This is a genomic window from Nitratireductor aquibiodomus NL21 = JCM 21793 (assembly GCF_000615975.1).
In the GTDB taxonomy this organism is placed as follows: Bacteria; Pseudomonadota; Alphaproteobacteria; order Rhizobiales; family Rhizobiaceae; genus Nitratireductor; species Nitratireductor aquibiodomus.
This window is the reverse complement of sequence record NZ_BAMP01000033.1, coordinates 1-43,341: the sequence shown is the minus strand read 5'-3', so window position 1 is coordinate 43,341 and position 43,341 is coordinate 1. Positions and strand designations below refer to the sequence as shown.

Annotated in this window: 35 protein-coding genes, 1 pseudogene and 1 riboswitch; of the genes and pseudogenes, 18 read left to right on the top strand and 18 right to left on the bottom strand. The window is 60.9% G+C overall.

Annotation, left to right across the window (positions count from 1 at the left end; all coding sequences use genetic code 11):
- Nucleotides 1–242: 242 nt before the first annotated feature.
- Nucleotides 243–5,141: a DUF11 domain-containing protein gene (locus JCM21793_RS11265; protein WP_081784692.1), complete on the bottom strand. Its 4,899-nt coding sequence runs from the start codon at nucleotides 5,139–5,141 to the stop codon at nucleotides 243–245.
- Between the two features lie 351 nt (nucleotides 5,142–5,492).
- Here JCM21793_RS11265 and rpmG point away from each other — a divergent pair, with 351 nt between their 5' ends.
- Entirely contained in the window at nucleotides 5,493–5,660 is a 168-nt protein-coding gene (gene rpmG, locus JCM21793_RS11260) for a 50S ribosomal protein L33 (RefSeq protein ID WP_007008183.1), read from the top strand.
- 649 nt (nucleotides 5,661–6,309) lie between these two features.
- Here rpmG and JCM21793_RS11255 read toward each other — a convergent pair.
- A complete protein-coding gene (locus tag JCM21793_RS11255) occupies nucleotides 6,310–7,674 on the bottom strand; it encodes a PleD family two-component system response regulator (protein ID WP_025030435.1) in 1,365 nt (454 codons plus the stop codon).
- Between the two features lie 42 nt (nucleotides 7,675–7,716).
- On the bottom strand, nucleotides 7,717–8,088 hold the full coding sequence (locus JCM21793_RS11250) for a response regulator (protein WP_007008186.1): 372 nt from the start codon (nucleotides 8,086–8,088) through the stop codon (nucleotides 7,717–7,719).
- A gap of 227 nt (nucleotides 8,089–8,315) precedes the next feature.
- Here JCM21793_RS11250 and JCM21793_RS11245 point away from each other — a divergent pair, with 227 nt between their 5' ends.
- Nucleotides 8,316–8,600 carry a DUF3572 domain-containing protein gene (locus JCM21793_RS11245; RefSeq protein WP_007008187.1) on the top strand — a complete coding sequence of 95 codons (285 nt, stop codon included), beginning with the start codon at nucleotides 8,316–8,318 and terminating at the stop codon, nucleotides 8,598–8,600.
- A gap of 21 nt (nucleotides 8,601–8,621) precedes the next feature.
- A complete protein-coding gene (locus JCM21793_RS11240) occupies nucleotides 8,622–9,275 on the top strand; it encodes a hypothetical protein (RefSeq protein WP_025030434.1) in 654 nt (217 codons plus the stop codon).
- 51 nt (nucleotides 9,276–9,326) lie between these two features.
- Here JCM21793_RS11240 and JCM21793_RS11235 read toward each other — a convergent pair whose 3' ends face one another.
- Nucleotides 9,327–9,902, bottom strand: a complete 576-nt coding sequence (locus tag JCM21793_RS11235; RefSeq protein WP_025030433.1) for a GNAT family N-acetyltransferase — start codon at nucleotides 9,900–9,902, stop codon at nucleotides 9,327–9,329.
- Nucleotides 9,903–9,985: 83 nt separating this feature from the next.
- On the opposite strand from JCM21793_RS11235, the gene JCM21793_RS11230 reads away from it, so the two are divergent.
- Nucleotides 9,986–11,296: a DNA polymerase IV gene (locus JCM21793_RS11230; RefSeq protein WP_036540157.1), complete on the top strand. Its 1,311-nt coding sequence runs from the start codon at nucleotides 9,986–9,988 to the stop codon at nucleotides 11,294–11,296.
- A 25-nt stretch (nucleotides 11,297–11,321) separates the two neighbouring features.
- Here the strand turns inward: JCM21793_RS11230 and JCM21793_RS11225 are convergent, their stop codons facing one another.
- The 6 genes from JCM21793_RS11225 to JCM21793_RS11205 form a co-directional block, all read right to left on the bottom strand.
- Nucleotides 11,322–12,362, bottom strand: coding sequence for a M48 family metallopeptidase (locus tag JCM21793_RS11225; protein ID WP_025030431.1), 1,041 nt, complete (start codon nucleotides 12,360–12,362; stop codon nucleotides 11,322–11,324).
- A 39-nt stretch (nucleotides 12,363–12,401) separates the two neighbouring features.
- Nucleotides 12,402–13,493 (bottom strand): YjgN family protein, encoded by a 1,092-nt coding sequence (locus JCM21793_RS11220; protein WP_244439730.1) that lies wholly within the window; start codon nucleotides 13,491–13,493, stop codon nucleotides 12,402–12,404.
- Between the two features lie 111 nt (nucleotides 13,494–13,604).
- Nucleotides 13,605–17,126 (bottom strand): DNA polymerase III subunit alpha, encoded by a 3,522-nt coding sequence (gene dnaE, locus JCM21793_RS11215; protein WP_025030429.1) that lies wholly within the window; start codon nucleotides 17,124–17,126, stop codon nucleotides 13,605–13,607.
- Nucleotides 17,127–17,218: 92 nt separating this feature from the next.
- Nucleotides 17,219–17,746, bottom strand: coding sequence for an HAD hydrolase-like protein (locus JCM21793_RS25395; protein ID WP_244439729.1), 528 nt, complete (start codon nucleotides 17,744–17,746; stop codon nucleotides 17,219–17,221).
- A 14-nt stretch (nucleotides 17,747–17,760) separates the two neighbouring features.
- Nucleotides 17,761–17,910, bottom strand: coding sequence for a hypothetical protein (locus JCM21793_RS30260; protein ID WP_244439728.1), 150 nt, complete (start codon nucleotides 17,908–17,910; stop codon nucleotides 17,761–17,763).
- A 13-nt stretch (nucleotides 17,911–17,923) separates the two neighbouring features.
- A complete protein-coding gene (locus JCM21793_RS11205) occupies nucleotides 17,924–19,936 on the bottom strand; it encodes an acetyl-CoA carboxylase biotin carboxylase subunit (RefSeq protein ID WP_025030428.1) in 2,013 nt (670 codons plus the stop codon).
- Between the two features lie 208 nt (nucleotides 19,937–20,144).
- Here JCM21793_RS11205 and JCM21793_RS11200 point away from each other — a divergent pair, with 208 nt between their 5' ends.
- From JCM21793_RS11200 to parE, 8 genes are all read left to right on the top strand, one after another.
- Entirely contained in the window at nucleotides 20,145–21,272 is a 1,128-nt protein-coding gene (locus JCM21793_RS11200) for an S-(hydroxymethyl)glutathione dehydrogenase/class III alcohol dehydrogenase (protein ID WP_025030427.1), read from the top strand.
- A 4-nt stretch (nucleotides 21,273–21,276) separates the two neighbouring features.
- Nucleotides 21,277–21,741 carry a YaiI/YqxD family protein gene (locus tag JCM21793_RS11195; RefSeq protein WP_036540168.1) on the top strand — a complete coding sequence of 155 codons (465 nt, stop codon included), beginning with the start codon at nucleotides 21,277–21,279 and terminating at the stop codon, nucleotides 21,739–21,741.
- Between the two features lie 4 nt (nucleotides 21,742–21,745).
- The gene (gene fghA, locus JCM21793_RS11190; protein WP_025030425.1) at nucleotides 21,746–22,585 is read left to right on the top strand and encodes an S-formylglutathione hydrolase; all 840 of its coding nucleotides are present in this window, start codon (nucleotides 21,746–21,748) and stop codon (nucleotides 22,583–22,585) included.
- 227 nt (nucleotides 22,586–22,812) lie between these two features.
- Nucleotides 22,813–23,196: a helix-turn-helix domain-containing protein gene (locus JCM21793_RS11185; protein WP_007008199.1), complete on the top strand. Its 384-nt coding sequence runs from the start codon at nucleotides 22,813–22,815 to the stop codon at nucleotides 23,194–23,196.
- Between the two features lie 128 nt (nucleotides 23,197–23,324).
- Nucleotides 23,325–23,423, top strand: a riboswitch (glycine riboswitch).
- A 148-nt stretch (nucleotides 23,424–23,571) separates the two neighbouring features.
- The gene (gene gcvT, locus JCM21793_RS11180; RefSeq protein ID WP_025030424.1) at nucleotides 23,572–24,675 is read left to right on the top strand and encodes a glycine cleavage system aminomethyltransferase GcvT; all 1,104 of its coding nucleotides are present in this window, start codon (nucleotides 23,572–23,574) and stop codon (nucleotides 24,673–24,675) included.
- A 7-nt stretch (nucleotides 24,676–24,682) separates the two neighbouring features.
- A complete protein-coding gene (gcvH, locus tag JCM21793_RS11175) occupies nucleotides 24,683–25,051 on the top strand; it encodes a glycine cleavage system protein GcvH (RefSeq protein WP_007008200.1) in 369 nt (122 codons plus the stop codon).
- Nucleotides 25,052–25,060: 9 nt separating this feature from the next.
- Entirely contained in the window at nucleotides 25,061–27,862 is a 2,802-nt protein-coding gene (gcvP, locus tag JCM21793_RS11170) for an aminomethyl-transferring glycine dehydrogenase (protein WP_025030423.1), read from the top strand.
- A 191-nt stretch (nucleotides 27,863–28,053) separates the two neighbouring features.
- Nucleotides 28,054–30,111, top strand: a complete 2,058-nt coding sequence (gene parE, locus JCM21793_RS11165; protein ID WP_025030422.1) for a DNA topoisomerase IV subunit B — start codon at nucleotides 28,054–28,056, stop codon at nucleotides 30,109–30,111.
- 78 nt (nucleotides 30,112–30,189) lie between these two features.
- Here parE and JCM21793_RS11160 read toward each other — a convergent pair whose 3' ends face one another.
- Nucleotides 30,190–31,335: a DUF2336 domain-containing protein gene (locus JCM21793_RS11160; RefSeq protein ID WP_025030421.1), complete on the bottom strand. Its 1,146-nt coding sequence runs from the start codon at nucleotides 31,333–31,335 to the stop codon at nucleotides 30,190–30,192.
- A gap of 145 nt (nucleotides 31,336–31,480) precedes the next feature.
- On the opposite strand from JCM21793_RS11160, the gene JCM21793_RS11155 reads away from it, so the two are divergent.
- Nucleotides 31,481–31,936, top strand: a complete 456-nt coding sequence (locus JCM21793_RS11155; RefSeq protein WP_025030420.1) for a MaoC family dehydratase — start codon at nucleotides 31,481–31,483, stop codon at nucleotides 31,934–31,936.
- The gene (locus JCM21793_RS11150) at nucleotides 31,936–32,814 is read left to right on the top strand and encodes an HpcH/HpaI aldolase/citrate lyase family protein (protein WP_025030419.1); all 879 of its coding nucleotides are present in this window, start codon (nucleotides 31,936–31,938) and stop codon (nucleotides 32,812–32,814) included. The genes JCM21793_RS11155 and JCM21793_RS11150 overlap by 1 nt, the downstream gene beginning before the upstream one ends.
- Before the next feature lie 8 nt (nucleotides 32,815–32,822).
- Here JCM21793_RS11150 and JCM21793_RS11145 read toward each other — a convergent pair whose 3' ends face one another.
- Both JCM21793_RS11145 and JCM21793_RS11140 read right to left on the bottom strand, forming a co-directional pair.
- The gene (locus JCM21793_RS11145; RefSeq protein WP_025030418.1) at nucleotides 32,823–33,431 is read right to left on the bottom strand and encodes a flavin reductase family protein; all 609 of its coding nucleotides are present in this window, start codon (nucleotides 33,429–33,431) and stop codon (nucleotides 32,823–32,825) included.
- Nucleotides 33,432–33,442: 11 nt separating this feature from the next.
- Nucleotides 33,443–34,003, bottom strand: coding sequence for a nitroreductase family protein (locus JCM21793_RS11140; protein ID WP_036540165.1), 561 nt, complete (start codon nucleotides 34,001–34,003; stop codon nucleotides 33,443–33,445).
- 208 nt (nucleotides 34,004–34,211) lie between these two features.
- Between JCM21793_RS11140 and JCM21793_RS11135 the strand changes: the two genes are divergently transcribed.
- Nucleotides 34,212–35,120: an RgsD C-terminal domain-containing protein gene (locus tag JCM21793_RS11135; protein WP_025030416.1), complete on the top strand. Its 909-nt coding sequence runs from the start codon at nucleotides 34,212–34,214 to the stop codon at nucleotides 35,118–35,120.
- 70 nt (nucleotides 35,121–35,190) lie between these two features.
- Here JCM21793_RS11135 and thrS read toward each other — a convergent pair whose 3' ends face one another.
- The 3 genes and pseudogenes from thrS to JCM21793_RS25390 form a co-directional block, all read right to left on the bottom strand.
- Complete coding sequence (gene thrS, locus JCM21793_RS11130; protein ID WP_025030415.1) at nucleotides 35,191–37,176, bottom strand: threonine--tRNA ligase; 1,986 nt, start codon at nucleotides 37,174–37,176, stop codon at nucleotides 35,191–35,193.
- 131 nt (nucleotides 37,177–37,307) lie between these two features.
- Nucleotides 37,308–37,646, bottom strand: coding sequence for a membrane protein insertion efficiency factor YidD (yidD, locus tag JCM21793_RS11125; RefSeq protein WP_025030414.1), 339 nt, complete (start codon nucleotides 37,644–37,646; stop codon nucleotides 37,308–37,310).
- A 4-nt stretch (nucleotides 37,647–37,650) separates the two neighbouring features.
- A pseudogene (locus JCM21793_RS25390) lies at nucleotides 37,651–38,096 on the bottom strand (iron-sulfur cluster assembly scaffold protein).
- Nucleotides 38,097–38,338: 242 nt separating this feature from the next.
- On the opposite strand from JCM21793_RS25390, the gene folE reads away from it, so the two are divergent.
- From folE to JCM21793_RS11105, 3 genes are all read left to right on the top strand, one after another.
- Entirely contained in the window at nucleotides 38,339–39,004 is a 666-nt protein-coding gene (gene folE / locus JCM21793_RS11115; protein WP_025030413.1) for a GTP cyclohydrolase I FolE, read from the top strand.
- On the top strand, nucleotides 39,004–39,450 hold the full coding sequence (hisI, locus tag JCM21793_RS11110; protein ID WP_025030412.1) for a phosphoribosyl-AMP cyclohydrolase: 447 nt from the start codon (nucleotides 39,004–39,006) through the stop codon (nucleotides 39,448–39,450). The genes folE and hisI overlap by 1 nt, the downstream gene beginning before the upstream one ends.
- A 192-nt stretch (nucleotides 39,451–39,642) precedes the next feature.
- Nucleotides 39,643–40,623 carry a patatin family protein gene (locus JCM21793_RS11105; protein ID WP_025030411.1) on the top strand — a complete coding sequence of 327 codons (981 nt, stop codon included), beginning with the start codon at nucleotides 39,643–39,645 and terminating at the stop codon, nucleotides 40,621–40,623.
- A gap of 9 nt (nucleotides 40,624–40,632) precedes the next feature.
- Here the strand turns inward: JCM21793_RS11105 and recJ are convergent, their stop codons facing one another.
- Together recJ and glpX are read right to left on the bottom strand one after the other, a co-directional pair.
- Nucleotides 40,633–42,414 (bottom strand): single-stranded-DNA-specific exonuclease RecJ, encoded by a 1,782-nt coding sequence (recJ, locus tag JCM21793_RS11100; RefSeq protein WP_025030410.1) that lies wholly within the window; start codon nucleotides 42,412–42,414, stop codon nucleotides 40,633–40,635.
- A 52-nt stretch (nucleotides 42,415–42,466) separates the two neighbouring features.
- Nucleotides 42,467–43,341, bottom strand: an 875-nt coding sequence (gene glpX / locus JCM21793_RS11095) for a class II fructose-bisphosphatase (protein ID WP_025030409.1), incomplete at its 5' end; no start/stop codon positions are given.

Genomic DNA, 43,341 nt, shown 5'->3' with positions numbered 1-43,341 from the left:
GAAGCAAGATTGTCTGGAGCTTTTTGAACATGACAGGCCTCGTCATACCATCGTCCACGGTTCGGTTTCTGATTGGGCCGTCCTCGGCCAGACGCGGAAACGGGAGACTCAGAGATCGCGCGCAAAGGCGGCAACGGACTGTCCGAGCACTGGGACAGACAAACGCGACGTGTCAGTTGCGAAAAGGTATCGTTACAGTTGGCGACGGCCCGAACAGCGCACGCCGCCAACTTTGAGGGGAACTACCTGCGCTCGAGTGCCCTCATCTGCTTGGAACGCGCCGTGGCTTCGGTCCCGAGTCTCGTCTCGATCTCAAGACGGTATCCGCGCCCGGTCTTTCGCCACTCTGCGGCGATCTTCCTGCGGATTTCCCGCAGGCGCTTCTGCGCTGATCGCTTGCTTCCCTCAGACCCTGAATAGACCAGGCGCAATACGGAAGGTTCCTGGTCGAGAAGCACGATCATCTTCATGATCCGCTCCTCCCATTCAGGCAACAGCTCCTGGGTACCCTCAACGAAAGCCGCATCGGTGAGATCAAGCCGAACCACCCGGCCGATGGACGCACCGAAAAGGAATTCCGATGCCTTACCGGCTGTCAACCGGACAACGCGCGGGTTCTCCGTCGTCAGACGATACCCCGATGGCAGCGAACGCGAATCAAGTTTCATGATATAGCTCGTGCCGATCCTCTGGTCGGGAAGATCCGCACAGGCCACATGGAAGCGCCCATGGTCGTCCGCCGTGAGCAGAAGCCCTTTCACCGTCGCAACTCGCACGCCCGGCAGCCCCGGCTCACCCTTGTCCTGATACCCGTTGCGGTTCCTGTCGTCGAACACCTTGCCCAGAATATCGCCGCAATCGAACAGCGCTTCCACCACCACTTCCACTACAGCGGCCGCAACGCGCGACACCATGGTGCCATCGGGCGTCTCCACCCACGCCTGATTTACATACTCGCCAGGTTTCGCAGCTCCCGTTACTGCGAGATCAAGCTCGATAACGATCGCCTCGTCGGTCGGCAGCGTAACATTCTCGAATGTCAGCTTCCGCCCATCCACTTTGGGTTCGACCGCACTGCCGTCGAGCATGGCGGTTCCCCGCACGAAAGTCAGGCCGGAGGGCGTCATATCGATAATGTTGACCGCGCTTTCGCCAACGGAACCGAGCATCTTCACATTGATCGTATAGGGTACGCGGCCACCCCGACGAACCTCCGCCAGCGGCGTCATTTTGCTTATCGCATAGCCAGGCAGGTCCACTGCAGCCTCCGCCACGGGGGAAAGCACCGGCTGCCCTTCCGGACCGGAACCAGAAACCGTTGCCGAGTTCTTGATACCGTCCTCTAGCCCTTGTGCTGCATCGATATCAGCCTGCGTCACGGTGTATGTCGCGGTGAACGTTGCGCTTTCAGTCGCTCCAAGGTCGGCAGTGGGCGGAGAGAATGATGATAGCGATCCGCTACCAGGCAGCCCGCCGAACCACGGCCCTGGGTCGGCAGGCGTGACATTGGACGCGGTTACATTGCCCTCATTGATCGCGGTCAGCGTGTAGACAATGGTGTCGCCGGGCTCCGCAAGCCGGCCCTCAACCTGAAACACTCCGGTCTTCTCCAGCCCTAGAGCAGCAACTTGCGGCAGAGGGGTGGGCGTGGGATCATCCGGCTCACCATCATCTTCAGTATCGATGTCAGCAGTCTCAACCGGATCGTCAGACGCGTCCGTCACCGGGGTGCCATCGCGTGCCTGTCCATTAACGCTCGTCTTTGCAACAACACCGCCAGCGTCAATATCGGCCTGCGTCAAAGGATAGGAAACGCTGGGCAGGGAATCATGCTCACCGGACGGTGGCAGACTAGCAATCGTACCGTTCGGAACAGGTATGGATTTCGCGGGTACCCCTCCACCCTCCGTCTCCAGATCAAGCGAAGCAATCGAAAGATTCTCCAGTGTCACATTGCCAGTGTTCCGGACCAGAAATGAATACACCACCGGCTCACCGGGATCCGGAAACCCGTTTCCATTCGTGTCCGTCCACTCGCTCACCAGTTCGAGCTCCACCGCCGGGTTTGTGGCAAATGGAATGACCGTCGAGTCACCCGGCTCACCATCTGGAGGACGCGCCTCTTTGACTACATCCTCACCCTTGGGGTCCTTGCCTACCGCAGTTGCCGTGTTCGAAAATGAGCCTGCATCAATGTCGTCCTGGGTGATGACATGCGTACCCTTGACATCGGAATTGCTCATGCCAGGCGCTAGAGAGGCTATGGGACTACCGGTAATCTCTGCCTTGTCATCGGTCACGGCAATGTCTGTCAGTGTCGTGTTTCCCGTGTTCACGGTCGTAAACGTGTAGTTGATCACCTCGCCTGCATCGGCAAACCCGTTCCCGTTGGCGTCGTCGTGCTCCGCTGCTTTGACAAAATCGTAGTCGGACACTGTTTCCAGCCCACCGGGTGGATTGGTCGGATCCCCCTCGTCCCCATCGGGTGGACGCGAATCCTTAGGCAGGTCGTCGCCATTGGGCAGCTTTGCGTTCGCCGAGGCGACATTGTCGAGATCGCCCGCATCGATATCAGCCTGCGTGACGACGTAGCTCCCCTTAACGCTCTCGTCGTCCGTCTCACCTGGGCCAAGCGGGCCGGCGAGTGGGCTGCCTGTCACATCCGCCCGCGCATCCGTCACCTCTATATTGGTAAGCGAAACATTGCCGGTGTTCTCAACGATAAACTGGTAGCTGATCACCTCCCCGGCATCGATCAATCCATTGCCGTTCGCGTCGATATGCTCGGCTTCCTTGACGAAGTCGTAGTCGCCATTCGGCTCGATAGGTAGTGGGGTCGGGTCGCCGGGATTGCCCGATGGCGGACGCGACTGACGATCAATGTCCTCGCCGTCGGGATCTTTCCCGCGCGAATCTGCAACATTGTCCACGCCGCCGGCATCAACATCAGCCTGGGTCACCGTGTACGTGCCCTTCACAGTTTCATCGTCGACCTCGGCAGGCCTTAGGATTGAGATCGGGCTGCCCGTGATCGTCGCTTTCGAATCCGTCACCTCAACATCGGTCAGCGTCGTGTTGCCCGTGTTCTCCACCGTGAAATTGTAGGTGATCACCTCACCGGCATCGATCACCCCGTTCCCGTTGGCGTCGTCATGCTCCGCTTCTTTAACGAAGTCGTAGTCGGACACCTTGTCCAGCCCACCGGGTGGATTGGTCGGATCCCCCTCGTCCCCATCGGGTGGACGCGAATCCTTGGGCAGATCGTCGCCATTGGGCAGCTTTGCGTTCGCCGAGGCGACATTGTCGAGATCACCCGCATCGATATCCGCCTGCGTGACGACGTAGCTCCCCTTAACGCTCTCGTCGTCCTTCTCACCGGGGCCCAGCGGGCCGGCGAGTGGGCTGCCTGTCACATCCGCCCGTGCATCCGTCACCTCTATATTGGTAAGCGGAGCATTGCCGGTATTCTCAACGATAAACTGGTAGCTGATAACTTCCCCGGCATCGATCAATCCATTGCCGTTCGCGTCGATATGCTCGGCTTCCTTGACGAAGTCGTAGTCACCCTCCAGCGGCGTTTCGATGCTCGTTGAATCACCCTCTTCACCATCTGGTGGGCGGGATTGTTTGGTGACATCGTCACCATCCGGATCCTTCGCGTTTGCCGAGGCGACGTTGTCAACGCTGCCTGCTACCAGATCTGCTTCGGTGATCTCGTAGACCCCCTTCACAGACTCCGAATCGACACCTCCCGCCGCCAGGGACGCGATAGGGCTCCCTGAGATCGTCGCCTTTGGATCTGTCACCTCAATGTTGGTCAGCGGGACGTCGCCAGTATTCTCAACTATAAAGTCGTAGTTGATTACCTCACCAATATCAGCTTTGCCGTTACCATTGGCGTCGTCATGCGTTGCCTCCTTGACAATCGACACCGAAGCTTCGCGGTCAGTGTCGCTATCGTTATTGTCAGGCGGAGTATTGTCTATGATCGTGTCGGGAAGCCTCAGCCTCGCCACATTGGTCAGGTCGCCAGAAAAATCCGAAGGTACGGACATTGTATAGTTGTAGGTTGCCGTCCCTCCTACCGGAAGACTGACCGTCTCATTGTCGAGCTCGCCGGTTCCGCTCGTAACATCACAAGTGCCCCCGCCGGAACCGGTACACGTCCAGCTCGCCGATGTGATTCCAGCCGGCAGAGGATCATCCACTCCGATATCGGTCGCGCCAAATGGACCGTTATTCGTCACCAGTATCTGATAGGTCACGTCTTCGCCCGGCGTATAAGCCTCCTGGCCATCCGTCTTCGAAATTGAGATGTCCGCGGGGAAACTGAGCTTCGTGGTTGCGCACTTCATACCATCATTGACTGACGAACCCGGGGAATTCGAAATGCGTGTTGCCCGGCCTGAGGTCAGATCAAATTCATAGAAGCCCTCTCCAGCATTCCCCGAGCCATACACGGCATTGGGTGCACCGAACATTGCCCCAAAGACGCTGCTTGCGGAGAGCCCGGTATCACCGACATTGGTAACCGCTCCTGTCACAGGATTGATGGATATGAGTTGGCGTGAGTTCCCTTCCTTGGAATAAAGAAGTCCATTCGACCACGCCATATCTGAGAGAAAAACACTTCTACTTAAAGTAATTCTTGTAGCTGTCTTGGTAGGAATATCTACTTTATATATATATCTATCATGCGTTCTGCCATACACATAATATGATCCATCATCAGATATCTCACCAGTATTAACTCTTAAAGTAGATGGCACACCAGATATTGTCCCAAGATTTTCAGTCGCCGTATTAGATCCAATCCTATAAAGTATTGGAGATCCATTATTCACCGCATATCCATAATTATCCACGGGATTAAAGGCAGTGCCATTATATGGGAAGGTCACACTTCCTTGATTCACAAAAGTGAACGGATTCGTTGAGGTATTGATTGCGTTGAGACTGGTCCGACTTCCCTGTGACAGCCACATGCGGGAATCGCACGTTCCAAAATCAGGCAGAGTTTGAGCAGGCGCATCACCGCCCAGCATTCCAAAAAGGACAGCCAAAAAGGCAAAGGCCTTGCAGCAGATCAAGGAAAGACTGCTTATAAATTTAAATCTTGATGGCTTAATAAATATTTTCATATTATATTTCCCATAATTTTGGGAAAAACTATTTCTTAATAAATTTATACAAAAATAACATTCCCGCAGCAATCAGCGCGGAACACCGAACATTCCAGAACCAATCTCTCATCAAACCCTGTAGCGGACGAACCTTTGAGATCAGCGACCAAGGTTTCAGCCTCTTCGGCTTTTGGCATTTGTGACGGAGGTGGGAAGACAGGCCGGTTGCGTCGCACGAGCGTCCATCTCTCGCACACCCCGGCTTGACTTTCCGCGAGTTCCCTTTATGTGTCCGCCAGACTCTATAAGCGCTGGTGGAGAGATTCTGCTTTCGCGCGACCGATAAACCACCAGAAACGGACGACAGACATGGCGAAGGCCACGACCATCAAGATCAAGCTCCAGTCGACGGCGGACACGGGCTTCTTCTACGTCACGAAGAAGAACAGCCGCACGATGACCGACAAGATGACCAAGCGGAAATACGACCCCATTGCCAAGAAGCATGTGGAGTTCAAGGAAACCAAGATCAAATAGATACGGTTTCGCCGTGCCTTATCGGAACGCCGCCCTCGGGCGGCGTTTTTGTTTGTGTTCCTGAGGCAGCTTGCCGTTTCACGGAAACGCCATTGCGCTCCATCTGTCTGCTTCTCCACATCTATGCGGACGCCAGGTGTATCCACCTGTCTGCAAGATGCTCCGAACCCATAAGCTTTGAAGGCCGTCCGGAACGATCGGCCAGCCATGCAGGTTGAAAATGCCTGTTCGACGGGAAGAAATCGGGGGCCGGTCGGCAAACTGGCAGCGGTACGAGGAGGCCACTATAAACCAGCGCCGGCCGGCCAACCCCACGGACCCAGGAGATGCGGCGGACCTGAGCATCATGGGGTATCTCGAGGCGGCAGCCCGGCGATAAACGCCATGCCCTGAAGCCCGCCCCTGTCGGTCGAGAGATTTGCGCAGGGCGGTCAGAAAATCAACACTTACTTAACCATTCCCGCCAACTCCCTGACGTTAGGGTTAAATATGGCGTGCGCCTTGCGTTTCGTCAGCCCCTAATTGGTGGAGTGGGTCATCACTCTTTCGTGCTGCACGACTACCCGTGCGCTGGCAGTGGTGTGATCCAGGCACACGGGGCACGGCGCCTGTCTGCCGCGCGCATTCACGATATGGGCATACCCCGGCCTCAGGCCGCAGAGGCCACCACGCGATTGCGCCCTTTGCTTTTCGCATCGTAGAGCGCGGCATCGGCGTGCTTCAGAAGATCGGCGGGGTCGCCATTGCCCCCCGCACAACCGACCACACCGACGCTGGTTGTAACGGCGATCGCGTTCTTGCCGCCATCGACCGTGAAGGGCTCGCTCGCTATGGCAACCCGCAGACGCTCTGCCACCATTTCGGCCATGTCACGCTCGGTATCCGGCATTACAACAACGAACTCTTCCCCCCCGAAACGGCAGATCAGATCGATGCCCCGGATGTTCTGACGCAAGCGGTCGGCGAATTCGCGCAGCACATCATCGCCGCTCGGGTGCCCCCAGCGATCGTTGATCGCCTTGAAGAGATCTATGTCGGCCATCATCACCGACAGGGGGCGCCTACGCGCAACGGCCCGCGCCAGAAGCTTCGGCAGATGCGCGTCGAGATAGCGGCGGTTGTGAAGCCCCGTCAGAGGGTCTGTCACGGCCATCCGAAAACTCTGGCTGACACTCGAGCGCAGGCGGTCATTGTAGCGCTTGCGGCGCAGTTGCGTGCGCAGGCGAGCCTGAAGCTCCTGCTGGTCAACCGGACGAACGATGTAATCATTCACCCCGAGTTCCAGCGCCCGCGCGACCATCGCCCCCTCGTCCTGGTCGACCACCAGCATCACCGGCAGAAACCGGGTGCGGTCCAGCGCGCGTAACTGGGCGCAGAGCCGCAGCGGATCATAGGTCGCGTAGCTGGAGGTCACGAGAACGCATTCATAACCACCTTCGGCGGCGCGAAAGAGACCGGCCTGCGGATCGTCTTCCACATCAAGAGAAAAATGCCCCCGCAGCATGGCCGCCATCGCAGCGGACGAATGGGGAGCCTCGTCAATCAGCAGGATGGCGGGTAAATCGCGCCGATCCTCCTCCAGTCCCGGCTCGAAACCGGCGTTCTCCGCTGTCTCCGTCCGCAGCCGCAGTTCATCCGTCAGCATTTTCAGCCGCACGAGGCTTTTCACCCGTGTCACCAATTGAAGGTCATCGACGGGTTTGGACAGAAAGTCATCGGCACCCGCTTCCAGCCCCCGCACGCGGTCGGATGTTTCGCCCAGCGTTGTCACCATCACAACGGGAATATGCTGTGTGGCGGCATTTGACTTGAGCCTGCGGCAAACCTCGAAGCCATCCATCCCGGGCATCATGACGTCCAGCAGAACGACATCCACCTTGCCGCCGGCACAGATTTTCAGGGCTTCCGCACCGCTATGCGCACAGACAACCTCGAAATACTCCGCCAGCAACCGGCTTTCGAGAAGCTTCACATTGGACGGGACGTCGTCGACAACCAGAATGCGCGCGGTCATGACCGGCTCCTCACGAAGGGCTTCGGGAAGCCGTCCGCAGCATCAGGCATCCCCCAGATAGGATTTGATCGTTTCGATGAAACTCGGCACGGAAATCGGCTTGGAGATATAGGCTTCGCAGCCGCCCTGGCGGATGCGCTCCTCATCGCCTTTCATGGCAAAGGCCGTTACCGCGATGACAGGAATGGTGTGCAGGTCATCGTCCTGCTTGAGCCATTTCGTGACCTCAAGTCCGGAAACCTCCGGCAACTGAATGTCCATCAGGATCAGGTCGGGGCGGTGCTCACGCGCGAGCTCCAGCGCATGCAACCCATCACGGGTGCGCACCGTATCGTAACCGCTCGCCTCGATGAGATCGCGAAAGAGCTTCATGTTGAGCTCGTTGTCTTCGACGATCATGACTTTCTTCGACATCACACCCCGTCCCACTCAACCCCGCTGCCTTCGCATTTGACCCGGCCCTGCCGGGAGCACGTCAGACAGCGAAATTTCAGACGCCACCCTTGCACGATTTGATTTATGAATCGGTAATGGGCGCCCGCGAATCGTAGCTTTACAGCATAGCGGCCCTGGATTTGCGCGCAATTCGTCTCACGGAAAATGCCGCGGACCATTCCTGACATCGATTGGAGAGAAGGACCATGCAACGAGAGGAAGCCGAAGCCATAGCCGTTTCCGCCCTGGCATTCATAGCCGCAGACGACCAGCTCCTGCCGCGGTTTCTCTCCCTCACCGGTATCGAGGCAAACCAGATCCGCGCCGCCGCTGCTGAACCAGGATTTCTGACCGGTGTTCTGCAATTCATCCTTGCACATGAACCGACCCTGTTGCGCTTTTCCGAGGAAAACGGCATTGCTCCCCGGATTGTGGCGCAGGCACCCTCCGCCCTGCCCCACGGCAACACGTCCTACGACATTCAGCCCTGACACGACTTTGGACAGCGACATATGACGATTGACCCGGAAACCGCCCGGCAGATTGATGAGCTTTCACTCAGCAACCAGCCCCTGCTTGTGCTCGATGTGGACGATGTGATCCTGGAATTCATCAGGCCGTTTCCGGAATATCTGCGCACCCGTGGCTTTGAACTGAAGCTGGAGAGCTTTGGCCTGAACGGAAACGTAGCCGACCTTTCATCCGGTCAGCGCGTGGACAATGAAACGGTCGCTCAGCTTGTTGATGCGTTCTTCGAGGTCCAGCACGACTGGCAGAAGCTCGCCGAAGACGCTTCGGAAACCATTGCACGCCTGTCCAGGGCGAGCCAGGTGGTGCTCCTTACCGCCATGCCGCACCGCTATCGGCAGACACGCCGCGCCCTGCTCGACCAGTTTGAAATGCGCTATCCGCTGTTGACCACTGAACGCGCCAAGGGCCCCGCGATCAAGCGCCTGCGTGGCGACCATCCGCGCCCCGTCGCCTTCGTCGATGACATGTATTACAACCTCGTCTCCGTACGCGACACGGTCGTGGACGCGCATCTTTTTCACCTCATGGCCGACAATTCCGTCCGCGCGCTCATGCCTCCGATCCCGCAGGGGATAACGGTGGTAGAGCACTGGAAAGAGGCCGGCGAAAAAATCGCCCGCTCGCTAAAGCTCTAAATCGCCGCGTGTCCGTCCTGGTGTAACCGCGGCACCGCATGGCACGCGGTGTCACAGGATAAACCGCATCAGCGGGCGCCCTGCCTTACGCTCCAGAACCGCTTCAAATCCCGCCCTCTCAAAAACCCGCGTCGATCCGACAAAGAGGCCAATGGAGCGCGTATCCCTGGAGTGGGTTATCGGACAGGCTTCCAGAAAACGGGCTCCCTCAACTCGGGCGTACTCGATCCCGGCGGCCACCAAGTGGTGCGACAGCCCTTTACGGCGCGCTGAAGGACGCAGGAAAAAGCAGGAGATTGCCCAGACCGTCGAATCCCGGTCATCGCCATCCTCCACGGGCGCCGAAACACGCCCCCTGTTGTTCCACTCAGGAACGTCGCCGCGCGGGCCGATCTGCATCCAGCCATCGGCGCGACCGCCCTCAACCAGAAGAAGTCCGGGAGGCGGACCAGCCTCGATCCGCGCCTTTATGTGGTCTTTGTTACGCTCGCGGTTGTTCTCGCGCCGCACGGCCGGCGGCAGGCGAAAATGCGTGCACCAGCATCCATAGCAGGCCCCCTGCCTGCCAAACAGATCCTCGAACGCCGGCCACAACTCCGGCGACAGAGGCGCGACTTGATAGCTCACCTCAGCCTCCTCCACACCGCAGCTTGTGCCCCGATGCCATTTCCAGTAAGATGCATGTTCACTTTATGTTCACATGATATACCATGCCTGTCAACGCCCTCCCGCACGGCCTTTGCCGTGACTGCCTGACCCCGGCGCAGACTGCGTCCAAGCGTTGCCGGTCGTGCGGCAGCCCACGCATGCTTGCACATGCGGAACTGGAGAATCTGTTCCTAGCACATATCGATTGCGACGCCTTCTACGCCGCCGTCGAGAAGCGTGACAATCCGGAGCTGCGCGACAGGCCCGTCATCATTGGCGGTGGAAAAAGGGGGGTGGTTTCGACCGCGTGCTATATCGCCCGCATCAACGGGGTGCGCTCGGCCATGCCCATGTTCAAGGCACTGGAAGCCTGCCCTGAAGCAGTGGTGATCAAGCCGGATATGGAAAAATACGTCCGAGTGGGACGACAGGTCCGCTCGATGATGGAAGTGCTCACCCCCATGGTCGAGCCGCTGTCCATCGACGAAGCCTTTCTCGATCTTTCCGGCACGGAAAAACTGCACGGCGCGCCTCCCGCCATGGTGCTCGCCCGCTTTGCGCGCCAAGTGGAAGAAGAGGTCGGCATTACAGTCTCGGTTGGTCTTTCCTACTGCAAATTCCTGGCCAAGGTCGCCTCTGATATCGACAAGCCGAGAGGCTTTTCGGTGATTGGTAAAGCGGAAGCATTCTTCTTTCTTTCCCGGCAGCCCGTCACCCTGATCTGGGGCGTGGGCAAAGCCTTTACCGCTACGCTCGCCAGAGACGGGCTGCACACGATCGGCCAGCTACAGACCATGGAACGCAACGATCTGATGCGTCGCTATGGCACGATGGGAGACCGCCTTTACCACCTCTCGCGCGGGATGGACGAGCGCAGCGTGAAACCGCGCAGCGAGGCAAAAAGCGTCTCCTCCGAAACCACGTTCAATGTCGATCTGTCCCGCGCCGAAGACCTGGTGCCGGTGCTGCGCGCGCTCTCCGAACGCGTATCCGCCCGCCTCAAGAAGGCCGACATCGCCGGACGCACGATCGTCCTCAAGCTCAAAACCACCGATTTCCGCATCCGTACGCGCAACCGGCAGCTGGGCGATCCGACGCGATTGGCCGACCGCATCTTCCACACCGGCCTCGACCTGCTGAAGCGCGAAATCGATGGCACACGCTTTCGCCTCCTCGGCATCGGTGTGAGTGACCTGACGGATGCGGCCAAGGCCGACCCGCCCGATCTGGTCGACCGTCTTTCCCACAAGCGTGCACTTGCCGAAGGCGCCATGGACAGCCTGCGTGAAAAATTCGGCAAACAGGCGGTGGAAACCGGCTACACGTTCGGTCACGGAAAGGCTGGACCGCCACAGCGAGACGGTGACGACTGAGATGGACGGCGCGGCACGGGCACAGTCAGTTTCTGGCCGTTTCCCCTGCCTCACCAAGTTCCTTAACGCGCTTGCGGACGGCCTCACGCCGGTCCTTGGTGCCTGGATGTGTCGCCAGCCAGCCGGTTTCATCTGAGCCACCGGCCGCCCTCACGATCCGGTCAAGCAGATCCACGAACGCGAGTGGATCGCGCCCCGCCCGGGCCATGAGTGCAACGCTGTAAAGATCGGCATGGGTCTCAAACTCGCGAGAATAGACGAGTGTCTGCAGCGCACTCGCCTGTGTCACCACATCGTCTACCAACTGGCTCGCGTCACCGCCAATCAGGCCGACCATGAAGCCGATTCCCAAAACCCGATAGATTTGCTGCAGCGAGTGTCGTTCGCGTACATGGCCAATCTCATGCGCAATCACGCCGGCGATCTCGTCGTCAGATGCCGCAAGCGCGACAAGCTCGTCGGTAACGACGATCGTTCCGCCAGGCAGCGCCAGCGCGTTCGCACCGATGGCACCGCCCCGGCGCAGCTGCAGTTTCAGCGCCGGCCCCGCATCGTCCGCAAAACCTGCCAGTTCATCGAACATGGCCTGCAGTTCTTGCTTTCGTCCCTCGTCCAGTTCCGATGGAGAGAAGACCACCCGGTCCACCGTTTCCAGCGTCCCGCGGTCCATCGCGGCCACGATGGGCGGTGGCGTGATCGCCGCAGCACCGGATGCCAGAAGCGGAATACCGAACCGGTAAATCGCAAATACGAGGCCGATGGTGACAACAGCCGCTGCAGCCACCAGACCGAGATTGGCCTCGAGCCTTGTCAGACGCGCAAAGAAGCTCCCGCCCATGTTCAGGAAACCATCCACATCGGCTTCAAGCGGCGCTTCAAAAACGCCGCCATCGGCAAATGTGAGCTTGCGTGGAACGCCGGCCAGGGGATCGGAGACCGACATCAGAACCACCGCCTGCGCCTGCGGCTCGTCTTCCCGTTTCAGCGCGAGCCGCCCCGGCCCGCCGGCGAGGCTGGCCGCGACAGCGCGTGATGACCCTGGCGGAAAATAGCGTCCGTCAATCATGATCCGACCGTTCCCCGCGCCACCGCATGGCGCACCGGGCTAAAGCCCGAAATCGATACCTTCGATATCGAAAAACTCTGCCGCGCCCACATTGCCTTCAGGTGCGGCTTCGTCGACGAAATGATCGAGCGGTCCCGCGGCCAGAAGACCCGTGCTGCTCACCAGATAGCGCCACGTGCGGATCGCGGCCCAGGGCCGCAGAAGCCCGAGGGACAGGATCGTGGCAAACAGGTTTGAAACCAGAATCCACACATAACGCATACGGTTCACACTGGAAGTCAGGTGATGCTGACCGTCCAGAACGGTATGATTATAAGCGATATTGCGCACACCTGCGGCATAGAAAAGATAGGCAAGCGCGAGCGCGATATACCCGCCGATGAGTGCCCCGGTGACCGGCCCGAAGGTCAGCACATCCAGGAGTTCGTCACCACCGCCCTGCATCATGTTTCCAGCGGTGACAAGCGATGAACCGACGAGAAAACCGATCCCGGCACACACCAGGGTGACCATGATGACGAACAGGATCGTCGCACCCAGATTGCCATAGAGAGCCTTGAGTGGCGCCCGTGTTTCAAACCGGGCCGAACCATATCCAAGATGACGGCCGATATAGTCGTTGGACAGCTTGGAAGCGAGAGGGAAGAGCAGGCCCGCCGTCAGGAGCGCCACGATCGGCATGATCACGAATGCCAGAAACGCGCCCCAATAGGACCCACGGAAATTGAGCCGCACATTGCGATAGCTGGTCATCCGCGCGTTGAACGCCATGGACTTGTTGAGGAGCCAGGGAAAAGCCAGCAGATAAAGAATGATCAGGAGGCCGAAAATCGGGGAAATGCTGACCAGGAGATTATAGGCGACCAGAAGCGCCACGACGATAATGCGCCCGATCAGGATTTTGACCGGACGGGCGTGATACTCGAAATTGTGGCCGTCGAGCCAGGTGTTTCCGTAAAAATAGCGCAGACGCCGCACCTTCGCCCAGGCGGTGTAGATTCCAAGCGTAATGATCGACAGCAAAAGGTTGACAATCCAGATACCGAAATACTCCAGCGCCCGTCCGGTGAAGGAAAACCCGAGGTGATCAGGCGCTTCACGGCTCGCGGCCGCCGTTTTCAAAGAAGTCACAACAAAATCCTCGAATATGAATCAAACAATCGGGCCTTCTAATCACAAATGCCGCACAAAACAACGATCAGAAGTTGCAGAACATTTCGCCCGCCAGCCGAGGTCCTGACTCTAAACGAGTTCGACCTCGACGACCCCGGGGACCGCCCGCATGGCGGCAGCGATCTGTGGCGAAATGCGGTATCGGTTGGGCAGACCGACCTCGATCTCGCCCTGCCCGCCTTCCTTGATGACGACGAGGCTGACCTGGGCGTCACCGCGCTGTGTCAGTTGCGATGAGATTGCGGCCAGCGGCTTCGGGTCGCGCAGATAGATGCGCAACGCCTTCTGCATGCGGCAGGCCTCTTCCTCCAGGGACTGCACGGCCTGGATACGAAGATTGACGCCTTCCGGCCTGTTCTCTGCGCCCACCATGATCACCACCGAGGAGCCTGCTTCCAGAAGGTCGCGGTACTGCGCCAGTGCCTCGGAGAACAACACCGCCTCATACTGTCCCGTAGCATCGGAAAGCTGGATGATGCCCATCTTGTTGCCGGTGCGCGTGCGCCGTTCCTGTTTGGACGTAACGGTGCCGGCAAGGCGGCCGGCACTGGCACCACGCTTCACGGCAGCCTGGAAATCCCCCCAGTTCTGCACCCGCATCTTTTCCAGAATCTCTGCATATTCATCCAGCGGATGCGCCGAGAGATAACAGCCGACAACCTGGAACTCGCGGTGAAGTTTGTCGGCAGCCGGCCATGGCTCGACCGTCGGCAGGTGTATTGTCTGTGGCTCGCCGCCACCCGACATCCCGAAAATGTCGCCCTGCCCCATCGCGGCATCTTCCGCAGCGCGTGCTGCCATGCCCATCAATCGGTCGATGCCGCCAAAGAGAGCCGCGCGATCGTGTCCGAAACAGTCGAAAGCACCGGCCTGGATGAGACTTTCGAAGACGCGCTTTCCAACAATCTTCGGGTCAATGCGGGCGCAGAAATCCTCAAGGCTCTCGAACTGCTTCTCGTTGCGTTTTTCGACGATGTGCTCGACCGCAGCGTCGCCAACGCCCTTGATCGCGGCCAGGGCATAATAAATCCTGTTCTCGCCCACTTCGAACGGGCGATGCGATGTCAGAACCGAAGGCGAAACCACCTCGATACCGAGCCGCATGGCGTCGCGCCGGAAGTCGTTGAGCTTGTCCGTATTGGCCATGTCGTATGTCATGGACGCGGCCAGGAACTCGACCGGGTAATGCGCCTTCAGATAGGCCGTCTGATAAGAGACGATGGCATAGGCGGCCGCATGCGACTTGTTGAAGCCGTAGTCGGCGAACTTGGCCAGAAGGTCGAAAATGAAATCGGCCTGCTGTTTGGAAACGCCGCGCTCGGTCGCCCCCTTCACGAAGATGCCCCGCTGCTTTTCCATTTCGGCGCGGATCTTCTTGCCCATCGCACGACGTAGAAGATCGGCCTGTCCGAGCGTGTAGCCGGCGAGCTCCTGCGCGATCTGCATCACCTGCTCCTGGTAGACGATAACGCCCTGCGTCTCCTTTACCAGGTGGTCGATCTTGGGATGGATCGAGGCAATCTCCTCTTCACCATGCTTGCGCGCATTGTAGGTGGGAATGTTCTCCATCGGACCGGGACGATACAACGCCACAAGGGCGATGATGTCCTCTACGCGGTCCGGCTTCATGCCGATCAGCGCCTTGCGCATGCCCGCCGATTCTACCTGGAACACGCCGACTGTCTCACCGCGCGAAAGCATGGCGTAAGTGTCCGGATCGTCCAGCGGAATGCGCGACAGGTCGATCTCGATCCCGCGCCGGCGAATGAGCTTCACCGCCGTTTCCAGAACCGTCAGCGTTTTCAGGCCAAGAAAGTCGAACTTGACCAGTCCCGCCTGCTCGACCCATTTCATGTTGAACTGGGTGACCGGCATGTCGGACCGCGGGTCTCGATACATCGGCACCAGTTCCGACAGCGGCCGGTCACCGATCACGATGCCGGCGGCGTGTGTGGAGGCGTGGCGGTAAAGGCCCTCGAGTTTCTGGGCATAGTCGAGAAGCGTACCGACAATCGGCTCCTTCTCCACCTCCTCGGCAAAACGCGGCTCGTCCTCGATGGCCTTCGGCAATGGTGTCGGATTGGCCGGATTGGACGGTACCATCTTGCAGAGCCTGTCCACCTGTCCGTAGGGCATCTGCAGCACGCGACCGACATCGCGCAGCACGGCGCGGGCCTGCAGCGTACCGAAGGTGATGATCTGCCCCACCTGATCGCGGCCGTACTTCTCCTGCACGTAGCGGATCACCTCTTCGCGGCGGTCCTGACAAAAATCGATATCGAAGTCGGGCATCGACACGCGGTCGGGATTGAGAAAGCGCTCGAACAGCAGCGAGAACCGCAGCGGATCCACATCCGTAATCGTCAGCGCATAGGCCACCAGCGAGCCGGCACCCGAACCACGTCCCGGTCCCACGGGAATGTCCTGCGCCTTGGCCCATTTGATGAAGTCCGAAACGATCAGGAAGTAGCCCGGAAACTTCATGCGTTCGATAATGCCGAGCTCGTAATCGAGCCGTTCCACATAGGTCTCGCGCGTGTAACCTTCCGCCAGCCCCTGCGTTTCGATCCGGCGTTCCAGCCCCTCATGAGCCTGCCGCCGCAATTCATCGGCTTCGGCTTGAAGAGCGGCCTCGGCGTCGGCGGCGTCGGCCCCCGTAAAGCGCGGCAGGATCGGCGGATGCGTCTGCGTAAAATAGGAGCAGCGCCGGGCGATCTCGATGGTGTTGTCGATGGCCTCGGGCAGGTCGGAAAAGAGCCGTGCCATTTCGGCCTGGCTCTTCAGATAATTGTCCGGCGTGAGTTGCCGACGATCATCCATGGCGATGACCGCGCCTTCGGCGATGGCGATCAGCGCGTCATGAGCCTCAAAGTCGTCACGGGCGGGGAAAAACGCCTCATTGGTGGCAACCAGCGGCAATTCATGCTTGTAGGCAAGCTCGACAGCGGCCGCCTCCAGGGCCCGGTCATAGCCTTCAAAACGCTCCAGCTCCACATAGAGCCGGTTGCCAAAACACTCTTTCAGGAACAGAAGACGCTGCTCGGCCACCTCCGGGCGGTCGGCCTTCAGCGCAGCCCCAATCGGGCCACGCGGACCACCGCTCAGGCAGATAATGCCTCCGGAAAGCTCGGTCAGCCATTCGGTGGTGATGTGGGTGGCCGCACCTGGCTCGTTTTCCAGATAGGCCCGGCTAACCAGTCGGACGAGATTGGAGTAGCCTTCCCCGGTCGCGGCAATCAGAACCAGCGGCTCATATTGGGAACCGCCCTTTCGACTGTTGCCGCGGCGGCTTTCCGCCAGCGCATCCTCAAACGCACAATCAAGCTGACAGCCGACGATCGGCTGCAGCCCTTCCTTGGAAGCTTTCTGCGAGAACTCAAGCGCGCCGAACAGATTGTTGGTGTCGGTGATGGCGATGGCCGGCGCTTCGTCCTTCAGCGCATGGCCGATGATCTTGCCAAGCGGCAACGCACCTTCGAGCAGCGAATAGGCCGAGTGCACCCTCAGATGGATGAAGGGGCGCTCGGGCCTGTTTTTCTCACGCTCCGCTGCCGCGAAGATCGGATCGCGCAAACGCCTGTCGCTCGCCATGAACTGCTGCCGCTCGGTTTCTGAAGACTCAACGCCTTATTGTTCCGCATCGAGCTGAACGGGTAAAGGCCCGCAGGCGGCAGCACACGGCTTTATGAAGGTAAGATCGGCTCAGCGGCGAGAACGCCCTCAATGGCAGAGGCAAGGTCTGAAGGCCGCTCGACGACGGCCAACGCGCCCGCCTTTTCCAGTTCAGCTCTGTCACCAAAGCCCCACAACACACCGATTGCGGGCACCCCGTTTGCCCTGGCGCCGGCAACATCGTGCAGTCGGTCACCGATCATCACGGCATTGGCAGCCTCAATCGGCTCGCTTGCCAGAATATGCCGGATCAGGTCAGCCTTGTCGGCATTGGTACCATCGGGTGCTGAGCCATGGACCGCATCGAAATATTCCGAAAGGCCGAAATGAGCGAGAATGTCCCGGCTGTAAGACTCCAGCTTAGATGTCGCAAGCGACAGGAAATACCCCGACTCCACGCAATGAGCGAGCACGTCCTTGATGCCTGGTATGATCTCGTTCTCGAATTTCCCAACCCGTTGATAACGCTCGCGGTAGTGCCCCACAGCCTCCCAGATGCGTGCCTCGTCGTCCGTCTCGAGAAAGGCGGCAAAGGTCACCTGCAATGGTGGCCCTATATGGGAGCGGATGGCATCATCGTCGGGCGCCTGTGCCCCATCTTTTCCATCGCGTGGCGGATTCCGTTGGAAATGCCGGCGAACGGGTTCGTCAGCGTGCCGTCGAGGTCGAACAGCACCGCTGCCCGCTTTTCGTTCTCCGCCATTTTGGGAAGGCTCCTATTCGAATTCCATGATGACCGCATCCACGGCGAGGCTGTCGCCAGGCGCGGCATTGATCTTTGCCACCATCCCGTCGCGCTCGGCGCGCAGGACATTCTCCATTTTCATCGCTTCGACAACGGCGAGGGTTTCACCCGCCTTGACTTCCTGCCCCTCGGCAACGGCGATGGACACGACCAGCCCGGGCATCGGGCAAAGCAGCATCTTCGACGTATCAGGCGCTTCGCGCACGGGCATCAACCGGTCAAGCTCGGCGATACGCGGCAGCATAACGCGAGCATCGGCAGAGACGCCCTGCCATGCAAGCCTCACACCATTCAGGATGTGCCGAACCTGAACCGCAACCGTGCGGCCATTAACCTCGCCCTCCCAGACAGGCTCACCCGGACGCCAGGACGAGCGCACGGTCACCGGGTCGGCATCGCCAATGCGTATGTCCATTTCCAGCGGGATCGAGATCATGCCCTCGACAAGGCTGACGGACAGATAGTCATCGTCCAGCCGCACCACCCAGTCGCGCTTCAGTTCGCCCGAATGCGGTGCAAGACGGCCAGTCAGCCGGTCAAGACGATCACGCCGCAGAAGCTCGACGGCCAGCGCCACAGCAGCCAGCACCGTGCGCTCGGCTGCCATCGGCGATGGCGGTGCAAACCCGTCGGGAAACTCCTCCGCGATGAAACCGGTCGACAGACGCCCCTCGCGCCAGCGCGGATGGCTCATCAGAGCCGCGAGGAACGGAACGTTGTGCTCGATCCCGTCGATCACGAAACGGTCCAGTGCCTCGCTCATCGCGTTGATCGCGTCCAGCCGCTCGGGCGCCCAGGTGCAGAGCTTGGCGATCATGGGATCGTAGAACATGGAAATTTCCGACCCCTCCGTTACCCCCGTGTCGTTGCGCAGCACGGCATCGCCAAAACGCCCCTCCTCCGGCGGTCGGTAGCGGGTCAGCCTGCCGATGGAGGGCAGAAAATTACGCACCGGGTCTTCTGCATAGATGCGGCTTTCAACGGCCCAGCCATTGAGCTTGATGTCCTCCTGACCGAAGGACAACGCCTCGCCTGCCGCCACCCGCAGCATCTGCTCCACCAGGTCGATGCCGGTGACAAGCTCGGTCACCGGATGCTCCACCTGAAGGCGCGTGTTCATTTCCAGAAAATAGAAATTGCGGTTCTTGTCGACGATAAACTCGACCGTGCCAGCGCTCTGATAATCAACGGCTTTTGCCAGCGCCACCGACTGCGCCCCCATGGCCGCGCGCGTCTCGGCATCCAGGAAGGGCGACGGCGCCTCCTCCACGACTTTCTGGTTGCGGCGCTGTATGGAGCACTCGCGCTCGCCGAGGTAGAGGCAGTTGCCCTGTGCATCGGCCAACACCTGGATTTCAATGTGCCGCGGTTCTTCCACGAACTTTTCGATAAAAATCCGGTCATCGCCAAAGGATGACGCCGCCTCCGATCTGGACCGCGCAAAACCTTCGCGCGCTTCCTCATCGTGCCAGGCGATGCGCATCCCCTTGCCGCCACCGCCTGCGGACGCCTTGATCATCACCGGATAGCCGATCTCACCGGCAATCTTCACCGCATGTTCGGCATCTTCGATCAGCCCCATGAAACCGGGGACCGTGGAAACACCGGCCTCTGCGGCGATTTTCTTGGAGGTGATCTTGTCGCCCATGGCCTGAATGGCCTTCGGCTTTGGACCGATGAAGACAATGCCCTCTGCTTCGAGCTTCTCACAGAAAGCAGCATTCTCGGACAGAAAACCGTAGCCCGGGTGCACGGCCTCCGCGCCTGTCTGTTTGCAGGCAGCGATGATCCGGTCGCCGAGAAGATAGCTCTGACTGGCGGCGGCCGGGCCGATATGCACCGCCTCGTCCGCCATCTCCACATGCACGGCATCCGCATCCGCGTCGGAATAGACCGCAACGGTGGCGATGCCCATCCTCCTCGCTGTCTTCATGACCCGGCAGGCGATTTCACCGCGATTGGCGACGAGTATCTTCTTGAACATGAACGGTGTTTCCCCCCACGAGCGACGTTGTTTCTGTTTTATGGCTTTGCATGCTCCCGCTCAAGCATTTCACACAATTGTCGCGTGCGAAGCGGGTTTGTCAGATTGCGTCATCCTATGGCCGGTTCGGGCTTGCGGGACATAACAATTCCTGAAACTTTCGCCCGAGACTTTCGTCGTAGATTCCGGACTTGCAGGAGAATTGTCCATGAAAACCCGCGCCGCTGTTGCCGTTCAGGCAGGAAAACCACTTGAAATCATGGAGGTCGACCTCGAAGGTCCACGCGAAGGCGAAGTGCTGATCGAGGTGAAGGCGACCGGCATCTGCCATACGGATGAGTTCACCCTCTCCGGCGCGGACCCCGAAGGCATTTTCCCGGCGATTCTTGGCCATGAAGGCGCTGGCGTCGTGGTCGATGTCGGCCCCGGCGTGACAAGCCTCAGGAAAGGCGATCACGTGATCCCGCTTTACACGCCCGAGTGCCGCGCGTGCCCGTCCTGCCTGTCGCAGAAGACCAATCTGTGCACCGCCATCCGCTCCACCCAGGGCCAGGGCCTGATGCCGGACGGCACGAGCCGTTTCTCGCTGAACGGCGAGAAACTGCACCACTACATGGGCTGCTCGACCTTCTCGAACTTCACCGTGCTGCCGGAAATCGCAGTTGCCAAGGTCAATCCGGACGCCCCCTTTGACAAGATCTGCTACATCGGCTGCGGCGTGACCACAGGCGTCGGCGCGGTCATCAACACGGCAAAAGTCGAGATCGGCTCGACGGCCATCGTCTTCGGCCTCGGCGGCATCGGCCTCAACGTGATTCAGGGTCTCCGGCTTGCCGGCGCCGACATGATCATCGGCGTGGACCTGAACAACGACAAGAAGGAATGGGGCGAGAAATTCGGCATGACGCATTTCGTCAATCCGAAAGAAGTCGGCGAGGACATCGTTCCATATCTCGTCAACCTGACCCAGCGCGGCGCGGACCAGATAGGCGGCGCGGACTACACGTTCGACTGCACGGGCAATGTCCATGTCATGCGTCAGGCGCTGGAAAGCGCGCATCGCGGCTGGGGCGAGTCCATCATCATCGGCGTGGCCGGTGCGGGTCAGGAAATCTCCACCCGTCCCTTCCAGCTGGTCACCGGACGCACCTGGAAAGGCACTGCCTTTGGCGGCGCGCGCGGCCGCACGGATGTGCCCAAGATCGTCGACTGGTACATGGAAGGCAAAATCGACATCGACCCGATGATCACGCACACCCTGTCGCTGGACGAGATCAACAAGGGCTTCGACCTCATGCATGCGGGCGAATCCATCCGCTCCGTGGTGGTCTACTGAGGCTATCACCTTGTCGACCATCTATGTGGATGCAGACGCCTGTCCGGTGAAACCGGAAGCAGCCCGTGTCGCCGAGCGGCACGGGCTTGTCATCGTCTTTGTCTCCAATGGCGGGCTGCGCCCTTCACGGGATCCCGTGGTTCGGCATGTGGTGGTGCCCGGCACCGCCGACGCCGCCGACGACTGGATCGTGGAGAATGCCGTGGCCGGCGACATCGCCATCACGGCGGATGTGCCGCTGGCCGCGCGCCTGGTGGAGCGGGAGGTGCATGTGCTCGGCCCCACCGGCCGCCCGTTCACGCCTGAAACCATCGGCATGGCCGTTGCCATGCGCAACCTCAAGCAGGATCTGCGCGAATCCGGCGAGATCAAGGGATACAATCCCGGCTTCACCGCCCGCGACCGCTCCGACTTCCTGCAGGCGCTCGACCGCACCGTGCGCCGCGCTTTGAAAGAAAACAGGGACTGACCTCATGAAAACCGTCTCCACCGCCCGCTCTCATGGCGGCGTCCAGGGCGTTTACAGCCACACTTCCAAGACCTGCCAGTGCGACATGACCTTCGCCGTGTTCGTGCCGCCGCAGGCAGCCAGCGGCCGCTGCCCGGTCCTGTGGTATCTGTCAGGCCTGACCTGCACGCATGCCAATGTCATGGACAAGGGCGAATACCGCCGCATGGCCGCCGAGCTTGGCATGATCGTGGTCTGCCCGGACACGAGCCCGCGCGGCGATGACGTGCCTGACGAGGCGGACAACTGGCAGTTCGGCAAGGGCGCAGGCTTCTATGTGGACGCCACGCAGGAGCCCTTCGCCAAAAACTACCGCATGTATTCCTACATCACCGAGGAACTGCCGGCACTGATCGCCGAAAACTTCCCGGCGGACATGGATCGCCAGGGCATATTCGGGCATTCCATGGGTGGCCATGGCGCGCTGACCATCGCGCTTAAAAATCCCGAGCGTTTCAGGAGCTGCTCCGCCTTCGCCCCCATCGTCGAGCCCTCGACGGCGGGCTGGTCGAAACCGGCGCTGGAGAAATATCTGGGAACGGACGAAGCCGCATGGCGCGGACACGACGCCTGCGCGCTCGTTGCCGATGGCGCACGCTTTCCCGAATTCCTGATTGATCAGGGTACGGCGGACAGCTTTCTGGACGAAGGTCTGCGCCCATGGCTGTTCGAGAAGGCCTGCGAGAAGGTTGGCATTCCACTCACGCTCAACATGCGTGAGGGCTATGACCACTCCTACTTCTTCATCTCGACATTCATGGATGACCACCTCGCCTGGCACGCAAAGCGCCTCGCGGCCGGCTGACCTGAACCCCGGCGATCCTGAATCAATACGTGAAGCCGATGAATCATCTTCTTACATTCTTCGTCTAACACGCTGCCATAAAAACGCTTTTCAGCTGCACCCCAATCGATACGCCGGCACAAGGTTGTGCCGGCGCGTCACTTCCGGCATGCTCGACCGAGAAATCCCGTCATCAGACGGGTCATCCAGCCAAAGATGCTCGACAGAAAAAACGGAGGTGCCGACCGGTGCAGGACACCGCACACATCTATACAGATTCACCCGACCGCGACACGATGGGCGGCCGTCTTTCCAGAGCACGCGACGCCGTTGGCCTCTCGGTCTCCGAACTCGCCCGCCGCCTTGGCGTGAAGGCCGCCACGATACAGGCCTGGGAAAGCGACCGCTCGCAGCCCCGCGCCAATCGCCTGGCCATGCTAGCAGGCGTCCTGAATGTAAGCCTCTCATGGCTTCTCCATGGCGTGGGCGTCTCACCGGCGGACGAAAGCCGCTCCGAGCTCGTCAATGCCGTCTCGGCCAATCTCAAGCGTATCCGCAAACTTCAGGACGAGACGAACCGGCTCGTCACCCAGATCGAGGCCGATCTTGCCCGCGCAGCGGGTGCAGGCTGATAAACAGCAGATGCGAACCCCCGGTGTATTGTGCACAGAAACCATCATGCCAGGGTCACGGCCCGCGTTATGGCAGGTGACAAACACATCCGTCTGCGCTAGTTTCCAGCCGTCGAGGGCAGAAGCCCTGCCTGTCTGCGGGAGAGATCCAAACCGGATAGAACCGGGGCGGACGCCGAAGGGGAAATCGCCCGAAATCTCTCAGGCAAAAGAACCGTAGACGGGTCAAGACACTCTGGAAAGTCGGGGAGCGATCCCCGCGCCGAAGGTGTAAGCGTGGTCGACAGGGTTCCGGCTGCGCGAGTCTCTCAGGCTTCCGACAGAGGGGCACGAACATGTCGCTGACTGCGGCATGCGTGCGATTCTGGAGGAATGATGAGCGACACGAAACCCCAAAAACATTTGCCGCTGGAAGCGCTGCATGAAGATGCCGGCGCGCGTTTCGGCGCATTCGCCGGCTGGCGCATGCCGCTGACCTACCCTGCCGGCGTCATGAAAGAACACCTGCACACGCGCGAAAGTGCCGGCCTGTTCGACATCTCCCACATGCAGCTTTTCGATGTCGAAGGCACCGGTGCCGCCGATTTCCTGTCGCGCGCCTGCCCGCTCGATGCAGCAGCCCTGAGAGAAGGTCAGTCAAAATACACCGTCCTTCTCAACGAGAACGCCGGCATCATCGACGATCTGATCGTCACCCGCCTTGGCGAAAATCGCTTTATGGTGGTTGCAAACGCTGGCAATGCCGACAGGGACGAAGCCCATTTCCGCGCCATCGCTGGAGACTTCGACGTTTCGTTCACGCGGCTCGAACGCGTTCTTCTGGCGCTGCAGGGCCCCCACGCAGAAGCCGTCATGATCGCTGCCGGCCTCGATCTGAGCGATCTCACCTTCATGACCGGTATGGAGCCGCGCGAGGGCTGGTTTGCTGCCCGCTCGGGCTATACCGGTGAAGACGGTTTCGAGATCGCCATGCCCCTCGATGAAGCCGAGCGCTTCGCCCGCACACTGCTAGACGATGAACGCGTTCAATGGGTCGGTCTTGCGGCCCGCGACAGCCTGCGCCTGGAAGCGGGTCTTTGCCTGCACGGCCAGGACCTGGACGAGAACACCGACCCGGCAAGCGCCGCGATCCTGTGGGCGGTTCCGAAGGCGCTGCGCGAAGAAGGCAAATTCGTTGGCGCGCAGGCTCTGCAGAAGATCATCGCAGATGGCGCAAAGGAAAAACGCGTCGGCCTGAAGCCGGAAGGACGCCAGCCCGTGCGCGCCGGTGCACCGCTCATCAATGAGGCAGGCGAGAAGATCGGCCGCGTCACCTCCGGTGGCTTTGGTCCCTCGGCGGGTCATCCGGTCGCCATGGGATATGTCACAAAAACGCTCTCCGAGCCCGGCACCCGTCTTTTTACTGAAGTGCGCGGCAACCGCATCGCACTTGACGTCCACTCCCTTCCCTTCACGCCGCAGCGCTACAAAAAAGGATAACAGCCAGATGAGCCAGACCTATTTCACAGAAGACCACGAGTGGATCAAAGTCGAAAATGGCGTCGCAACCGTCGGCATCACCGACTATGCGCAGGAACAGCTTGGCGATCTGGTCTTTGTCGAGCTGCCGGAAGCCGGCGCCACGCTCTCGAAAGGTGACACCGCCGTCGTGGTCGAATCCGTCAAGGCCGCATCCGATGTCTATGCGCCCGCCGATGGCGAGGTCGCGGAAGTGAACGACGCCCTGACCAGCGAGCCCGCCCTCATCAACTCCGCTCCCACCGGCGATGGCTGGCTCTGGAAGATGAAGCTTGCCGACGAAAGCCAGCTCGAAGGCCTGATGGACGAAGCCGCCTACAAGGCGTCGATTGCCTGAGGAAACACCATGTCCGCCAAAACAATCCCTTTTGCCGCCCGCCATATCGGCCCGCGCGGTGAGGAAACCAAGGCCATGCTCGCAGCCCTTGGCGTCCCTTCGCTGGAGACGCTGATCGCGCAGGCTGTTCCGAACTCGATCCGCCTCGACCGTGCGCTCGACCTGCCTCCCGCGGCCAGCGAAACCGAAGCACTGGCCGAACTCCGTGCAGCCATGAGCAAGAATACCGTGCTCAAGAGCTTCATCGGAACGGGCTATCACGGCGTGAAACTGCCGCCGGTCATCCAGCGCAACCTGTTTGAAAACCCTGCCTGGTACACGGCGTACACACCCTACCAGTCTGAAATCAGCCAGGGCCGCCTTGAGCTTCTGTTCCATTTCCAGACGCTGGTGACGGAATTGACCGGCCTGCCGGTCGCCTCCGCCTCGTTGCTGGACGAAGGATCCGCCGTGGCCGAAGCCGTGGGCATCGCCTGGCGCCATCACCGCTCCAAACGCAACAAGCTGGCTATTGCCGGCGAACTGCACCCGCAGACCCGCGATGTGGTGGTCACCCGCGCCGAGCCGCTGGGCATCGAGGTCGATGGCGACACGATCGACGACGACACGTTCGCCCTTATCGTTCCGTGGGCCGACACTTATGGCGTTTATGGCGACCACAGCGCGCTGATCGCGGAAGCGAAGGACAAAGGGGCCATCGTCATCATGGTCGCCGATCCGCTCGGCCTGCTTCTGAGCGAAACACCGGCAGCGCTCGGCGCCGAAATCGCCGTTGGCTCGATGCAGCGCTTTGGCGTGCCTATGGGCTTTGGTGGCCCGCATGCGGCCTATTGCGCCGTGTCAGACAAGCTCACGCGCCTCATGCCCGGTCGTCTCGTCGGTCAGTCCACCGATGCGCATGGCCGTCCGGGCTACCGTCTGGCGCTCCAGACTCGCGAGCAGCACATCCGCCGCGACAAGGCGACCTCCAACATCTGCACCGCGCAGGCGCTGCTTGCCAACATGGCCGCAGCATTTGCCATCTGGCACGGTCCCGAAGGGCTCGCCGCCATCGCCGAGCAAGTGCACGAGCGTGCCGCCCGCTTCCATGCTGGCCTCAAGGCCGCTGGCCTTTCGCTTGCAGGCGACGTGATCTTCGACACAGTCACCGTCTCCGTTCCCGGCAAGGCGCAGGAGATCGCGGCCGGAGCCGAAGCCGAAGGCCGTCTCGTGCGTGTCATCGATGCGGACCGCGTTGGCGTCACCTTCGATGAAACGACGACCGAGGACGATCTGGCTGCACTCGCTGCCCTGTTCGGCGCGAAGCTGCCGGAAAGCGCACCGCGCCTTGCACCAGCCACAGCGCGCGGCGAAGGCTTCCTCACCCAGCCGGATTTCCATTCGCACCGCTCGGAAACGGAAATGATGCGCTTCCTGCGCAGGCTCGCCGACAAGGATCTTGCGCTCGACCGCGCCATGATCCCGCTCGGCTCCTGCACCATGAAGCTCAACGCCGCCGCCGAGATGATGCCCGTGAGCTGGCCGGAAGTGGGTGGTCTTCACCCATTCGCGCCGCCGGAGCACACGGCGGGCTATCGTCGCATGATCGACGATCTTGATCGCTGGCTTTCGGAGATCACCGGCTTCGATGCGGTCTCGCTGCAACCCAATGCCGGCAGCCAGGGCGAATATGCCGGTCTTCTGGCGATCCGCCGCTATCACGCCGAGCGCGGCGAGGCCGATCGCGACATCTGCCTCATCCCCTCCTCCGCCCATGGCACCAACCCGGCGTCCGCCTCCATGGCCGGCATGCGGGTGGTGGTCGTGCGCTGCACGGAAGATGGCAATATCGATCAGGACGACCTGAAGGCGAAGGCGGAAGAGCACGCCGACAAGCTGGCAGCGCTCATGCTGACCTACCCGTCAACCCACGGCGTGTTCGAGGAAGGCGTGCGCGATATGTGCGCCGTGATCCATGAACATGGCGGTCAGGTCTATTTCGACGGCGCCAATCTCAACGCCATGGTCGGGCTTGCGCGGCCGGGCGATCTGGGCGCGGATGTCTGCCACCTCAACCTGCACAAGACCTTCTGCATTCCCCATGGCGGCGGTGGACCGGGCGTCGGCCCCATCGGCGTCAAGGCGCATCTGAAGCCCTTCGTGCCGGGTCATGTCGCGCTCGGCAGCAGCAGTGCGGTGGCAGCAGCCCCCTATGGCAGCGCGTCAATCCTGCCGATCACGTGGATGTATATCCGTATGATGGGCGGCGACGGCCTCAAGCGGGCGACGGAAATGGCGATCCTCAACGCCAATTACATCGCCCACAGCCTGAAAGACCACTACCCGGTGCTCTACAAGGGCCGCAACGACCGTGTCGCGCATGAGTGCATTCTCGACACGCGGGTCTTCAAGGATCGCGCCGGCGTCACCGTCGACGACATCGCCAAGCGGCTCATCGACTATGGCTTCCACGCCCCGACCATGAGCTTCCCCGTCGCGGGCACGCTGATGGTGGAGCCGACCGAGTCGGAGCCAAAGAGCGAGGTGGACCGCTTCTGCCAGGCGATGATCTCCATCGCCGAGGAGGCCGCGAAGGTGGAAAAGGGCGAATGGCCGAAGGACGACAATCCGTTGGCCAACGCACCGCACACGGCGATGGAACTGATGGGAGACGCGTGGACACATCCCTATAGCCGCAGCGAAGCCGCCTTCCCCGAAGGCTCGCTTGCTTCCGCGTCCAAATACTGGCCGCCGGTCTCGCGCGTCGACAATGTCAGCGGCGACCGCAATCTAGTCTGCGCCTGCCCGCCCATCGAGGCCCTGGCAAGCTAACCAGCACGAAACGGATCATCTCCCCGCCCCGGGAGATGATCGCCCATTTTTACCGCACCTCTTGGCGCGGGCCCGCGCTTTCTGTTAAAGCGTCGTCCACACACTCCGAACGGAACCGGAACAGGCTTCGCTTTGCCATGGAAACCATGGCAAACTGCGAGGTGATTCGCGGACAGGAAACCACACGCTTCATGGACGACAACAACGACCTCTTCTCCGGAATGCCTGCCAATGTGGACCGTGCGAAAACGCCGGAGCCGGCAGCGCCCGAGCGTAAGCCCGCTTCGCGCCCCGCACCCTCGCCCGCACCCGCAGCTTCCGGCGATGGGTACAGCGCGGCCGACATTGAGGTTCTCGAAGGTCTGGAGCCTGTCCGCCGGCGTCCCGGCATGTATATCGGTGGTACCGACGACAAGGCGCTCCATCACCTCTTCGCCGAAGTCATCGACAACTCCATGGATGAGGCGGTGGCGGGCCACGCCACCTTCATTGAAGTGGAGCTCGACACGGAAGGTCATCTCGCCGTCACCGACAATGGCCGCGGCATCCCCGTCGATCCGCACCCGAAGTTCAAGGACAAGTCGGCTCTCGAAGTCATCATGACCACGCTGCATGCGGGCGGCAAGTTCGATTCCAAGGTCTATGAGACCTCCGGCGGCCTGCACGGCGTCGGTGTCTCGGTGGTGAACGCGCTCTCTGAAATTCTTGAAGTCGAGGTTGCCCGCAATCGCCAGCTCTTCCGCCAGACCTTTTCGCGCGGTCTGCCGCAGGGCGGGCTCGAAAAGCTCGGCGACGTGCACAACCGACGCGGCACGAAGGTGCGGTTCAAGCCGGATGAGCAAATCTTCGGCAAGGGCGCCAAATTCGAACCGGCGCGGCTCTACCGCATGGCGCGTTCCAAGGCCTATCTTTTTGGCGGCGTCGAGATACGCTGGATTTGCGCGCCTGAACTGATCGGCGAAAAGGACGAGACGCCGACGAAAGCCACGTTCCACTTCCCCGGTGGCCTCAAGGACTATCTGAACGCCTCGCTGGACGGCCAGTTTCAGGTCACCAAGGAGGTGTTTTCCGGCCGCAGCGAAAAGAGCTCCGGCCATGGCGCGGTGGAATGGGCGATCACCTGGTATGGCGGCGACGCCATGCTCAATTCCTATTGTAACACGGTGCCGACACCGGAAGGCGGAACGCACGAAACCGGTTTCCGCAACGCGCTGCTGCGCGGTCTGCGCGGCTATGCGGAACTGACGGGCAACAAGCGCGCGTCCATCATCACTTCCGAAGACGTGATGATTTCAGCCGCAGGCATGCTCTCCGTTTTCGTGCGCGAGCCGGAATTCGTAGGCCAGACCAAGGACAAGCTGGCAACGGCGGCAGCCATGCGCATTGTCGAAAACGCCGTGCGCGATCCGTTCGATCACTGGCTGGCGGAAAACCCGCAGGAAGCCTCCAAGCTGCTCGAATGGGTGGTGGCGCGCACCGATGAGCGTCTTCGCCGCCGTCAGGAGCGCGAGGTCAGCCGCAAGAGCGCCGTGCGCAAGCTACGCCTGCCCGGAAAGCTCGCCGACTGCACCATGGGTGCGGCAGCGGGTGCCGAAATCTTCATCGTCGAGGGCGACTCGGCTGGCGGCTCCGCGAAGCAGGCGCGCAATCGTGCCAGCCAGGCCGTTCTGCCGCTGCGCGGCAAAATCCTGAACGTCGCCAGCGCCGGCACTGGCAAACTGGCCGCCAACCAGCAGATTTCCGACATCACCCAGGCGCTCGGCTGCGGCACGCGGTCGAAATACCGCGAAGACGACCTGCGCTACGACCGCGTCATCATCATGACGGACGCCGATGTTGACGGCGCGCACATCGCGTCGCTGCTGATTACCTTCTTCTATCAGGAGATGCCGCAGCTCATCGAGAACGGGCATCTCTATATGGCCGTGCCGCCGCTCTACCGCATCAGCCAGGGCGGCAAGACGATGTATGCGCGTGACGATGCGCATAAGGACGAGCTTCTGGAAACGGAGTTCACCGGCCGCGGCAAGGTCGATATCGGCCGCTTCAAGGGCCTTGGCGAGATGATGGCGAGCCAGCTCAAGGAGACGACCATGGACCCGGCCAAGCGCACATTGCTGCGCGTCACGGTTCTCGACGGTCAGGAAGCGACAAAGAGCGCGATTGATTCTCTGATGGGAACAAAGCCCGAGGCACGGTTCCGCTTTATTCAGGAGAATGCAGAGTTCGCCGAAGAACTGGATATCTAGAGCATCGGCCCGAAAAGTGGAATCCGGTTTTCGGGCTATTCCGATGCTCCATCAACAGTTTGGATCGTTCTTTCGGGTTCAGGCAGCGGCGATAGCCTGCGCCTGCACGCGGGCGTTCTCGCGCAGCGCGTCGAGATGGATGGACCTCAGAAGGCCGGCCAGTTCAGCAGCATCCTGTGCCGGGCCCGACTGCCCGGGCGTTGCACCGATGCTCTCCAGCATCAGCCATGAGACTTCCTGTGCGCCCGCCAGGCGCTTTCCCTGCGCCACTTCGCGCCAGACGGACAGAGCCCGGATGATGGGCCGGTGAACGGGCTTTGCAAGCCCGGCCTTCTGCAACAGCGCAGCCATCGCCAGGTCGCGGCCATTCACCAGAAGCCCGCTGATCCGGGCCAGGGGCTGCCCTGTCAGGGTCATGAGAACATGACCGAAGAAATCGATCTTGCCATGCGCCACCAGCCTGACGATGAAACTCGTTGTCAGGTCTCCGCGAATGCGCAGATGCTCCACCATTGCTCCGTGTTCTTCCGGATCGATGGTCTCGATCAACGTGAGCGAAGCACGAATACATGCATCCCGCGTCAGCTTTTCCGCCCGTGCCGCTCCCACCAGCGCCCGCACGAGCGGCGCGTCGCGCAGGGCTTCTCCAAGCTGCGTCAGAAGCACATGGCGGCAATCGGAGGGAAGACGGGGGTCGGCAGCCAACGCCTCGCGCAGAGGTGCATTGCTCCCATGGCGCTCGATCATGCGGCGGAAGCTCACGGCTGCAATGTCTGCGCTCGGGTTTTCGGCCAATGCCAGACAAGCCTCAAGCGATCCAACCTCGGCGATGGCCGCCGAGACACTCCTGCTCAACTGGGGACGTCGCGCTATAAGGCATTGCGTCCCCCCGCGCCCGTCAGCCACCCGGTCGATCAAGTCGGGGTCGGACAAGACCGGCGAACGGGCCAGGATCGGCGCGGCAACATCCGGCTGATCCGCCGCCAGGGCCGCCACCACCTGCACCGGCGCGTGCCGGCTCATGGAGAGCGCCTCCGCCAGCGCAGACCGTACTTTTGAAGAAGGATCGTCAAGCAGGGCTGTCAGCGCCGCCTCGGCGGCGTAGCGATCCTCGAACGGAAGCTCTCCGTCGAGATAGGCTCTGGCAAGAGCTGCCGCCGCGCCCGCGCGTTCAGCCACTTTTGCTGTCTGCGTCCACTTGAGAAAATGCTGAACCACCTGCACCGAAGCCACACTCCCGCCCTGTCTGAACCGACCCTAGCGTGAATTCGTATAGGAAACGTTTACCATAAGTGCCCGCTTGCAGGGCGCGGCCGGCCCGCCTATCAAGAAGCTGAAGATCGTTTCGGAGCACGACGGGAGGAACGAAATGGCCGGCCTTTATCTTCAGGAGTTCCAGCCGGGACAGGTGTTCCAGCACACGCTGCGCAAAAGCGTCACCGAAAGCGACAACATGCTCTTTTCGACCATGACGCTGAACCCCCAGCCACTGCACATCGATTTCGATTTCGCGGCAAAGACCGAATGGGGCAAGCCGCTGGTCAACTCCCTCTTTACCCTCGGCCTGATGATCGGCATTTCCGTCCACGACACCACGCTCGGTACAACAGTGGCCAATCTCGGAATGACCGAAACCAGCTTTCCTCACCCGGTGTTCCATGGCGACACCATCCGTGTGGAGACAGAGGTGAAATCCGTGCGCGAATCGAAATCCCGGCCCGATCGCGGCATCGTGGAATTCGAGCACCGCGCCTACAATCAGGATGACACGCTGGTGGCCCGCTGCCTGCGCCAGGCGATGATCCTCAAAAAGAGAGAGGCCTGATGCGCTCACTGCTCTTCGTGCCCGGTGATTCTCAACGCAAGCTCGAAAAGGCCATCGGGTCGCAGAGCGATGTCCTGATCGCCGACCTCGAAGACTCGGTCAGCCTCGACAGTAAGGCAGAGGCGCGGCGCATCACTGCAGTCTTCCTCCAGTCGGCGCGCTCGCGCACGAATGCTCAGCTTTACGTCCGGGTGAACGATCTTGCGACCGGATTGACCGAAGACGATCTGGCTGTCGTCATGAGAGCCCGGCCGGACGGCATCATGCTCCCCAAGGCGGAAGGCGGGAACGATGTCGCGCGTCTCGCAGCCGCGTTGCGTGTTCACGAAGCGGAAAACGGGATCGAGGACGGCCGCACGCGCATCCTGCCGATCATCACGGAAACGGCGCTGGGCGTTCTCAACGCCGCCAGCTACCGGGGTTCCAGCGACCGGCTGGCCGGGCTGACCTGGGGCGCGGAGGACCTGTCGGCCCATATCGGCGCGCTTGCTGCGCGCCATGAAGACGGAAGCTATACGCCGCTCTTTCAGCTCGCCCGCAACATGACGCTTCTGGCGGCCGCGGCGGCAGGCGTTCCAGCCATCGACACCGTGTTCCCGAACTTTTCGGATACAGAGGCGTTCACAAGGGATTGCCAACTGGCCGTCCGCGACGGTTTCGTTGCCAGGATGGCCATTCACCCCGCGCAGGTCGAAACGATCAATACCGTCTTTACGCCCTCGGATGAAGAGGTGGAAAAGGCCCGTGCCGTGGTGGAAGCCTTTTCAGCCGCCGGCAATGCCGGCGTGGTCAACATCGGCGGGCGGATGTATGACCGCCCGCACCTCGCCCTTGCAGAACGCGTTCTCGCACGCGCGGCTGAGGCGTCATCGGTCTGACAAAGACGTTAACCGTCTTTCCACTGCGGGCGCGTCATCTGAAAGACTTCGGTCACAGTCGAGTAATCGCGATACCCCAGGCGGGCCATATTGCCGGCTGCCACTGCATCGAACAGCCCGTCTTTCAGCACCGCCGCGCTGATATGGACGCCCACCACCTCCCCGGTGACGACAATCACGCCAGCCGGTGAACCGTCGAGCCCCAGAGGGTGTCGCACCTCGGTCACCCTGCATTCGAGCGCCGCATGACACTCGGCAACACGTGGCGGTTTCACAAGCAGTGAAGGTGCTTCCGTGAGCCCCGCATAGGCGAACTCGCTGACACCGCGCGGCGCATCGACGGAACTGGCATTCAGTTGCTCCGCCAGATGATGACTGGCAAGATTCACGACAAACTCGCCGGTCTCTTCTGCATGCGTGGCGCTGTCCTTCGCCCCTTCCGAGGAAAAAAACACCAGATGCGGATTGGACGAAATCGCATTGAAAAAAGAATAGGGTGCCAGATTGGCCTCACCCTCCTTCGACAGCGTGGAAATCCACCCGATCGGGCGCGGCGACACAATGGCCTTGAACGGATCGTGCGGCAGGCCATGCCCTTTGGACGGTTCGTAGAACATCATGCCTCCCCTCACGCCTCCCATGGCCCGGCATAGTCGGAAACGATGGTCTTGAGCTCGGGACGCGGGCGCTCCAGAAGCTCCACATCATAGGAACCGATATGCACGAACCCGACCACCCGTTCGCGCGGTGCAAGTCCCAGAATGCGGCGGCCTTCGGCATCGTCCGAATACCAGTTGGTGATGAGATTCGTGCCGTAGCCCAGCGCATTTGCAGCAATCATCAGGTTCATCGCAGCCATGCCGCCGGACAGGAACATCTCCCATTCGGGAATGGTCGGGCTCTCCTTCGGCACGCAGATCACGCCGATGACCAGAGGCGCCCGCGAAAACCGCGTCCGCTCCTGCTCGATCCGCGGCTCCGGCAACGGACCCTCGCGCTCGATGGCGCGTGCGGCCAGCGCCTCGCCGATCTGCCTGCGCACATCGCCACGGTAAAGAATGAAGCGCCATGGCGTCAGCCGGCCATGATCGGGCACGCGCGAGGCCACCGTCAACATGGTCTCGATTTCCTTATCGGTCGGTGCCGGTTCCGCAAGATCCTTCACCGGCGTAGAGCGGCGCGCGAGCATGAAATCAAGCACGGATGGGTGCAATTGTCTGTCTCCTGTGGGATATGCATGGCCTGAAACAGCCAGGACGGTTTGCACAAGCTGGCGGCTCGTGGAAACCAGATCGCACAAACGCCTTGAAATTGCCACCGCCTTGGGCTTCATGTCGGACATGCGCAGTCCTTTAAGAACGACACTTTCCATTCTCGCCCTGTGTGCCTCATTCGGGATGGCGGTTCCCGCCCATGCACAGGATGATGCGGCAGTGGCCGTCGATGGTCTGCGCCTGCCCGGCCTCAACAATTACGCTCCTGCCTCGGTGGACGATGCACTGGCCATTGCCGATACCGGCGAGGTCACGCTCGTCGCTCATTTGAACGAAGGCGGCGAGGAAATCCCCAACGGTCTTGTCTGGCGCATTTTTGGAACACAGCCGGGTGCCGACGAAAAACTCCCGCTCGTGGCCACAGCGCGCGGCGGCAACGGTGTGTTCGAGCTTGCACCGGGCAGTTACCTCGTCCACGCGGCCTACGGTCGCGCTGGCGTCACCAAGCGCATCACCGTCGGTCGTGAGCCGGTGCGCGAGGATCTCTTTCTCGATGCGGGCGGGCTCAAGCTGAACGCGATCCTGCCCGGCGGCGTGCGAATTCCGCAGAACCAGCTCCGCTTCTCGATCTACGAGGCGAGCGAAGACAATATTGGCGATGGAAATCTGATATTGCCCAATGTCGAGCCGGGCAGCATCGTGCGCCTCAATGCCGGCACCTACCATGTCGTGGCGAAATATGGAGCCATGAACGCCGTCATTCGCTCCGATATCCGTGTCGAGGCCGGAAAGCTGACTGAGGCAACGGTCGAACACCGCGCTGCCGACCTTACTATGAAGCTTGTCCGTGAGCGCGGCGGCGAAGCCATCGCCGACACTGCGTGGTCCGTACTCACCGACACCGGCGAAATCGTCTACGAGACGGTCAGCGCCTATGCTTCAATGGTGCTCGCTGAAGGCGACTACACGATTGTCGCCAAGAACCGCGACCGCATCTATCAGCGCGACTTCTCGGTCGTGCCCGGCCGCAATCAGGACGTGGAACTGCTTCCGACGGACCTGCTCGACACGCGCAACCAGTTTCCCGACTGATTTCCCCTCAAATGAAAAAAGCCGCGTACAAGCACGGCTCTTTTCCATTTTGGTTAGTCCCTGAAAGACTTTAAGCGGCAGCCACCCTTGCAGCCCTGCGCTTCAGGTCGGGTGGCGTTGCCTCGTCAGCCAGCATTGCGGTCACATCGGCCAGCGACATGGACGCCTGATCGCGGCTGCCCAGCCGGCGAATGTTGACCGTGCCTTCTTCCGCTTCGCGCTTGCCGCAGACGAGGATCACCGGAACCTTGGCCAGCGAGTGCTCGCGGACTTTGTAGTTGATCTTCTCGTTGCGCAGATCCACCTCGGCCAGAAGACCGGCCTTCTTTAGCGTCTCCGTGACTTTGAGCGCATAATCGTCGGCATCGGACGTGATCGTCGCCACCACCACCTGCACCGGCGCGAACCAGAGCGGGAAGTGACCGGCGAAATTCTCGATCAGAATGCCGAGAAAACGCTCCATCGAGCCGCAGATGGCGCGGTGCACCATGACCGGCTGCTTCTTCTCCGAATCCTGATCGATGTAGAACGCACCGAAACGCTCCGGCAGGTTGAAGTCGATCTGCGTCGTGCCGCATTGCCATTCGCGGCCGATGGCGTCCTTCAGAACATAGTCGAACTTGGGTCCGTAGAACGCGCCATCACCCGGATTGATCGCGGTCTTGATGCGGCTGTCGGAGGCAGCGATCTTCTTGAGAACACCAGCCATGATCTCCTCGGCGTGGTCCCACAGCGCATCCGATCCGACGCGCTTTTCAGGGCGCGTGGAGAAGAAGACGGTGATCTCCTTGAAGCCGAAATCGGCATAGGTGGAGAGGATCAGGTCGTTGATCTTCAGGCATTCAGCTGCAAGCTGGTCTTCCGTGCAGAAGATGTGCGCGTCGTCCTGCGTGAAGCCGCGCACGCGCATCAGGCCGTGCAGCGCGCCCGAAGGCTCGTAGCGATGCACATTCCCGAACTCGGCCATCCGAATCGGCAGATCGCGGTAGGACTTCAGGCCGTGCTTGAAGATCTGCACGTGACCGGGACAGTTCATCGGCTTCAGCGCGAAGGTGCGGGTGTCTTCCGCCTCGTCGTCCGCGCACTCGACCTTGAACATGTTCTCCTTGTACCAGCCCCAGTGGCCGGAGGTCTCCCACAGGCTCTTGTCGAGCACCTGCGGCGCGTTCACCTCATCATAGCCATCGGTCGCAAGCCTGCGACGCATGTAGCTCACCAGGTTCTGGAACATGCGCCAGCCCTTGGAGTGCCAGAATACGACGCCGGGGCCTTCTTCCTGAAAGTGGAACAGGTCCATCTCGCGGCCAAGGCGGCGGTGGTCGCGCTTTTCGGCCTCTTCCAGCATGTGGAGATACTGGTCGAGTTCTTCCTGGGTCTGCCAGGCCGTACCGTAGATGCGGGTCAGCATCGGATTGTTGGCGTCGCCGCGCCAGTAGGCGCCGGCCACCTTCATCAGTTTGAAAGCCTTGCCGATCTGACCGGTGGAGGCCATGTGCGGTCCACGGCAAAGGTCGAACCAGTCGCCCTGCGCGTAGATCTTGACGTCCTGATCCTCGGGGATCGCGTCGATCAGCTCAACCTTGTAGCTCTCGCCCTTCTCGGCGAACACTTCCTTGGCCTTGTCGCGCGACCAGACTTCCCTGGTGAAAGGCTTGTTGCGCGCAATGATCTCCGCCATCTTCTTCTCGATGACCGGCAGGTCTTCGGGCGTGAAAGGCTCATTGCGGGCGAAATCGTAGTAGAAGCCGTTTTCGATCACCGGGCCGATGGTGACCTGGGTGCCGGGCCACAACTCCTGCACGGCTTCGGCGAGCACATGCGCGGCATCGTGCCGGATAAGCTCCAGCGCACGCGGGTCGTCGCGGGTGATGATCTCAAGATCGCCGGACGTGCCGACGGGCTCGGAAAGATCGCGCACCGTGCCATCGAGCGCATAGGCGACGGACTTCTTTGCGAGCGACTTGGAGATGCCGGCAGCAATGTCAGCGCCGGTCGTCGCCGCGTCATATTCACGAACGGAGCCATCGGGAAATTTTAGGGAAACGGCCTCGGCCATCAGTCTTCTCCTTATCCAGTCCCGCCAACGAGCGCGGGTGGTTTGGGCATTTTGGGTTTGCGGGCTCGGGATAAGCGTTTCGCCGGTGAAGGTAAAGGGCAAACCGGATTCACACAGGTGCGACCGTTAGATCAATGATCGGCCTTCTGCCTCGCCACGCGCCAGTAACGCCATGGCGCCCACCATTTCAGGTCGGGCTCCAGCACATCCGGCACCGGATCGACCCCATGCGTGCCGCCCGGCCCACAGCGTATCAGGCGAAAAAGCCCCATCCAGCCACCGGGCCACAGCCCATGTCGGGCAATCGCCTCATAGGCGTATTCCGAACAGGTGGGGAAATGCCGGCAGGAATTGCCGATAAAGCCGGAGAGCGTGAGTTGGTAGAGCCGGATCGTTGCAGTCCCCAGCAGGCGGCCAGGCGTCTTCGGCCATGGGCCCTGCCAGTTTCGGCTCCGCACTGGGTGAACCATGACGTCAGGCGGCTGCGCCCGCACGCGCCTTCTCAATCTGGTCGATCGCATCCACAACCGCATCGAAAGTCAGCAGCGTGGAAGCGTGACGTGCCTTGTAGCCACGCACCGGCTCCAGATATTTCAGATCATCGAAACGCCCGTTCGGCGGTGCGCCCTCCTCCTTGAGCATGGCGTACATCTGCTCCCGAACCCGCCGCAGTTCACCAGACTTGGCGCCGACAACATGAGCAGCATGATGGAAGACGATGCCTGCCCCAGAGCACAGGCTTTCACCTCATGCGCGAAATCAACAACCGTATCGCCATCCATCCTGAGATCGACCACGACAGTCGAGCCACAGAGTTTGGAATGCGCCTTTGCGGTGGCATCCGGCGCATCCAGCCGTCCGATCCGCTGAATATTGCCGGCAAAGCCAAGAATTTTTGCGTTATAGACATCGTCAAGCATAGAATTTCCGTTCTGCCGCAGCCGAAACACATCAATGTCGCTTCGACACCTTCCCTTCTGCTCCAGGGCACTTATATAATGATCGCCGTGGGCCCGCGACAAGGCATGATGCCATTGCGGGTTCCGGTTTCGTGCACGCCACTGTCGGGCCGGGCTGAGATTTTTCTCCATTACCCGCTGGATAAGGCCGTGAACCGTTCAACTCGTCCCTGCCGAGACAGGGACTACGGGAGACGCCTTCTATGGACGCTGTTATCAAGAACTTTCCGCCTCACACTGAGAAGGGTGAGAAAACCGCGGAGACAAAATCCTACATGGACAAACCGGTTACCGACCGTCCATCCCAGGAAGAGGTGGAGAACGCCGTACGCACCCTTTTGCGCTGGACCGGCGACGATATTGCGCGTGAAGGGCTTGTCGAGACGCCCAAGCGTGTGGCCAAGGCCTATAGCGAAATGTTTTCGGGTTACGACCAGTGCCCCGCCGAGGAACTTGGCCGTACCTTTGAGGAGGTGCAGGGCTACAACGACATGGTCCTGATCAAGGACATCTCGTTCCACTCCCACTGCGAACACCATATGGTGCCGATCATCGGCAAGGCGCATGTGGCCTATTTACCGGATGGGAAAGTGGTCGGCCTGTCCAAGATCGCCCGCGTGGTGGACATCTTCGCCCGCCGCCTGCAGACACAGGAAGCCATGACGGCACAGATCGCCCATGTCATCCAGGACGTGCTCAAGCCGCGCGGTGTCGCCGTGCTGGTGGAGGCCGAGCACATGTGCATGGCCATGCGCGGCATCCGCAAGCAGGGCTCCGTAACGCTCACCACCACGTTCACGGGCGTCTATCGGGAAGATCTTCAGGAACAGGCGCGTTTCATGACCATGTTGCGCGACAAGCACGGCTGATGTCGACACTGATCTTTCCCCCGGCCCCGTCCGACAAGGCCGCGCTTGAGGAAGGCGCGGCTTTTTCACCGCGCTTTGATGCCAGTGGCCTTCTCACGGCGGTGGTGACAGATGCCGAAACGAATGCGCTCCTGATGGTTGCCCACATGAATGCCGAGGCACTGTCCATGACACTGGAAACCGGCATTGCCCATTACTGGTCGCGTTCGCGCGCAAAGCTCTGGAAAAAGGGCGAGACCTCCGGAAACGTCCAGCACATTGTCTCCATCGCGACGGATTGCGATCAGGACGCGGTGCATCTGAGTGTAAAGGTCGCCGGCGATGGCGCCACCTGTCACACCGGTCGCCGCTCCTGCTTCTACCGAAATGTGAGCATTCGTGAAGGCAAGGCGGTTCTCATCGACCTTGGCATGAAGCCTCTGGGGCACAAAGACGGACACGCTTGACCAAAAGTCGGTCTCGATTTCTTGAACATCTATGGCATAGACTTTCCAGTTGGGAACGCACATCTAAAGGGCTGGGGTATCCCCGCGTCCCCGGGTGAGGCAGCGTTGAACCGTTCGGTTCGCCAAAGCGACGCATATTCACCAATTTGATACAGTTCCCGGGCATGATGTCATGGGGACGAGGAGATGATCATGCTCGATTGGGCATCTCTACGCAGAAAACAGGAAAACCGGCAGGTCGATGTGGTTTCGCCGGCGCCGCCGGCGGTCGATCCGGTTCCGGCACCAAATCCCCGCAATGGAATAGCGCTCGCACTGGGCGGGGGCGCGGCGCGCGGCTGGGCCCACATTGGTGTTCTGCGTGCCCTTGAAGAAGCGAAGATTCCCATCGGAATGATCGCCGGGACGTCAATTGGTGCGCTTGTCGGCGGCTGCTATCTGGCAGGCAAACTGGACGAACTGGAAGAATTCGCCCGCTCCCTGACCAAACGCCGCATTTTCGGTCTTCTCGACATCAACTTCGGCGGCAGCGGCCTTTTTGGCGGCATGAAGCTGACGGCGCGCATGGAAGAGCATTTGCGCGACGTCACCTTCGACGATCTGTCAAAACCCTTCGTCTGTGTGGCGGCGGAAATCCGCACCGGTCACGAAATCTGGTTGTCGAGCGGGTCGCTGATCACGGCCATGCGCGCATCCTATGCTTTGCCAGGTGTATTCGAGCCCGTCACCTGCAACGGCCGCGTGCTGGTTGACGGAGCGCTCGTCAATCCAGTTCCCGTTTCCGCCTGCCGCTCCTACGAGCAGCCACTCGTCATGGCCGTCAATCTTCACTACGACCTCTTCGGACGCGCAGCGGTCATCAAGCACGCTGCCGACATGCCCAAGGAAACCGAAGATGGCGAGAAAGCACCGCTTGTGGTCGACAAGGGTCCGCACGAGCGCAACCATCGGCTCGGTATTACCGGCGTGATGGTGGAAGCCTTCAACATCATTCAGGATCGGATTTCGCGCGCCCGTATGGCCGGCGACCCACCGGACCTGTCGCTACAGCCGAAGCTCGGCCACATCGGCCTTACGGAATTTCATCGCGCCGACGAGGCCATTGCCATCGGCTACGAGACCACGCAGGCACGCCTTTCCGAGCTCGACCGGATCATCGCCGTTCTCGGGTAACCCCTTCCATCAGGCGCTTGCCGCATCCTGCAGACGCATCTGGATGCGTTTCGTTCCATTCCAGTGATTGGCCGCCAGCGTTCCGGCCACGTGAATGGTCGCGCCACGACTGGCAAACAGGAAATTGCCGAGATCAGTCTCGGCAGCACGAAAGGCAATGGCTTCCATGCGTGCGCCAGTCTGCGAACGCAGCTCGACGCGGATGTGACCATTGCCAACGATACGAGCATCCGCGAGCCGGTGGCGCGGTAGCGCAAGCACCGGCGTTGGATGGCCGGAACCGTAAGGCCCAGCCGTCTCCAGCGCATCAAGCAGCGCAAAACCGGCGCCATCGGCAGAGAGTGCTGCGTCGATCTTCAGGCTTTCACCATCGCGCAGCTTCTTCACGGCACTCGCTGCACGTTCCTCGAAAAACGCGCGAAGCGGCCCGAGCTTGCTGCGCTCGATTGTGATTCCGGCAGCCATCGCGTGCCCGCCTCCCTTCACCAGCAGCCCTTCAGCCACCGCTTCACGCACAATCTTGCCCAGGTCAAAACCCGGGATGGAGCGCCCCGATCCGGTTCCCTTGCCATTCGGATCGAACGCAATCGCAAATGTCGGCCGCCGTGCATGATCCTTGAGGCGCGAAGCAAGCAGGCCGACAATACCCGGATGCCACCGGTCGCTCGCGGTGACAAGCACGGCAGGCCCCTCACCCGCCATCAATTCGGCATCCGCTTCGGCCTTCGCCTCCGCAAGCATCACCGTTTCCATGTCCTGGCGCTCGGTGTTCAGCCGGTCGAGTGTCTCGGCAATTTTCGCGGCCTCTGCCGGATCGTCGCTGGCAAGCAGATTGCTGCCCAGAGCTGCATTGCCGATACGCCCTCCAGCGTTGATGCGCGGTCCGATCATAAAGCCCAGATGATAGGGATTGAGCGGTTCGCCGATGCGCGACACGCGCGCCAGTGCGGCAAGCCCCGGCGTCTTCATCTGGCGTGCGGCCAGAAGCCCTTTCACCACAAAAGCCCGGTTGACACCCACAAGCGGCACCACATCGCACACCGTGCCGAGTGCCACGAGATCGAGAAGCCCGAGCAAGTCCGGCGGCGGTTTGGCAACGCCTCCCTGCCGCAGATGCTTCGCCGTCTGCACCAGCGCAAGGAAAACGACGCCCGCAGCACACAGAAAACCCTGCCCCGAAAGGTCATCCTCTCGGTTGGGATTCACGACAGCGACCGCTTCCGGCAAATCGCCCCCCACCTGGTGATGATCGAGCACCACCACGTCCGCGCCCGCCTCATTTGCGGCGGCGATGGCAGCGGCGCTGTTGACCCCGCAATCCACCGTCACGATGAGAGCGGCCCGCCCCGCGAGGTCGCGCATCGCATCGGGATTGGGGCCGTAGCCCTCGAAAATTCGGTCGGGAATATAGATTTCAGCATCGATGCCATAATGCGCGAGAAAGCGCTTCATCATGGCCGAGGAAACAGCCCCATCGACGTCATAATCGCCAAAGATCGCCACCTTCTCGCCGGCCCGCACCGCGTGGGCCAGTCTTTCGGCAGCTCTGTCCATGTCGGTCAGCGTTGCGGGATCGGGCAAGAGATCGCGGATGGTTGGATCGAGAAAGCGCTTTGCGCCATCCATATCCACCCCGCGCCCGGCGAGCACACGCGCCACGATTTCAGGAATACCGTGCGACTGCGCCATCGCCAGCGCAGCATTTTCGCCCCGCAGGTCGAGCCTGTGCTCCCAGGCAAGACCGCGCGCGGAGCTCTGCACATCAAGAAAGTAACGTTTATCGCCAGTCATCGCCGCCTAGCTTTCACAGAGGACGGACAATGGCAAGCGCCTCTCGGCGCCCTCAGAACTTGTCCAGATCCTGATGGCGGGCAATGATCTCGCGCACCGTCTGCGAAGAAGAGCGCATCACGATCGTATGCGTCGAGATCTGGTCACGGCCGAATTTGACACCGGAAAGCAGATTGCCGTCCGTCACACCGGTCGCCGCGAACAGCACGTCGCCCTTGGCCATCTCGTCCATGCGATAGACCTTGTTCGGGTCGGAGATGCCCATCTTGGCGGCGCGTGCGATCTTTTCCTCGGTGTTGAGCTGCAGGCGGCCCTGCATCTGGCCGCCGATGCAGCGCAATGCCGCCGCAGCCAAAACGCCTTCCGGCGCTCCGCCAATGCCCAGATAGATGTCGATACCGGTTTCATCCGGGTCGGTCGCGTGGATCACGCCGGCCACGTCACCGTCGCCGATCAGGCGGATCGCAGCGCCCGTGCCGCGCACGTCCTCGATCAGGCGCGCATGGCGGGGCCGGTCGAGAATACACGCCGTGATCTCGTTGACCGGGACGCCCTTGGCCCTGGCCAGCGCCTCGATATTCTCCACAGCAGGAGCATCAAGATCGACAACCCCGTCAGGATAACCCGGCCCAACCGCGATCTTCTCCATGTAGACGTCCGGCGCATAAAGAAGGCTGCCGCGCTCTGCGATGGCGATCACCGCCAGCGAATTGGGCAGATTTTTTGCGCAGATCGTGGTGCCTTCCAGCGGGTCGAGCGCGATGTCGACCTCCGGCCCCTCGCCGACGCCCACTTCCTCGCCGATATAGAGCATGGGCGCTTCGTCGCGCTCGCCCTCGCCGATGACCACCGTACCCTTGATGGGCAGACGGTTTAGCTCCGAGCGCATGGCATCAACGGCCACCTGGTCCGCCGCCTTCTCATCGC

Excerpts from the sequence above, each read along its gene's own strand:
- JCM21793_RS11265 (WP_081784692.1), bottom strand. The coding sequence starts at position 5,141 with ATGAAAATATTTATTAAGCCATCAAGATTTAAATTTATAAGCAGTCTT.
- rpmG (WP_007008183.1), top strand. The coding sequence starts at position 5,493 with ATGGCGAAGGCCACGACCATCAAGATCAAGCTCCAGTCGACGGCGGAC.
- JCM21793_RS11255 (WP_025030435.1), bottom strand. The coding sequence starts at position 7,674 with ATGACCGCGCGCATTCTGGTTGTCGACGACGTCCCGTCCAATGTGAAG.
- JCM21793_RS11250 (WP_007008186.1), bottom strand. The coding sequence starts at position 8,088 with ATGTCGAAGAAAGTCATGATCGTCGAAGACAACGAGCTCAACATGAAG.
- JCM21793_RS11245 (WP_007008187.1), top strand. The coding sequence starts at position 8,316 with ATGCAACGAGAGGAAGCCGAAGCCATAGCCGTTTCCGCCCTGGCATTC.
- JCM21793_RS11240 (WP_025030434.1), top strand. The coding sequence starts at position 8,622 with ATGACGATTGACCCGGAAACCGCCCGGCAGATTGATGAGCTTTCACTC.
- JCM21793_RS11230 (WP_036540157.1), top strand. The coding sequence starts at position 9,986 with ATGCCTGTCAACGCCCTCCCGCACGGCCTTTGCCGTGACTGCCTGACC.
- JCM21793_RS11225 (WP_025030431.1), bottom strand. The coding sequence starts at position 12,362 with ATGATTGACGGACGCTATTTTCCGCCAGGGTCATCACGCGCTGTCGCG.
- dnaE (WP_025030429.1), bottom strand. The coding sequence starts at position 17,126 with ATGGCGAGCGACAGGCGTTTGCGCGATCCGATCTTCGCGGCAGCGGAG.
- JCM21793_RS30260 (WP_244439728.1), bottom strand. The coding sequence starts at position 17,910 with ATGGCGGAGAACGAAAAGCGGGCAGCGGTGCTGTTCGACCTCGACGGC.
- JCM21793_RS11205 (WP_025030428.1), bottom strand. The coding sequence starts at position 19,936 with ATGTTCAAGAAGATACTCGTCGCCAATCGCGGTGAAATCGCCTGCCGG.
- JCM21793_RS11200 (WP_025030427.1), top strand. The coding sequence starts at position 20,145 with ATGAAAACCCGCGCCGCTGTTGCCGTTCAGGCAGGAAAACCACTTGAA.
- fghA (WP_025030425.1), top strand. The coding sequence starts at position 21,746 with ATGAAAACCGTCTCCACCGCCCGCTCTCATGGCGGCGTCCAGGGCGTT.
- gcvT (WP_025030424.1), top strand. The coding sequence starts at position 23,572 with ATGAGCGACACGAAACCCCAAAAACATTTGCCGCTGGAAGCGCTGCAT.
- gcvH (WP_007008200.1), top strand. The coding sequence starts at position 24,683 with ATGAGCCAGACCTATTTCACAGAAGACCACGAGTGGATCAAAGTCGAA.
- gcvP (WP_025030423.1), top strand. The coding sequence starts at position 25,061 with ATGTCCGCCAAAACAATCCCTTTTGCCGCCCGCCATATCGGCCCGCGC.
- parE (WP_025030422.1), top strand. The coding sequence starts at position 28,054 with ATGGACGACAACAACGACCTCTTCTCCGGAATGCCTGCCAATGTGGAC.
- JCM21793_RS11155 (WP_025030420.1), top strand. The coding sequence starts at position 31,481 with ATGGCCGGCCTTTATCTTCAGGAGTTCCAGCCGGGACAGGTGTTCCAG.
- JCM21793_RS11150 (WP_025030419.1), top strand. The coding sequence starts at position 31,936 with ATGCGCTCACTGCTCTTCGTGCCCGGTGATTCTCAACGCAAGCTCGAA.
- JCM21793_RS11145 (WP_025030418.1), bottom strand. The coding sequence starts at position 33,431 with ATGTTCTACGAACCGTCCAAAGGGCATGGCCTGCCGCACGATCCGTTC.
- JCM21793_RS11140 (WP_036540165.1), bottom strand. The coding sequence starts at position 34,003 with ATGCTCGCGCGCCGCTCTACGCCGGTGAAGGATCTTGCGGAACCGGCA.
- JCM21793_RS11135 (WP_025030416.1), top strand. The coding sequence starts at position 34,212 with ATGGCGGTTCCCGCCCATGCACAGGATGATGCGGCAGTGGCCGTCGAT.
- thrS (WP_025030415.1), bottom strand. The coding sequence starts at position 37,176 with ATGGCCGAGGCCGTTTCCCTAAAATTTCCCGATGGCTCCGTTCGTGAA.
- yidD (WP_025030414.1), bottom strand. The coding sequence starts at position 37,646 with ATGGTTCACCCAGTGCGGAGCCGAAACTGGCAGGGCCCATGGCCGAAG.
- folE (WP_025030413.1), top strand. The coding sequence starts at position 38,339 with ATGGACGCTGTTATCAAGAACTTTCCGCCTCACACTGAGAAGGGTGAG.
- hisI (WP_025030412.1), top strand. The coding sequence starts at position 39,004 with ATGTCGACACTGATCTTTCCCCCGGCCCCGTCCGACAAGGCCGCGCTT.
- JCM21793_RS11105 (WP_025030411.1), top strand. The coding sequence starts at position 39,643 with ATGCTCGATTGGGCATCTCTACGCAGAAAACAGGAAAACCGGCAGGTC.
- recJ (WP_025030410.1), bottom strand. The coding sequence starts at position 42,414 with ATGACTGGCGATAAACGTTACTTTCTTGATGTGCAGAGCTCCGCGCGC.